Genomic DNA, 57,257 nt, shown 5'->3' on the forward strand with positions numbered 1-57,257 from the left:
GGCACCCGCGCGGCGCAGCAGGGCGAGCGGAACGTCCGGAGCGCACGAATGGACCACGACGGGCCCCTCGGCATGCGCCCCGAGGACGTCCCGGAGCGTGGCCTCCACGATCTGCCGGTCGACGGCGCGGTGGGTCCGGTAACCGCTGGCGCTCCGCACCTGCCCGCGCAGGACGGCGGTCAGGGACGGTTCGTCGAGCTGGAGGACGAGCCGGGCGCCGGGAACGCGCCGGCGCACCTCCGCGAGATGGAGCCGCAGCCCCTCGGCGAGCGAACCGGCCAGGTCCCGGCAGGCGCCGGGGTCGGACAGGGCCGCCTCGCCGTTCCTGAGCTCCAGGGCGGCTGCGAGCGTCCACGGCCCCACCGCCTGCACCTTCAGCGCACCCTCGTACCCCTGGGTGTACTCCTCCAGGGCGTCGAGGTCCTCCCCGAGCCAGGACCTCGCCCGCCGGGTGTCCCGGCCCGGCCGGTCCCCGAGCCGCCAGCCGCTGGGCTCCACGCGCGCGTAGAGCTCGACGAGCATCCCCGCGGTGCGCCCGATCATGTCGGCGCCGGGGCCGCGTGCGGGCAGCTCGGGCAGGAAGGGGAAGTCCTCGAAGGTGCCGGTGACGGTCTTGACGGCCTCCCGGGCGTCCCCACCGGGCATGGATCCGACGCCGGTGGCGGCGCCGAACCTGAACTGGCTGTTGTCGCTCACCCGGGAAGCCTACGCAACCCGCCGGGGTCGGGGCCGCCTCAGGGGGCGGCGGCCTCCCGGGACCGCCGCCGGCCGCGCGTCACCGGCCCGGACGCACCGTCAGGTCGTTGACCTCCGCGTCCCGCGGCAGGTCGAGCGCCATGACGATGGTCGTGGCGACGGATTCGGGGTCGATCCACTTGCCGGGGTCGTACTCCTTGCCCTCCTGCTGGTGGACCTTGGCCTGCATGCGGCTGGCGGTGCGGCCCGGGTAGACCGAGGTGACCCGGACCCCGTTGCCGTGCTCCTCGTGGCGCAGCGAGTCCGCCAGCGCCTTCAGACCGTGCTTGGAGGCGGCGTACGCGGACCAGTCGGCGTGGGCGCTCAGGCCCGCGCCCGAGTTGACGAACACCACGTGGCCGCGCGAGGCGCGGAGCTGGGGCAGGAAGTGGCGGGTCATTTCCGCGGGGGCGATCAGATTGACGTCGAGCTGGTGGCGCCAGGTCTTCGGGGTGAGTTCACCGACCGGGCCGAGGTCGACCACGCCCGCGATGTGGAGCAGGGAGTCCACCCGGTCGGGCAGCGTCTGGTGGGAGAACGCCCAGCTCAGCCGTTCGGGTTCGGCCAGGTCGCCGACCAGCGTCCGGGCGCCGGGGAACGAGGCGGCCAGTTCCTTGGCCCGCCCGGCGTCGCGCGCGTGCAGCACGAGCTCGTCCCCGCGCGCGTGCAGGCGGCGGGCGACGGCCGCGCCGATGCCGGAGCCGGCCCCGGTGATCACATGAGTAGCCATGCCCGCCATGCTCGCACCACCGGTTCAGCCGGTGCGCAGCGCCTCTTCCAGATACGTCATCGCGCCCGCGGGCTCCTCGGCGAAGAACACCAGCTCGGCGAGCGGCCGGGGCAGGAAACGGTCCTCCTCCATCCGGCGGAACTGCTGCTTGAGGCCGTCGTAGAAGCCGTCGCTGTTCAGCAGCACCACCGGCTTCTCGGTCCGGCCGTGCTTCTTCAGCTCCAGGATCTCGGTGGCCTCGTCGAGCGTGCCGGTACCGCCCACCATGATCACGACGGCGTCGGCCTTCTCCAGGAGCAGCCTCTTGCGCTCGGCGAGGTCACGGGCGATCACCATCTCGTCCGCGCCGGGCCGCGCCTTCGCCGACAGGAAGTCGACCGACACGCCGATCAGCCGGCCGCCCGCCTCGTGCACACCGTCCGCGACCACCTTCATCAGACCGGTGTCGGATCCGCCCCAGACCAGGCTGTGGCCACCCTTGCCGATGAGACGGGCGAATTCCCGCGCGGGGCGGGTGTAACGGTCATCGAGATCGGCGGCGGAGAGGAAGACGCAGATGTTCATGCGCCCACGGTACGTGGCGGGGACACCGGCCCCGAGGGCGGGAAGAAGCGGGGTCCTGCGGGCGCTGTACCGGCTATGACCCAAGGACACACGATCACGATCGACAAGAGCGGCGAACGCGTGCGTGTGGTGCGCGACGGCCAGGTCCTCGCGGAGAGCGACCGCGCCCTGGTACTGCGCGAGACGGGGTGCCCGCCGCGCTACTACCTGCCGCCCGAGGACGTACGCCTCGACCTCCTGGCGGCGTCCGACACGCACACGTACTGCCCCTTCAAGGGCACGGCGTCCTACTGGTCCCTGCCCGGCGCGGCGGACCTGGTGTGGGCCTACCCCGACCCGAAGCCGGGTGTCGCCGAGATCAGGGACCACCTGTGCTTCTACGACGTCGAGGTGTTGTGACCCGATGAGGCCGCCGCCGCGTGGCAGTCTTCAGTGGCATGACTGGCATGTCGGGCATGGACAAGAAGACCGTCTCGCGTGACGGCACCTCCCTCGCCTACCGCCGCACCGGGCAGGGCCCGGTCGTCGTCCTCGTCAGCGGCGCGATGTCGACCGGCGCCACGCTGGCGCCGCTGGCGGCGGCGCTGTCGGACCGCTTCGACGTCGTCGTCTACGACCGCCGGGGCCGTGGCGGGAGCGGGGACACGGCGCCCTACGCGGTGGAACGCGAGGTCGAGGACCTGGCGGCGCTGATCGACGCGGTGGGCGGCGAGGCGGCGCTGTACGGCGTCTCCTCCGGCGGCGCGCTGGCCCTGCGGGCGGCGGCGGGCGGGCTGCCGGTCCGGCAGGTCGCCGTCTACGAGGTGCCGTTCGCCGTGTACGAGGGCGGCGGGCGGGAGCGCGCCGAGTACACCGCCGAGCTGACCGCGGCGCTCGCCGAGGGCCGGCGCGGGGACGCGGTGGAGCTGTTCCTGCTGCTGACCGGGCTGGCGCCGCAGATGATCGCCAGCGCCCGTCAGTCACCCATGTGGGCGGGGATGGAGGCGATCGCGCCCACGCTCGCCCACGACGACGCGGTGATGGGCGACGGGCTGGTCCCCCGCGACCTGCTGGCCTCGGTGGCAGTGCCGGTCCTGTCCGTGGCGGGCGGCGCGAGCCCGTCCTGGCTGCGCGAGGCGGCCAGGGCGGTCGCCGAGGCCGCGCCCCGTGGCACGTACCGGGCCCTGGAGGGCCAGACCCACGCGGTGGAACCGGAGGCGCTCGCGCCGGTGCTGGCGGAGTTCTTCGCCTCCTGAACCGGTCGCTCTGAACCGGTCGCTGCCGCGGGTCCTCGGCCCGGCCGGCCCGACGGTCCTGCGGTGCTTTCGCGCCGTCCTGCCGGGCGCCGGCCGGGGCAGCCGCGTCCCCGGTCGCGGCCCGGCCGGCCTCCGCACTGTGCGGGCGCGGTCCTCGCCGACGGCGCGGTGGTCCGGGGCCGGAAATGCGCCGGGCCCCGGCGGTGTTGGCCCCCGACGAGACGGCGGCACGCCCGACGGGGGCCGCTCGCCGCGACCGAAGGGACACCGCAGCCATGACCAGCACCGCACCCGACGCCACCGAAGCCACTTCCGCGAGGACCGCTCCCCGCTCCTGGACCGTGGCCGTGCTCGGCCCCGGCGGCGTCGGCGGACTGCTCGCCGCGCTGCTGTCCCGGGCGGGTCACCGGGTGATCTGCCTGGCCGGGGACGCGACGGCGCGGTCCCTGCGCGAGGGCGGGATACGGGTGCGCAGCGGCCAGTTCGGGGAGTTCACCGCCAAGGTCGAGGCGGACACCGAGCTGCGGGAACCGGTCGACCTGTGCGTGGTGGCCGTCAAGCACACCAGCCTGGACGCCGCCCTTGACCGGGTCCCGCCCGCCATGCTCGGCGCGGACGGCCTCGTCCTGCCGCTCCTCAACGGCATCGAGCACCCCGGGACCCTGCGCCGCCACTACGGCGACGACCGGGTGGCCGCGGGCGTCATCCGCGTCGAGTCGACCCGCGTGGCGCCCGGTGTCATCGAGCACGGCAGCCCGTTCACCGAGATCGACCTGGCCGGGGAGAGCGCGCACCCGCTCACCGGCCTGGCCGCCGTGCTGGAGTCCGCCGGGGTGCGGACCCGCGTGGCCGGCTCCGAGACCGCCGTCCTCTGGGCGAAACTGGCCTTCCTCGCCCCCTTCGCCCTCCTCACCACCCGCTACGACGCCGCCATCGGCACGGTCCGCACCGGCCACCGCGAAGAACTGCTCACCCTTGTCGGCGAGATCACCGCCGTAGGCCGCGCCGCCGGGGCGCCGCTCGACGCGGACCGGACCCTGGCGATGTACGACACGTTTCCGGCCGGCATGAAGTCCTCGATGCAGCGTGACGCCGAGGCCGGCCGCGCCCTGGAACTCGACGCCGTCGGCGGCGCCGTGCTGCGCGCCGCCGAACGGTACGGCGTTCCGGCGCCGACGGCCGCGCGGCTGGTGTCCGAACTGGCATCCCTGTGATCGACTCAACATCTTTCAGGGGGAGTCGGCGACCCTAGACTCCCTGCGCGGGGCGGCGAACGACCGTGCCCGCACGGGGAGCAGCCATGCGTTACGCCGACCAGCCCGGCACCCACCGCGAGGTGCACATCGCGGCGGAACCCTCGCGGGTGTGGGAAGTCGTCACCGACGTCGAGGCCATGGCCGGGTGGAGTCCCGAGCTGGTGCGCGTGGAGTGGCAGGACGGTGCCGACCGCCCGGCTCCGGGCGCCCGTTACGTCGGGCACAACCAGAATCCGCTCGTGGGCGAGTGGCACACCCTCTCCCACATCACGGAGGCCGTCCCGGGCCGCACCCTCACCTGGTGCGTGATGGACCCGACCGGACGGTACGGCAAGGCCTCCGAGGACCCGGCGGACCGGATGGCCACCTGGTCCTTCGCCCTCGCCCCGGCGCCGGAGGGGGGCACCGTGCTGCGCCAGTCGGTCACGATCGGCCCCGGCCGCTCCGGCCTGAGCGGGTACATCGACCGCGCCCCCGACCAGGAGGAGGCGATCATCGCCTTCCGCCTGGACCAGCTCGGCCAGGGCATGGACGCCACCCTGACCGGCATCAAGGAGACGGCGGAGCACCGGTCTTAGCGCTGCGTGCGGCGCCGTCCCCGGCGCGTGCGTCAGACCGCCGTGCTCGGCTCCTTCGCCCGTACCGTCGTGGCGATCGTCGCCGAGCCCACCACGCGCGTGCCGTCGTACAGCACGACCGCCTGGCCGGGGGCCACGCCGCGGACCGGCTCGGTGAAGGCGACCCGGAGTTCACCGCCGACGAGCTCGGCGGTGACCTCTGTCTCGCCGCCGTGGGCGCGCAGTTGGGCCGTGTAGGTGCCGGGACCGGAGGGCGCGGTGCCGCACCAGCGGGGCCTGATCGCGGTGAGGGCGGTGACGTCCAGGGCTGAGGCCGGGCCGACCGTCACCGTGTTGTTCACCGGGGAGATGTCCAGGACGTAGCGCGGCTTGCCGTCGGGCGCCGGGGTGCCGATGCGCAGACCCTTGCGCTGGCCGATGGTGAAGCCGTACGCGCCCTCGTGGCTGCCGACGACCGCGCCCGACTCGTCGACGATGTCGCCCTCGGCCTTGCCCAGGCGGCGGGCCAGGAAGCCCTGGGTGTCGCCGTCGGCGATGAAGCAGATGTCGTGCGAGTCGGGCTTCTTGGCGACGGCCAGGCCCCGGCGCTCGGCCTCCGCGCGGATCTCGTCCTTGGTGGTGAGCGTGTCCCCGAGCGGGAACATGGCGTGCGCGAGCTGCTGGTCGTCGAGGACGCCGAGGACGTACGACTGGTCCTTGGCCATGTCGGAGGCGCGGTGCAGCTCGCGGGTGCCGTCCTCGTTGAGGATCACCTTGGCGTAGTGGCCGGTGCAGACCGCGTCGAAGCCGAGCGCCAGCGCCTTGTCCAGGAGCGCGGCGAACTTGATCTTCTCGTTGCAGCGCAGGCACGGGTTCGGCGTGCGGCCGGCCTCGTACTCGGCGACGAAGTCCTCCACGACGTCCTCGCGGAAGCGCTCGGCGAGGTCCCACACGTAGAACGGGATGCCGATGACGTCCGCGGCGCGGCGGGCGTCGCGCGAGTCCTCGATGGTGCAGCAGCCCCGCGCGCCCGTACGGAAGGACTGCGGGTTCGCGGAGAGCGCGAGATGGACGCCGGTGACGTCGTGGCCGGCTTCCGCGGCGCGCGCGGCGGCGACGGCGGAGTCGACCCCGCCCGACATGGCGGCGAGGACGCGGAGGGGGCGGGAGCGCTGCGGGGTGTCAGTCATAGCCCTTCCAGGGTAAGGGGCGCGGGAACCAGGGCCGCCGGAGATGCGTTGAAGATCGCATGGGGGCGAAGAAGACGGACGGGCAGCGGCGGCCGGGGCGGCGGGCCCTGCTGCTCGGCGGGGTGGCGCTGGTGGTGGGCGGGGCCGCGGTGGAGCGCAGCGGGCTGGCCCGGCTGTGGTGGCGGCTGCCCGGCGCGCAGAAGCCGCGGGTGGAGGGCGCGGTCGACTTCGTGGGCGCCCGGTGGGTGGCCGCCTCCCCGGCGAACTACCGGGCGGCGGACCGCCCGGACGACTACCGGATCGACCGGGTCGTCATCCATGTCACCCAGGGCAGCTACGCGAGTGCGGTGAAGGTGTTCCAGGACCCGGGGCACGGGGCCGCCGCGCACTACATAGTCGGCGCGGACGGGCATGTCACGCAGATGATCCGCGAGCTGGACGTGGCGTTCCACGCGGGCAACCGGGGGTACAACGAGCGGAGCGTCGGCATCGAGCACGAGGGCTTCGTCGACGACGGCTCGTCGTTCACCGACGCGATGTACGCCGCCTCGGCGCGGCTGACGGCGGGGATCTGCGGCCGGTACGGCATCGCCGTCGACCGGGAGCACATCATCGGCCACGTGGAGGTCCCGGGCGCCGACCACACGGACCCGGGCCCCCACTGGGACTGGGACCGCTACATACGCCTGGTCCGCGCGGCCACAGCCGCCCGGACCCGAACCGCCCGGACCTGAGGCGCGGCGCCCGGGCGCGTCACGTCAGCCCCGCCACGCGGGCCCGTTCCACCGCCGGGCCGATGGCCTTCGCGACCTCGTCGACGTCGGACCGGGTGGACGTGTGGCCGAGGGTGAAGCGGAGAGTGCCGCGGGCCAGGTCCGGGTCGGTGCCGGTGGCGAGCAGGACGTGGCTGGGCTGGGCGACGCCCGCGGTGCAGGCGGAGCCGGTGGAGCACTCGATGCCCTGGGCGTCCAGCAGGAGCAGCAGGGAGTCGCCCTCGCAGCCGGGGAAGGTGAAGTGGGCGTTGGCCGGAAGGCGCCCCTCCGGTGCCGGGTCGCCGCCGAGGATCGCGTCCGGGACCGCCGAGCGCACGGCGGCGATCAACTCGTCGCGCAGCGCGCCGATCTCGGCGGCGAACCACTCGCGCCGCTCGGCGGCGAGCCGGCCGGCCACGGCGAAGGAGGCGATCGCGGGCGCGTCGAGGGTGCCGGAGCGGACGTGCCGTTCCTGGCCGCCGCCGTGCAGGACGGGCACGGGGGCGTACTCGCGGCCCAGGATCAGCGCACCGACGCCGTACGGGCCGCCGATCTTGTGGCCGGAGACCGTCATCGCGGCCAGTCCCGAGGCGGCGAAGTCGACCGGGACCTGCCCGAACGCCTGCACCGCGTCGGCATGCAGCGGGACCCCGGACTCGGCGGCCACGGCGGCCAGTTCGCGCACCGGCAGCAGCGTGCCGATCTCGTTGTTGGCCCACATGACGGTGGCCAGGGCCACGTCGGCGGGGTTGCGGGCGATGGCCTCGCGCAGCGCCTCGGGGTGGACGCGGCCGTAGGAGTCGACCGGCAGGTACTCGACGGTGGCGCCCTCGTGCTCGCCGAGCCAGTGCACGGCGTCGAGGACGGCGTGGTGCTCGACGGGGCTGGTCAGGACGCGGGTGCGGGCCGGGTCGGCGGCGCGCCGGGCCCAGTACAGGCCCTTGACGGCGAGGTTGTCCGCCTCGGTGCCGCCGGAGGTGAAGACGACCTCGCTGGGGCGGGCGCCGAGGGCCTCGGCGAGGGTTTCGCGGGCCTCCTCGACCCTGCGGCGGGCCGCGCGCCCGGACGCGTGGAGAGAGGAGGCGTTGCCGGTGACACCCAGTGCCGCGGTCAGCGCCTCTGCCGCCTCCGGGAGCATCGGGGTGGTCGCGGCGTGGTCGAGGTAAGCCATGGTGAGGCCGATTCTACGGGCGCCCGCGGCCGGCCCGGGGATCAGGATGGGCCAGGTGTCACAAGCTCCAGGACAGCGTGTGGTCCGCCTGTACGAAGGCCAGCAGGACCACGAGGTCGGCGATGCCCAGGGTCAGGCCGAGGAGGGCGCGGCCGCGGCGGCGGGTGCCGCGCCGGAGGGCCACGCCGGCCAGGACGATGGCGACGGGGCCGAGGAACAGGTTGAGGACGAGCAGGCCGAGCAGGCCGAGGACGAAGGACGCGACGGCCATGCCGTCCCTGTCGGCCATGTCGCCTGTCTCGTCTGCGTACTGCGTACCGGTGCGGCGCGAAGCCGGTGCGGTGAGTTGCATGGCGGTTCTGCTCCTGACGGTCGTGACGGACGGGCCGGGTCGGTGAGGCGTCAGCGGGACGTGCCGCGGCCGCGGCGCTCGCGGAGGGCGAAGACGGCGAGCCAGACGGCGATGACCGCGGCCGCGGCGACCGTGAGGTCGAGCGGCGCGTGGGCCACCGTGCCGAGGGCGACGCCGAGCAGCAGCAGTGCTGCGACGAGGAACAGCATGAGATCGGATCCCCCTTGTCGGTGAACGCTTGTAGTTACACCTGTTCACTGACTACTCAGTCTAACGCGTTACCGGCTTTGACAATCCGGAGAACACTTGTTGACTGAATGGCATGAGTCACACTCCCGGCGTCCGGCAGGCCCAGAAGCAGAAGACCCGACAGGCCCTGATGGACGCGGCGTTGGGGCTGCTGGAGGAGCAGAGCCTGAGCAGCCTCGGCCTGCGCGAGGTCACACGCGCCGCCGGTGTCGCCCCGACCGCCTTCTACCGCCACTTCCACTCCACCGCGGATCTCGGCGTGGCCCTGGTCGAGCAGGCGCTGAGCAGCCTGCACCCGACGATCCGGTCGACGGTGTCCCCGCTGGACGACAGCGAGCAGCGCATCGCGCGGGCGGTCGACCTGATCGCCCGCCACGTCGAGGCGTACCCCGCCCATGTCCGTTTCATCGCCCGCGAGCGCCATGGCGGGGTGCAGCAGGTGCGGGAGGTCGTGCGCGGTCAACTGGCCCGGTTCGCCCGTGAGGTGAGGGACGAACTGGCCAAGGACCCCCAGTCCGCGGGGTGGAGCGAGGACGACCTGCTCATGCTCGCCCAGTTGTACGTCGACCAGATGCTGATCGCCGGTTCGCTGTTCCTGGAGGCGCTCGACGCCCCGGAGCAGGAGCGCGAGCGCGTCACCAAGGTCGCGACCCGGCAGCTGCGCCTGATCAGCGTCGGCCGCCGGCACTGGCTGGACTGACGGTCCGGCCGGGCGCCGGGGCGGCCCCTCCGGTCGAGTCCGGCCCGTGCGGGGGTCGGCCGAGCCAGGCTCGTACGGCCCTCAGCCGAGCCTGACCCGTGCCAGTTGCCGGGACTGCGCCACCAGCCGGTCGGCGGCGTCCCAGACCTCGGCGTCCTCCTCCAGGAAGCCGCCGGCCAGGTTGCGGGTGGTGATGGACACGCGCAGCGGGCCCGGCGCCGGGCGGCAGCGGACGTGCACCGTCAGCTCGACGGTCGGCACCCAGCCCTTGATGCCCAGCTCGAACGCGGTCGGGGGCAGCGCGTCCACCGCGAGCAGCAGGGAGAGCGGGTCGTGGTCCCGGCCGTCGGCGAGCCCGAACCAGGCCCGCATCTCCCCCTTGCCGGAGGGCGAGCCGAGCGCCCAGCCGAGGGTGGCGGGGTCCAGCTTGAGCATCAGGCGCTCGGTGATGGACGAGCTGCCGGGTACGGGCGCGGGGTCGCCGGGTGCGTCCTGTGGGCCGAAGCACTGCTCCAGGGTCGGGAGCGCGGGCGGCTTCGCCGAGGTGCGCACGTCGTCGGGCAGGGCGCCGAGGTCGCCGTAGGAGGCCAGGACGCGGATGCGCTCCACCTCGCGGCCGTCGTCGTCGCGCTGGAAGAGCGAGGCCTGGCCGGTCGACAGGGTGCGGCCGGCGCGCACCACGTCCGCGCGGACGACGGCGGGACCCGGCCGGGACGCGGTCAGGTAGTGGGCCGAGACCGTGAACGGGTCCGGATGCGGCAGGGCGTCCGCGAGCGCGCGGCCGAGGACGGCCAGCAGATAGCCGCCGTTGACGGCGCCGGCGATCGTCCAGCCGGCGGAGAGGTCGATGCCGTAGACGCCGGGCTCGCTCCGGGTGACCGCGGTGTCCCGGTCGAACTCGCTGTCGCCGATCGCGGCCCGCGCGGCGGTGGCTGCTTCTGACATGAGTGAACGATACATCAGGACACTACTAAGCGGTAGCTTTTACCCCATGCGGCCCGGTGCGACCCGAAGTGGCCCGGTGCCGCCCTGTGTGCTCGTACGACAAGCCCTCCCGCAGGGTGAGAAGCAGGCAATATCTCGGTAAGTGTCCGTACTTGCCCGTAACTCCGAGGCCCTGTTCACCCTCTATCGGGACATGAGCCTCACCGGGACTCCGTTCCTGTACACCACCGTCGTGCTGGCCGTAGCCGCGCTGGCCCTGCCCTTCGTCCTGTGGACGCGGCTGAGGGGCCCCAAGGTGCTGCGCACCGCCCTGCGCGCGCTGATGCTGCTGTTCGCCCAGGCCACGGCCATCACCCTGGTCTTCGTACTGGTGAACAACGCCAACAACCTGTACGACAACTGGGCCGACCTGCTCGGCACGGGCAACCATGTGCAGCAGGCCGCCAACCTGGGCGCCGACGGCACCGGCGGCATCGCCTACCGGCAGCTGCCCAGGGTCGCGCAGAAGTTCGCCCCGGCCGACGGACCCGGGATGCGCGCCTCCGGAGGGGTCAGGGTCACACAGCTCAGGGGCCGGGTCTCCGGGGTGAACGCCGAGGTCTACGTGTGGCTGCCGCCGCAGTACGACGAGCCCGCCTACAAGAACAAGAAGTTCCCGGTGGTCGAGCTGCTGTCGGGCTACCCGGGCTCGGCGAAGGCCTGGTTCGGCTCCCTGAAGGTGCACCAGCAACTGGAGCCGCTGATGCGCAGCGGACAGGTCGCGCCGTTCATACTGGTGGCGCCGCGCACCAACCTGATCGCCAAGATCGACACGGGCTGCGCCAACATCCCGGGCACCGTGAACGCCGACACCTGGCTGAGCATCGACGTACCGAAGATGATCACGGACAACTTCCGTGCCGCGCCGGCCCCGAACGGCTGGGCCACCGCCGGCTACTCGGCCGGGGCGCACTGCGCGAGCAAGCTCGCCGTCGCCCACCCCGACCGCTACCGCGCCGCGGTGAGCCTGTCCGGGTACAACGACCCGATCGGCGAACGCAATTCGCTCGCCAACCAGAACCTCGGGCTGCGACGCGCGAACAACCCCTACATCCTGCTGAAGAACTACCGCGTCCCGCCGCGCGTCGCGCTCTACCTCTCGGGCCAGAGCGGCGACGGGTACCAGGCCGGCGTCGCGCTGGAACGGATCGCGAAGCCGCCGACGACCGTGCACGTGGTCTTCGTGCCCCGCAGCGCGGGCGGCCACAGCATGGCGCTGTGGCGGCCGCAGGTCCCGGCGGCGTTCCGCTGGCTGTCCGAGGAGCTGGGGCAGCGGCCGCCCCACCGCCTCCGGACGGCCCTCACTCCTCCCGTACCGTCGACCGGCGGTTCCAGGCCCGCGGAGCTCGCCAGTGGAACCGCATCGCGAGCAGCCGCAGAACGAAGGCGGTGACCACCGCCAGACCGCTGGTGAACGGGTTCAGCGCGTCGTAGTGGATGCACAGCACCACCGTGGTGGCGCCGACGATCGCCGGGACCGCGTACAGGTCGCGGTCCCAGCGCAGCAGTGACGGCACCTCGTTGGCGAGCACGTCCCGCAGCACACCGCCGCCCACGGCGGTGGCCATGCCGAGCGTCGCCGACGCGGTGAGGTTCAGCCCGTAGGCGTACGCCTTCGTCGTGCCGGTCACGCAGAACAGGCCGAGGCCGGCCGCGTCGAACACGTACACCGCGGTCTGGATGCGCTCCATGTGCGGGTGCAGGAAGAAGACCACGAGGGTGGCGAGCAGCGGGGTGAGGAAGTACCCGAGGTCGGTGAAGGCGGCCGGGGGCACGGCCCCGATGACGATGTCACGGAACAGCCCGCCGCCCAGCGCGGTGACCTCGGCGAGGACGGCGATGCCGAAGACGTCGAAGTTCTTGCGGACGGCCAGCAGCGCCCCGGAGATGGCGAAGACGAAGATGCCGACCACGTCGAGCGTGTGCTGGACGGAGGGACTGAACAGTTGCTGAAGCACGCCACATTGTCACCCGTGGCCGGTTCGTCCCCGGACACGGCGAAGCGGGAGAGTGCCACGGCCGGGTCCACCGGCCGAGCACTCTCCCGCTCGGTCACGTACGCGGCTTCACCGCGCCGCTTCGCCTACTTCCCGGCCGACTCCTGGCCGTCGGAGCCCTCGGTGCCGGACTCCGGGGAGCCGGCGGACCCGGAGTCCTCCGCCGCCTCGCCGACCTCCGCGGCCACCGCGGCCGACGTCGCCGCCGACTCCGCCAGGACCTCGTCGGCCACCAGTTCCGCGGCCGCCTTGGCGGCCGTGAGCAGCACGGTGTCCTGCGGAGCCTGGTCCTCGAAGTTCTCCGGGTGGTGGCAGGCCACCCGCTGACCGGGCCTCAGCTCCTTGAGCGGCGGCTCGGTGGTACGGCAGATCTCCGTAGCCTTCCAGCACCGGGTGTGGAAGCGGCAGCCGCTCGGCGGGGCGATCGGCGAGGGCACGTCGCCGCGTAGCAGGATCCGCTCGCTCTTGCCGCCCTGACGCTTCGGGTCAGGGATCGGCACCGCCGACATCAGCGCCTTGGTGTACGGGTGCATCGGCGCCTGGTACAGCGAGGTGCGGTCGGCGAGTTCGACGATCTTGCCGAGGTACATCACCGCGATCCGGTCCGAGACGTGCCGGACGACCGAGAGGTCGTGCGCGATGATCACGTAGGTCAGGCCCAGCTCCTCCTGGAGGTCGTCCATGAGGTTGACCACCTGGGCCTGGATGGAGACGTCCAGGGCGGAGACCGGCTCGTCCGCCACCACCAGCTTCGGCTTGAGCGCGAGCGCCCGGGCGATGCCGATGCGCTGGCGCTGGCCGCCGGAGAACTCGTGCGGGTAGCGGTTGAAGTGCTCGGGGCTGAGGCCGACCAGCTCCAGCAGCCGCTGGACCTCCTTCTTCACCCCGCCCTCGGGCTCCACGCCCTGGAGCCGGAAGGGCGCCGAGACGATCGAGCCGATGGTGTGGCGGGGGTTCAGGGAGCCGTACGGGTCCTGGAAGATCATCTGGATGTCGCGGCGCAGCGGGCGCATCTTCCCGGCGTTCAGCCGCGTGATGTCCTGGCCCTCGAAGGTGATCGTGCCGCCGGTCGGGTCCTGGAGGCGGGTGATGACCCGGCCCATGGTCGACTTGCCGCAGCCCGACTCGCCGACGACGCCCAGGGTCTCGCCCTTGCGCACCTCGAAGTCGATGCCGTCGACGGCCTTGACCGCGCCGACCTGCCGCTGCAGGATCCCCTTCTTGATGGGGAAGTGCTTGGTCAGGCCCTCGACCTTGAGCAGCACCCCGTCGGCGGCGTCCGTCTTCTTCGTCTCACTCACAGCTTCGGCGCAATCTCTTCGGTCCAGATCCGCGTACGGTCCTCAGCCGAGAGGTGGCAGGCGGACCAGTGTCCGGTGTCCACCAGCTCCAGCTCCGGACGCACCGTGCGGCTGACGTTCCCCTTGGGGATGTCCGCGTACGGGCACCGCGGGTGGAAGGCACAACCGGACGGGACGTTGATGAGGCTCGGTGGCTGGCCCTTGACCGGGATGAGCCGCTCGGAGGTCTCGCGGTCGATGCGCGGCATCGAGCCGAGCAGCCCCCAGGTGTACGGGTGCTGCGGCCGCTCGAAGATCTCGTCGACCGGGCCGCGCTCCACGCACCGGCCGCCGTACATCACCAGCACGTCGTCGGCGATCTCGGCGACCACGCCGAGATCGTGCGTGATGATGATGACCGCGGAGCCGAACTCCTTCTGCAGGTCGCGGATCAGGTCGAGGATCTGCGCCTGGACGGTGACGTCGAGCGCGGTGGTCGGCTCGTCCGCGATGAGCAGTTCGGGGTTGTTGACCAGCGCCATGGCGATCATGGCGCGCTGGCGCATACCGCCGGAGAACTCGTGCGGGTAGCCGTCGACACGCTTGTGCGGCTCGGGGATGCCGACCCGGTCGAGCATCTCGATGGCCCGGGTGCGGGCGACCTTCTTGCTCACCTTGTGGTGCACCCGGTAGGCCTCGACGATCTGGTCGCCGACCTTGTAGTACGGGTGCATCGCGGACAGCGGGTCCTGGAAGATCATCGCCATCTCCCGGCCGCGGAGCTTGCGCACCTCGTCCGGGTCGGCGTTGACCAGTTCCTTGCCGTCCAGCCAGATCTCTCCGGACATCTGGACGTTCTTGCCGCGGGCGCCGAGCCGGTGCAGGCCCATGATCGCGAGCGAGGTGACCGACTTGCCGGAGCCGGACTCGCCGACGACGGAGAGCGTCTTGCCCTTCTCCAGCTTGAAGTTCAGTCCGTCGACGGACTTGACCAGGCCGTCGTCGGTGGGGAAGTGCACCTTCAGGTCGCGGACCTCGAGGAAGGCCGTCGGGGCCTTGGCGGTGGCGGCCGGCTCGCCCACGGCGGCGCCGGTCTTGGAGAGTTCGGTCATGAGAGCCTCACCCGCGGGTCGGCGGCGGCGTACAGCAGGTCCACCAGAAGATTTGCGATCACGACGAAGAACGCGGCGAGCATGGTCACGCCGAGGATCTTGGGCAGGTCGTTGTCGGTGATGCCCTGCACCGCGTACTGGCCGACTCCGTGCAGCGAGAACACGGTCTCCGTGATCAGCGCACCGCCGAGCAGCAGGCCGATGTCCATGCCGAAGACGGTGATGATCGGGGTGAGCGCGGCCCGCAGCCCGTGCCGGACCACGACCGTGCTCTCGCCCAGGCCCTTGGCCCGGGCGGTGCGGATGAAGTCCTCGTTCATCGTCTCCAGCATGCCCGAGCGGGTGAGCCGCGCGTAGATGGCGGAGTAGAGCAGTGCCAGGGAACACCACGCGGGGAAGAGCGTGTTGGCCCACTGGGCGGGGTTCTCGGTGAACGGGACGTAGGTGCGTCCGAAGATCGGCCACTGGTAGGTGAAGAGCAGGATCGCCAGGTTGCCCGTGAAGAACATGGGCAGGGAGACACCGGCGAGCGCGACACCCATGAAGGTGCGGTCGAAGATGGAACGCGGCTTGAGGGCGGAGATGACACCGACCGTCACGCCGGAGAGCAGCCACAGGATGGCCGCACCCGAGGCCAGTGAGAGCGTCACCGGCATACGGGAGGTCAGCTCGGGCCAGACCGCCTCGTGGGTCTTGAAGGAGTAGCCGAAGCACGGCGCGTCGCAGTGCACCGAGGTGGGGCCCAGGTCATAGGTGGCGCCGGCCACGATCCCCTTGATGAAGTGCCAGTACTGGACGTAAAGGGGCTGGTCCAGACCGAGGTTGTGCTTGACCGCGATGATGTCGGCCTTGGAGGGGCTCTTGCCGATGTACTGCTGCGCAAGCTGGTCAGCGGTCTGACCGGCGAGCCGCGGCAGCAGGAAGAAGATGGCGAAGGTGACCGCGGAGACGACCAGCAGCAGGATCACTGCTGCGAACGTCCGGCGGAGGATGTACGAGATCACGGGGCCGGCGCCGGTGCCCGCGGGCTGCGAAGCCCGCGGGCACCAATGCCTTCACCTGCCTTCCGGGGCTGCTACTTCGTGGTGCCGATGTTGAGGTAGTCGTACTGACCGCTCCAGGCCGCCGAGGAAACCAGGTTCGTGGCGTTCTGCGGGCGGGCCAGCAGGACCTTGAAGTAGGTCAGCGGGACGATCACGGCGTCGTCCATGGTCTTCTTGTCGATCTGCGCGTACAGGCTGTTGCGCTCGGTGTCGTCCTGCGTCGCGATCGCCTTGGACAGCAGGCTGTTGACTTCCTTGCTGTCGTACTGCGACAGGTTGGTGTTACCGGACTGGCTGATGGCCTCGCCGTTCAGGATCTGCTGCAGGAAGCCGTAGCCGGAAGGCCAGTCGGCACCCCACTGCATCATCATCAGACCGATGTTCTGCTTCTTCGTGACCTTCGGGACACCCGCGTAGTCGGTGAAGTACTTGCCCGACGGGTACTGCTTGAGGGTGGCCTTGATGCCGACCTTCTGCAGGGAGTTGATGATCGCCGTGGCGGCGTCGATCTCCTGCTGGCGGTCGGAGCGCGCCGAGATGTTCGTCGTGATCGACGTCTTGCCGCAGGCCTTCAGCTGCTCCTTGGCCTTGGCGACGTCACCCTTGTTGTCCGGGGTCGCGTAGACGTCCGACTTCTCGTAGCCGGTGATGTCCGGCGGCAGGACGGTGGAGGCGATCTCACCACGGATCGGGCCGCCCTCGGCGGTCTGCACCGAGGCCTTGTCGATCGCGTACTGCACGGCCTTGCGGCACTCGACCTTGTCGAACGGCGCGACCTTGGTGTTGATCGCCATGTAGACCAGGCGGCCACCGAAGGTGTTGTCCGTGTTGGCCCGCTTCTTCGGGTCGCTGAGAAGCTGCGCCTGGGTCGAGGCCTGGACACCCGTGCCGACGAGGTCGATCGCGTCGCCCGCGAGGACGTCCTTGTCGATCGTCTCCGGGTTGACCTTCATGTTGACGACGATCTTGTCCGGCAGCTGCGTGCGCAGCGGGTCCGTCTTCGGGTCCCACTTCTCGTTGCGCACGAGGGTGACCTGCTTGCCCTCGGAGTAGCTCTCGAACTTGTACGAGCCCGAGGACACGATGTTCTTGACGTAGTCGACGCCCTTGTCCTTGGCCTGAGGCACCGGAGCGGTCTCCGGGGCGGCGACCAGGTAGTCGAACTCCTGGAAGGCCTGCTTCAGGTGGAAGACGATGGTGGTGTCGTCCGGCGTCTCGATGGAGGACAGGCCCTTGGCGCTCTTGTCCTTGTAGGGGCCCTTGTACTTGTCGCCGCCCGCGAGGAGCTGCTGGAAGTAGTTGGGGCCGAGCGAGAGCACGTCACGCGCGAAGTTGGAACGCTCGACGGCGTACTTGACGTCCTTCGTCGTGATCGGCGTGCCGTCCTCGTACGTCAGACCCGGACGGATCTTGTACGTCCAGGTCTTGCCGCCGTCGCTCGGGGTGCCCTTGCCCTCGGCCAGGTCCGGAACCAGGGTGTTGCCCTCGGTGCCGGCGCCGGGCTTGAAGGTCATCAGCGGGCGGGCCCACAGCCGGCTGAGGTTGTACATGTACGCGTAGTACGTGTTGCCCGGGTCGAACGAGTCCGGGACGTCGGACATCTCGTAGGTAAGGGTGCCGCCCTTCTTGCTGGAGGCGTTGACGACCCCCTTGGTCGCGGCGTCGGCCCCAGCCGATTTGGTGCCCTTTTCGTTCTTGTTGTCATCGGCCTTGCTACAACCTGCGACAAGCAGGCTGACGGAGCCGATGGCCGCAATCGCGGCCAGCGCTGACCTTCGCATGATGGGCGGGTTCCCCTCCATTGTACGGAAACTTGTTGTGCTCTCGGCAGCTGGCGTCAGCGGCTGCGTGGGTCGAGAGCGTCGCGGAGACCGTCGCCGAGCAGGTTGAACGCCAGGACGGTCACGAAGATGGCGAGCCCGGGCACGATCATGTACTGAGGATCGACCTCGTAGAACGTGACCGCCTCCCGGAGCATGCCGCCCCAGGAAGCCTGCGGGGGCTGGATGCCGACGCCGAGGAAGCTGAGGGAGGCCTCGAAGAGGATGTTGGTCGGGATCAGCAGCGTCGAGTAGACGATGATCGGGCCGACCAGGTTGGGCATCAGTTCACGGAACAGGATGTACGGGCCCTTGGCCCCCATCCCCCGGGAGGCGTCCACGAACTCACGCTCGCGCAGGGCGAGCGTCTGGCCGCGGACGATCCGGCCCAGGTAGGGCCAGTTGAAGAAGCCGATGATGAAGATCAGCACGCTGAGGTGCAGCGGCAGTCCGGTGAGGCCGAACGCGCCGCCCTGCAGGGTGGCGGAGATGGCGATCGCGAACAGCAGCAGCGGGAAGGCGAGGAAGGTGTCCATCAGACGGCTGATGATCGTGTCGACGCGGCCGCCGTAGTAGCCGGCCACGACGCCCATGACCGCCCCGATGACGTTGGACAGGATCGTCGCGCCGAACGCGACCACCAGCGACACCCAGGATCCCTCGAGGATGCGGGTGGCGATGTCACGGCCGAACTTCGGGTCCACGCCCAGCGGGTGGTCCGCGCTCATGCCGCCCCAGGCGCCGTTGGGCAGCGAGGTGTTGGGGTCGATCAGATCCTGGTTGAACGCGTTGGGGTCGAGCCCGAACACGGCCTGGATGGGACGCGAGAGGATCGCGAGCAGGACCAGCAGGAGCACGATGACACCACCGGTGACCGCGACCTTGTCCTTCTTGAACCGGGTCCAGGCGATCTGTCCGAGGGAACGGCCCTCGATCCGCCGCTTGTCGGCACCGGTGAGCACAGCCTCCGGCTGCGTCTCGGTTGCCGCCCCGGTGGTCTCGATCGGTGCGGTCACAGTGACCTGACCCCTCTCGCCGGTGGTTGACCGGCCTTTTCTCCGCCGCTGTGGACGGCTTTGGTTCGATTGCCTGCCGCGCGACGGCGGCAGATGGATGCGGCACAACTGTCCGGCGGATCCCCCGATTGGTTCGATCACAGGACCGAAGGCTCTGCATCCGCGAGGCGAGTCTTCAACGGGCCGGCGATCACTCGCCAGGGCTGACCGTGAATGGATGCGCAAACGTGATGCGGGTTGGGGGTTTCCGTTATCCGGACACAGGGTAGCGCCTCTCGAACGTCCTCTGCTCCACCCAACTGGCCGGATCACGGCTCCACTTGGCCCCTGCCCAGCGGTCGCAAACCAGACGAACAGCGCTTTCTCATCCTGTACCGCCGAGCCGCAAACGCCCTGCTCAGAGCCTTCCGCAAGGCCTTTTGCGCGCAGGGAGCGCGGCCCGTTCCGGCAGGAGACGCGGTGCCGGTGAACCGGCGTTCCGGTACGGTCCGCGCGGGCCGTCGAGAGCGAGACGCGGCTCCGTCACCAGGCGTCTCCACAGGCGAGCCGCCGCCCCGGCGGCCGGACTTCCCGCCGCTTCACGACCGGGTCCCGAGGAGGCATGACGGCCGCGAACCGTGACCTGGGGCCGGTGTTCCCCCGGACAGGCGGCGCGCCTGGTCTCCCGACGTGCTCAGCATGGCGTGATACATCCACTCGCCGCGGAACGCGCGATGTCACGGGCGGCGTCGACGGCCGGTGTCCGGTTCGATCTTCCGCCCGGACCGCCGGCCGGTGAACACGCTCAGTAGGCCCACTGGTCCGGACGGGGATACCCAGCCGCCGGGGACGCGTGGCCCTCACGGTCGTAGAACGGGCGGGAGTTGGCGCGCAGCCACATCGCGACCGGGTCGTACTCGTCGGACATCGCGACCGTCGACACCGGCAGCCCGTCGGGGACGGCGCCGATGGACTGCTGCATCATGACCCGCACCGAGTCGACGGCCGGCGGCGAGGTGTCGTACACGTCGAGCCCGATGGCGAGGTACGGCGCTCCGAGCGCGGGCTGCACCCAGGCGCGGCGCAGCGAGCGCAGGGCCGGGGTGCGTTGGGCGTTCTGGGTGAGCAGGCCGTAGAACTGCGCTGCCTCGACGGCGGGTTCGGACAGGCTGAGCGGGCCCGCGGGCTGACGGTCCAGGCCGGCGGCGATGCGGCGCAGGTCCAGCCAGGGGACTCCGACGCCGCCGCCCGGGGCGTGCGGGTTCAGCCAGAGGCCGTAGTGGTCGGGGTAGAGGGTGCGGGCCACGTCGAGGCCGTCCACGACCTCGTACGAGCGGTTCCAGCCGCTGGCCGACAGCTCCTGGGCGGAGGTCACGCAGGGGGCGTAGCCGTGCCCGTCGACCTCCATGTGGCCGTACTGGGCGTCGGGGGAACCGGCCTGACCGTGCCACAGCAGCATCCAGACCTGGCCGGAGGACGGGGTCGCCAGGGCGCGCAGCAGCGCCTCGTAGGCGTCGTAACGCCCGGGCGTCACCTGGCGCAGCGTCTGCTCGACCTGCCCGGCCGTGATGCCGCTGGCGCTCACTTGTACCGCCCCTCCATACAACCGACGTTTCGACCGAGCCGTGGGTCCGGGTCCTGTCGTCATCTTCCCGTCGTCCGCCCGGAGGGCGGGCCTCGCGGCGTCAGGTGCGTGCTCTCGGCGTGCATGACGTCGCGGGGCAGGCGGGACTTTCGCAACAGGCCCTAGCTTAAGCCGCCGTCCGGCGGCCGGGGACTCGCCGTGCGCCGCCGATCGCGGATCGTGTGCGCCCGGCCCCGTCCCGGGCCGGACTCAGTGGGCGTGCTGGTAGAACGGGCGGACGTTCTCCCTCATCCAGTCCGCCACCGGATCCTGGGCCACGTCCAGCAGGACCAGGTTGACCGGCCACTTGGCCGGGTTGCCCGCCAGGGCGCGGCCCAGGGCCTCCAGGGGGGCGGCCTGCGGGTCGCCGTCCCACTGGGACAGTTCGACGCCCACGAACATGACCGGGTCGTCCGTCTCGACGGCGGCCAGGCAGCGGCGGGCGGTGCTGACCACACCGGTCGCGGCGAACTCGACGCCGGCGGCGGCGAGGAAGTCCACCGGGTCGTCCTGCCAGTCGGGCTCGAAGAGGCGGACGCGGCCGCCGCTCGACGGGCCGTCCAGGGAGGTGCGCCCCGCCCGGCACAGTTCGGCCACGGCGGCCGGCGGCAGCGGGAGGCCGACCACGCCGTCCGGGTTGAGCGCGATGCCGGCCTGCGGGGGCAGTCCGCGCGCGAACTCGACGGCGGGCGCGACGGTGTACGCCATGTGCGGGCCCACGGCCTGGCGGAACTGCTCCTCGGAGCTGAAGACCGGCACGTACGCCTGGCCGTCGATGTCCAGCGTGGGCAGGTCGAGCGGGCCGCTGTGCGGACCGCCGCCGTTGGGCAGGGGCACCCAGAGGAAGCTGCGGCCGAGCGCCTCGAGGATGCGGCCGCCGGCGGACGGTACGCCGAGGGAGGCGGACAGCACCTCCTCCAGCTCGTTGCCGGGCCATCCGCCGTGCGGATGGGAGTGCGCCTGTGCCGGAAGGTCTGCGGAGAAGTCCGCCGGGAAGTCCATCTGCTACCGCCTGCTGTGAACCACTGCTGTGGCCGAAAGGTTATCGGTTATTCGCAGGACGTAACCGTGTACCTACTGCCACAGGACGGTCACAGATGCCGACCTGCCGCGAAGCGGGCCGGGCGTGCAATGATGTCCGCGCAACTGCATATCGGCCGCTTGAATCCGCGCGGGAGAGTCCCCAGCCGTCTCGCTGGGGCGCCGAAGGAGCAAGTACCTCCCTTGAATCTCTCAGGCACCGTTACCGCGCGGGCGAGGCACATCTGAAAAGCGGGCCGCTGGCGCAGTGGCTCCACCCAAGGTGCAAGCCGTGCTCCGTCCGTCCGACGGCGGTCATGGCGAACCTCTCAGGTTCCGATGACAGATGGGGAGGACATGGATCCGTCCTCGCCTGTCATGCCTGGGAGACCGCCCGATGAGCAGTACCGAACCCGACCGCCCCCGCCGCACCGCGCTCGACGCGCTGCACCGCTCGCTCGGCGCGACGATGACCGACTTCGCCGGCTGGGACATGCCGCTGCGTTACGGCTCCGAGCGCGACGAGCACATCGCCGTGCGGACGAAGGCCGGCCTCTTCGACCTGTCCCACATGGGCGAGATCACCGTCAGCGGCCCGCAGGCCGTCGCTCTGCTGAACCACGCCCTGGTCGGCAACATCGCCACCGTCGGTCTCGGCCGCGCCCGCTACACCATGATCTGCCAGGCCGACGGCGGCATCCTGGACGACCTGATCGTCTACCGGCTGGGCGAGACCGAGTACATGGTCGTCGCCAACGCCTCCAACGCCCAGGTGGTGCTCGACGCGCTGACCGAGCGGGCGGCCGGCTTCGACGCCGAGGTCCGCGACGACCGGGACAACTACGCGCTGCTCGCCGTGCAGGGTCCCGAGTCCGCGGGCATCCTGAAGTCCCTTACGGACGCCGACCTCGATGGCCTGAAGTACTACGCCGGGCTCCCCGGCACGGTGGCGGGTGTCCCCGCCCTGGTCGCGCGCACCGGCTACACCGGCGAGGACGGCTTCGAGCTGTTCGTGGCGCCGGGCGACGCGGAGAAGCTGTGGCAGGCGCTGACCGAGGCCGGCGCGGACGCCGGTCTCGTGCCCTGCGGTCTGTCCTGCCGGGACACCCTGCGCCTGGAAGCGGGCATGCCGCTGTACGGGCACGAGCTGACGACCTCGCTGACCCCGTTCGACGCTGGCCTCGGCCGGGTGGTCAAGTTCGAGAAGGAGGGCGACTTCGTGGGCCGCGAGGCGCTGCTGGCCGCCGCCGAGCGCGCCGCCGCCGAGCCGCCCCGGGTGCTCGTCGGCCTGGTCGCCGAGGGCCGCCGGGTGCCGCGCGCCGGGTACGCGGTCGTCTCGGGCGGCGAGGTGATCGGCGAGGTCACCTCCGGCGCCCCCTCCCCCACCCTGGGCAAGCCGATCGCCATGGCGTACGTCGACGCCACGCACGCCGCTCCGGGCACGGCCGGTGTCGGCGTGGACATCCGGGGCAACCACGAACCGTACGAGGTCGTGGCGCTGCCCTTCTACAAGCGGCAGAAGTGACACGGCCGTAGCCGCCACGGAGGCGACGTGAGACACGTCACTCCTGGTCACGCACGCCTTTCACACTCCCCATTCATCACCATTGACCCGCGTACAGGAGAATTCTGGCCATGAACAACCCTCAGCATCTGCGCTACAGCAAGGAGCACGAGTGGCTGTCGCCCGTCGAGGACGGCGTGGCGACGGTCGGCATCACGGAGTTCGCGGCCAACGCGCTCGGGGATGTCGTCTACGCCCAGCTCCCGGAGGTCGGCGACACGGTGGCCGCGGGCGAGACCTGCGGTGAGCTGGAGTCGACCAAGTCGGTGTCCGACCTGTACTCCCCCGTCAGCGGTGAGATCACCGAGATCAACGAGGACGTGGTGAGCGACCCGTCGCTGGTGAACTCCGCCCCCTTCGAGGGCGGCTGGCTGTTCAAGGTGCGCCTGGCCGAGGAGCCCGCCGACCTGCTCTCCGCCGACGAGTACGCCGCCGAGACGGCCGGCTGAGAATCGGACACACGCACATGACTGCTCTCAACACTCCCCTGCACGAGCTCGACCCGGACGTGGCCGCCGCGGTCGACGCCGAGCTGCACCGCCAGCAGTCCACGCTGGAGATGATCGCCTCCGAGAACTTCGCCCCGGTGGCGGTCATGGAGGCCCAGGGCTCGGTTCTCACCAACAAGTACGCCGAGGGCTACCCCGGCCGCCGCTACTACGGCGGCTGCGAGCACGTCGACGTGGTCGAGCAGATCGCCATCGACCGCATCAAGGAGCTGTTCGGCGCCGAGCACGCCAACGTGCAGCCGCACTCCGGCGCGCAGGCGAACGCGGCCGCGATGTTCGCGCTGCTCAAGCCCGGCGACACGATCATGGGTCTGAACCTCGCCCACGGCGGGCACCTGACCCACGGCATGAAGATCAACTTCTCCGGCAAGCTCTACGACGTCGTCGCCTACCACGTGGGCGAGGACGGCCTGGTCGACATGGCCGAGGTGGAGCGGCTGGCGAAGGAGTCCAAGCCGAAGCTGATCGTGGCCGGCTGGTCCGCGTACCCGCGGCAGCTGGACTTCGCCGCGTTCCGCCGGATCGCGGACGAGGTCGGCGCGTACCTCATGGTCGACATGGCGCACTTCGCCGGCCTGGTGGCCGCGGGCCTGCACCCGAACCCGGTGCCGCACGCCCACGTGGTCACCACCACCACCCACAAGACGCTGGGCGGCCCGCGCGGCGGTGTGATCCTGTCCACCGCCGAGCTGGCCAAGAAGATCAACTCCGCGGTGTTCCCCGGTCAGCAGGGCGGCCCGCTGGAGCACGTGATCGCCGCCAAGGCGGTGTCCTTCAAGGTCGCCGCGAGCGAGGAGTTCCGCGAGCGTCAGCGTCGTACCTTGGAGGGCGCCCGCATCCTGGCCGAGCGCCTGGTGCAGGACGACGTCCGGGCCGTCGGCGTGGACGTCCTGACCGGCGGCACGGACGTGCACCTGGTCCTGGTCGACCTGCGCGACTCCGAGCTGGACGGGCAGCAGGCCGAGGACCGCCTGCACGAGATCGGGATCACCGTCAACCGCAACGCGATCCCGAACGACCCGCGCCCGCCGATGGTCACCTCGGGCCTCCGGATCGGCACGCCGGCCCTGGCCACCCGCGGTTTCACGGCCGAGGACTTCACCGAGGTCGCGGACGTGATCGCCGAGGCGCTGAAGCCGTCCTACGACGCCGACGCCCTCAAGGCCAGGGTGCTCGCCCTGGCCGGCAAGCACCCGCTGTACCCGGGTCTGAACAAGTAAGTCCCGTTATGAGGAGTGCCGCGTGCGGGCCGGAGACCCCGGCCCGCACGCGGTGCCCCGCCCCTGGCACCCCCAGCACCACCCCGTCTTGAGGAGTCACCGTGGCCATCTCGGTCTTCGACCTGTTCTCGATCGGCATAGGCCCGTCGAGCTCCCACACGGTCGGCCCGATGCGGGCGGCCCGCATGTTCGCCCGCCGGCTGCGCAACGAGGGCCTGCTGGAGCGGGCCGCGTCGGTCCGCGCCGAGCTGTACGGCTCCCTCGGGGCGACGGGCCACGGCCACGGCACGCCGAAGGCGGTGCTGCTCGGTCTTGAGGGCGCCTCGCCGCGTACGGTGGACGTGGAGACGGCCGACGAGCGGGTGGAGACGATCAGGACCTCCGGCCGGCTGAACCTGCTCGGCGAGCACGAGATCGCGTTCTCCTACGACGACGATCTGGTCCTGCACCGCCGCAAGGCGCTCCCCTACCACGCCAACGGCATGACCCTGTGGGCGTACGACACCTCCGGGGCCGAGCTGCTGGCCAAGACGTACTACTCGGTCGGCGGCGGCTTCGTCGTGGACGAGGAGGCGGTGGGCGCGGACCGCATCAAGCTGGACGACACGGTGCTGAAGTACCCCTTCCGCTCGGGCGACGAGCTGCTGCGCCTGACGAAGGAGACGGGCCTGTCGATCTCCTCTCTGATGCTGGAGAACGAGCGGGCCTGGCGCACCGAGGCGGAGATCCGCGAGGGCCTGCTGGAGATCTGGCGGGTGATGCAGGCGTGCGTGGGGCGCGGCCTGGCCCGCGAGGGCATCCTGCCGGGCGGTCTCAAGGTGCGCCGCCGCGCTGCCGTCACCGCCCGCCAGCTGCGCGCCGAGGGCGACGCGACGGCCCGCGCGATGGAGTGGATCACCCTCTACGCGATGGCGGTGAACGAGGAGAACGCGGCCGGCGGCCGGGTGGTCACCGCCCCGACCAACGGCGCGGCCGGCATCATCCCGGCGGTCCTGCACTACTACATCAACTTCATCCCCGGCGCGGACGAGGACGGCGTGGTCCGCTTCCTGCTCGCCGCCGGAGCGATCGGCATGCTCTTCAAGGAGAACGCCTCCATCTCCGGCGCCGAGGTCGGCTGCCAGGGCGAGGTCGGCTCCGCCTGCTCGATGGCGGCGGGCGCCCTGGCCGAGGTCCTGGGCGGCACCCCCGAGCAGGTCGAGAACGCCGCCGAGATCGGCATGGAACACAACCTCGGGCTCACCTGCGACCCCGTGGGCGGCCTCGTCCAGATCCCCTGCATCGAGCGCAACGGCATGGCCGCGGTCAAGGCCGTCACCGCCGCCCGTATGGCCATGCGCGGTGACGGCTCCCACAAGGTCTCCCTCGACAAGGTCATCAAGACCATGAAGGAGACCGGCGCGGACATGTCGGTCAAGTACAAGGAGACGGCCCGCGGCGGGCTCGCGGTGAACATCATCGAGTGCTGAGGATTTAAGGCCCTGACCAGCGCCTTCGTGCCTTTCGGTGCTGTCGGGCACCATCTGCCCGACAGCACCGAAACTCCTCGCCGCAGCCGGCCTCCACGGCCACGAATACGCGCTCGACGCCATCGTCGCCGCCACCGCACTGGCCTCCCCCTCCCCCGTGTCCGTCCTCACGTCGGACCCCGAGGGCCTCCTGATGCTGTGCGGAACCGGCGTACATGTGATCAAGATCTGAGGTCCAGCCCCTGCCGCCGTGCGGGCCGCTACCTCCTGGCGATCAGCCAGACGGCCAGCGCGATCACCGCGAGCGCCACGAGGGAGGCGGCGACGATCTTGCCGGTGCTGTACGGGCGCTCGCCGACCACCTCTCCGGTGCGGGCGTTCACCGTCACCTGCCAGGTCCGCCCGGCGTGCAGGTAGGTCAGGAACCACACCGGGAGCAGCAGCAGCTTGAAGGTGACGTCGGAGTAGTGGGTGTCGACCGACTCGACCCGCTGCTCGTCGCCGCCGATGTCGCTGCGGCAGTCACCCTCGATGACCTCGGCCATCCGCTGTTTGGCCGTCTCCAGGCCCGCCTCGGGCTCGATGTCGTAGCGCACCGTCTGGAAGCCCGCCAGGTACTCCTCCTGGTAGGGCCTGGCCTCCTCCAGCGGCCAGGGCGTGAGCTTGTCGAGCTGCTTGGCGGTGACATGGCCGGTGCCCGGGACCAGGACGTCGTCGAAGTCGCGGGACACCGTTCCGGAGGCCGGGTACCAGCGGGTGTGCCGCACCTGCTCGGTGACCGTGCGGGTCTCGCCGTTCTCGGTGACGGTGCGCGTCACGGTCTCGTAGTAGTACTCACCGCGCCGGCCCCGGTAGTCGGAGACGGTGGCCGCGTCGTACGTCCAGTGGGGCAGGTAGCTGCCCTTGAAGGACTCCGCCTCGGTGACCTTCTTCAGGTCCTTGGGGGCGAACCAGCGCGAGGACGTCCAGGTGCGCAGCGCCTCCCGGGCCCCGTCGCGGTCGAGGCCGAAGGGCACGACGGCCTCGGGGACGACCCGCTCGGTGGCGCCGGCGTCGGCCACCAGGGGCGTGGCGCAGAACTGGCAGCGCACGGAGAGCGTGTCGCTCTCGGTGCGGGCCCCGCAGCCGGGGCAGACGAAGGTGTTCACGGAGCCGGGCCCGGCCTGCGGCTTGGCGGGGAGGGCCGCCAGCTCCTGGATCGGGTGCTCCCGCACCGCGCGCTGCACGGGCACGATGGCCTGCTGGTGCGCGCAGTAGGGGCAGCGCAGCGCGTCGGTCCCCGGGGCGTACTCCACGGTGGCACCGCAGGCCTCGCACGGGTACGAGCGGGCGGCGGTGGCCTGGTCCTCGGTCATGGTCGTCGTCCCCGCCCGCTCAGGCCTGGGGCGGCAGCGGCGGCGGGACGCTGCCGAAGAGGCGTTCGACCTCCGGGACCTGTTCGGCGGGCAGCCAGCCGGACATGCCGTTCTGCCAGACCAGGGTGGTCCGGGCGAGGGTGCCGGCGCCGATCAGGCCGGTCAGCGCGGCGGTGTCGTACGGGCCCTGCTGGGCGCCGCCGACGCCGATGAACCACTGCTGCTGGGGCAGCGGCGGCGGGGCGACCGGAGGGGCGGCGGGCGCGGGGGCCGGGGCCGCGGCGGGCTGCTGCGGGGTGAGGCCCTCCGCCATGCGCCGGCCGAGGGCCATGCCGACGCCCAGTCCGACGCCCTCGCCCGCGGCGCCGGGATTGCGCGCGGCGTCGCCGATCGCGTCGGCCGCCTGGAGCTGGGTGTACTGGTCGAGGTTGCCCACGATCCCCATCCGGGAGCGGGCGTCGACCGCGGCCTCGACCTCGGGCGGCAGCGAGATGTTCTCGATGATGAACTTGGGCACGGCGATGCCGACCGGGGCCAGCTCCTCGGTGAGGGCGGCCGACAGCCTGGCGCCGAGCCCGTCCTGACGGGTGGCCAGGTCCAGCATCGGCACCCCGGCCGTGGCCAGGGCGGTCGCCAGTCGCCCGACGATGAGCTGCCGCAGGTACTCCTGCACCTCCTCGGTGCGGAACTGCGGGTCGGTCCCTGCCAGTTCGCGCAGCAGCGCGGCGGCGTCCACGACGCGGGCCGCGAAGGCGCCGAAAGCCCGCAGCCGCACCATGCCGAACTCGGGGTCGCGGACGATGACGGGGTTCTGGGTGCCCCACTTGAGGTCGGTGAACTGGCGGGTGGTGACGAAGTAGACCTCGGCCTTGAACGGCGAGTGGAAGCCGTACTTCCAGCCCTTCAGGGTGGACAGCACCGGCAGGTTCTGCGTCTCCAGGGTGTAGGTGCCGGGCGTGAAGACGTCGGCGATCTGTCCCTCGTTGACGAAGACCGCCGTCTGCGACTCGCGGACGACGAGCTTGGCGCCCATCTTGATCTCGTTCTCGTAGCGCGGGAAGCGCCAGACGATGGTGTCGCGGCTGTCATCGGTCCACTCGATGATGTCGATGAACTCACCGCGTATACGGTCCATCAGTCCCATGGCCCGCCCCCGTTTCCTCTGCTTTCGGCTCACTTCGCGACCGCACGATAGCAATCGCCGCCGCCCCGGGGGTCCGGCACCTGATCGAACCTGTTCCCCCGGGGGCTACCGCACGGTAACCGTTCTTCCCTACGCTTCCGCGCAACTCGACTAAGAACAAGGGGAGTTGGTCATGAGCGGGACGAGAAGACTGGCGGGCTTACTGGGTGCGGTGGCGCTCCTGACGGCGGTCCCGGGCAACGCCCGCGCGGCGGAGCCGACGTTCGCCGGTACGACGGCGATCGGTACGCACAACGCGTACGAGAAGGCCAAGTACACCTACTTCGCGCAGGCGCTGGACTCCGGGGCCTCGCTGCTCGAGATCGACGTCTACACCGACCCGCTGACCCGGCGCTGGCGGGTCAGCCACAGCAATCCGCTGGGCAACAACAACAACTGCGAGGCCGCGAAGACCCCCGGCGAGCTGTACGGCAAGAGCCGCGACCAGGACCTCGGGAGCTGCCTGGACAACATCGCCGCCTGGCACCAGCTCCACCCCGACCACCGGCCCATCGTCTTCAAGATGGAGATGAAGAACGGCTTCAACGCCACTCTCGGACTCGGGCCCGCCGCGTTCGACACCCTGGTGCGGCAGAAGCTCGGCGACATGGTCTACAAGCCGTCCGACCTGCTGGACGGGAAGCACGCGTCGCTCGACGCGGCCGCCAGGGCCGACGCCTGGCCGTCCCGGAACGCCCTGACCGGCAAGGTCCTCTTCGAGCTGATCCCCGGCACCGTGGAGCAGGCCAACCCCTTCGACCACTACTGGACCGACCAGGAGTACGGTGACCACCTGCGCGACCTGTACGCGGCCGGGAACATCGCCTCCGCCCAGGCGTTCCCCGCCGTCCTCGGCGCCGCCGCCGGCGACCCGCGCGCGAGCCGCTACGACGCCTCGATCCGCCCCTGGTTCGTGTTCTTCGACGGTGACGCGGCGACCTACGCCACCAAGGGCTACGACACGTCCTTCTACTCCCAGAACCACTACATCCTGATCACGACGGACGCGGCCCAGGTCGCCCCGGCGATCTCCTCGACCGACCCCACGGACGCGGAGGTGGCCGCCCGTCTGTCCCTCCTGGCCGGGCAGCACGCCAGCCTGATCACCTCGGACTGGTCGGCCAAGTCGGCCGCCGTACTGGGTTCGGTGGCTCCCCGGAGCTGATGTTCGGACGCCCTGGAGGGATCGCCCGTACCAGTTGTGGGGCAGAAACCGACCAACGACTCCTCCCCCACGGCACCTTCAGGGAGTGCGCATGCTGCACGGCATCGATGTGAGCGCCTACCAGTCCTCCACCTACGGCACGAGCGGCCTCTCCTTCGTCTTCATCAAGGCGACGGAGGGCCGCACGTACGTCAACTCCAAGCTCAGTGCCCAGACCAAGCACGGCCGTGACGCCGGTCTCGTGGTCGGCTTCTACCACTTCCTGTGGCCCGGCAACATCACCGCGCAGGCGGAGTACTTCGTCTCGCAGGCGCCCGAGAAGGCAGGCGACATCCTCGCCGTCGACTGGGAGACGACCGGCGAGGGCACGCACGCGACCAACGCGGAGAAGGACGCGTTCATCCGCGCGGTCAAGTCCCTGCGCCCGCACAACCGGGTCGTTCTCTACACGAACAGGAACTTCTGGCTCAACATCGACACCACCTCCTACGCGGGCGACGGCCTGTGGATCGCCGACTACGTCGCCGCCGGGGAGCCCCGGATCAAGGCGAAGTGGCTCTTCCACCAGTACACCGACGACCCGCTGGACAAGGACGTGGCGAACTTCGCCGGCGCGACCGCGCTGCGGCAGTGGGCGGCCGTCTGAGCCGGGAGCGCCATGCGGTGCCGTGCCGATGACGCCGATCTTCATGTCCTGCTCGCCCTGCCTCTCCGGTTCGTGTCCGGCACGGCTTCCGCAGGTGAGTCGGAACCCCGGGAGCGGCGCCGGATATTTCCGTCCCGGTGCCGCCCGGGTGACGCGCGTCACCGGCAATGCCCGGCATGATCACACAACCGTGGACGGGTCCCGCGGGTCTACTGAGCGAGTCGTCCCGCCCCCGGGGGCGGTGGCTCCACTTCTCTCGCTCCTCACGAAGGACATCGCGGATCCGCTATGGGTAGACCTCGCTACATCTGGGGTACGGCTGCCGTCGCCACGGCAGGGATCGTCGGAGGGCTCTTACTGACCACAGGCTCCGATCAGCCGGGCAAGGGCAGCGACGCTGACGGCAAGCAGGGTCCCGTCACGAGCCAGGCCCGCACGGCCGGGCTGACGGCGAGCGAGCACGGCACCAGTGCCGCTCTGAAGCAGGAGCGGACCGAGCCGTTCAGCATGCTCGGCATCACCTGGAACGACCCCTCGGCGCGGGTCGACGGCACGATCGAGGCCCGCACCCGCGCGGCCGGGTCCGGCCAGTGGTCGCAGTGGCTGCGGCTGGACGGCAGCGGCGGTCAGGGCGAGGCGGCCGCCGAGCGCGGCGGCACGGAACCGGCCTGGGTGGGCCCCTCCGACGGCGTGGAGGTGCGGGTCACCGCGGGCGGACGCACGTCCGACCGGCTGCCCGCCGGGCTGCGCCTGGACATGATCGACCCGGGCAGGGCAGCCACGGGCGGCACGGGAGCGATGGAACCGGCGGCCTACGCCGTCGACGCGCCCGACGATCCGTCCGAGTCGCCCGACCCCACGGCCGGCCAGCCGGCCGACACTCCGCCGGAGGAGACACCGGCCGGCGACGATCCCACCACGGAGCCGGTCGAGTCCGGGATTCCGGCCGAGTCCACCCCGCCGGCCCAGGTGCCGAGTTCCTCCGCACCGGCCTCCCCGCCCCCGTCCACAACCCCCAGCCCCAGTGCCACCGGCCCCAAGGCTCCCCCGTCCGCCGCGCCGCGGCCGGCGATCGTGTCGCGGGCCGGGTGGGGCGCCGACGAGAAGATCAGCCCCGAGCAGCCCGATTACCTGCCCGGCGGCAAGGTCAAGGCGGTGGTGGTCCACCACACGGCCGAGAGCAACAACTACACCTGCGCCGACGCCCCCGCGGTCGTCCGCGGCATCTACGCGTACCACGTCAAACAGCTGAAGTGGAAAGACCTCGGCTACAACTTCCTCGTCGACAAGTGCGGCACGGTCTACGAGGGCCGCAAGGGCGGAGTGGACCTGCCGGTGATGGGCGCCCACGCCTACGGCTTCAACTCCGAGACCACCGGCATATCCATCCTCGGCACCTACACCGACGTCGCCCCGAGCGACGCGGCGCTGACCTCGGTCGCCCGGATCGCCGCCTGGAAGCTGGGGCAGTACGGCGTGGACCCCGCCGGCACGGCGACCCTCACCGCCGGTGACAGCGGGAGCAACTACGCCCGCAAGACCTGGGCCAAGGGCGCCAAGATGAGCCTGCCGGCCATTCACGGGCACCGTGACGGCTTCAATACCCAGTGCCCCGGCAACGCGTACTACGCCAAGCTCCCCACCGTCCGTGCCTGGGCCGCCGGCCCCGTCACCGGGCTGGCGATCAAGTCCGTCACCGGTGCGGGCCTGTCCGGCACGACGTACTACACCAAGGGCGCGCTCACCGTGAGCTGGACGGCGACCACCCCGTCCGCGCTGATCAGCGCGTACGAAATCCTCGTCGACGGACAGCCGGTGACCAAGGCCGCCGGAACCGCCACCTCGGCCAAGGCCACGCTGACGCCCGGCAGCCACCAGGTGCAGGTCCGCGCCACCCACCAGTCCGGGAAGACGGCCGTCTCGGCGGCGGCCACGGTGGTCGCGGAGACCACCGCACCGACCTTCCCCACCAAGCCGGCCCTGGCGCTGCGCGCGGGGACGGTGAACACGACCGCGGTCCCGGTCACCCTGAGCTGGAAGGCGGCCGACAACACCGCGCTGAAGGAGGTCAGGCTCACCGCCCCGGCCGCCGCCACGTACGGTCCGACCGCGACCACCGCCGCCCTCACCGCCACGTCCGGTGCGGCGACCACCTGGTCCCTGACCGCGTACGACCAGGCCGGCAACACCGGCACGGCCGCGGTGTCCGGCACCCCGGTCCTCGTCCAGGAGACGGCCGCGACGAAGACCGGCACCTGGGCGGGCAAGTCCTCGGCCAGCTACCTGGGCGGCCAGTCCTTGGGCAGCTCGGCCAAGAACGCCTCCCTGACCTGGACCTTCACCGGCCGCTCCGTGGCCTGGCTGGTCTCCCGCGCGAGCACCTCCGGGCAGGCCGACATCTACATCGACGGCACCAAGGCCGCCCGGGTCGACCTGAAGTCGGCGACGACCAAGTACCGCGACGCCATCTGGGCCAAGAACTGGCCCACCAGCGCGAAGCACACGATCAAGATCGTGGTCGTCGGCACCGCGGACCGCCCCGCCGTCACCACGGACGGCATCGTGTACCTCAAGTAGCACCACCCCGTACGTGCCCGGCGCCGCCCCACACCGTCGCCGGGCCCGTACGGCCCCCGCGGTCAGCAGTTCACGCGGGCGCGGAGAGCGGCGATCGCCCAGGCGAACTCCCTCTCGTACGTCGGAGCGGACGTGCCCTTCAGGGTCGCCAGCAGCTCGCGGTAGCGGGCGAGCCTGGTGTTGTGGGACGCCTCCAGGCGTGCGAGGACGGCCACGTGGTCGGCGTTGCCGAGGAGGTCGTCCAGTACCGCGCCGGCTTCGGGTGCCTCCGGGGCCAGGCCGCGTTCCAGGGCCTGGCCGGTCAGCTGGACGAGCCGCCTGGCGAACCACATGGACGCCCCGGCGGGCGTCTCGTGGCCGCGGTCGGAGGCGTTGAACTCGGCCGCGCTGCGCATCAGGGCCCGGAACTCCGGGTCCCGCACCAGCTCCGCCAGCTCCACCCAGGCGTCGACCTGCTCGGGTGTCGGGTCCTCGGGCAGGTCCATCGCGGTGCGCCGCATACGTTCCCGGATCTCGGGATCGGCGGTGTCGAGGCCGTGGAACATCTCCTCCACGAACTCCTCCATGATCCGCCTGCGTTCGGCCGCCGACAGCCGGGCCAGTTTGTTCATCAGGGTCATCTCCTCCGCACTCGAGCCGCGCCGGGCCACGGTCGACAGCACCGCCCGGGTCACCTTCAGGGAGCGGATCTGCGCGTCCAGCGCGGCCACGTGGGCCGCCGCGACCTCCGCGACCGTCCGCTCCCCCGCGAGCACCCCGCGCACATCGGCCAGGCCGAGGCCCAGCTCGCGCAGGGTGCGGATCAGCTCCAGGCGGGCGACGGAGGCCGCGTCGTAGAGGCGGTAGCCGCCCGTCGAGCGGGCCACCGGGGGCAGGGCGCCTTCGTCCGACCAGTAGCGGATGGTGCGTACGGTCAGTCCGGTGATCCGAGCCAGCTCGCCGATGGTGAGAAGGCCGGTGCCGTCTTCGGTCATGTCGGCGAGTGTGGACCCTCCAGCGACTGGAGACTCAAGGCGAGTGCGAGGGTGTGGTCCGCCGCCGCGGACGAGTGGTGATCACGCGCGGCACGATCCCGGTTCCGCGGCGGCGGACGGCGGATCGTCACCCGGCCATGGCGCGTCCGGGCCATGGCGACCGGTGCCGACCCGCCGCGGGTCAGCGGAAGACGCCCGTGTGGCCCAGTGAGTAGCGGCCCGGCTGGGGGTACACCGCGAGGCCGTGGGGGCCGTTGCCGACCTTGATGCGGGCCAGTTGGGCGCCGGTGCGGGTGTCGATGGCGTACACCTCGGAGTTGTAGCGGCCCGACAGCCACAGCACCTTGCCGTCGGCGGAGACGCCGCCCATGTCGGGGCTTCCGCCGTTCGGCAGGCGCCACTTCTTGGTCAGCCTGCCCTCGGCGAAGTCGAAGACGGAGATGGTGCCCTCGCCGCGGTTGGAGACGTACATCTCGCGGGAGTCGCGGCTGACGTACAGACCGTGCGCGCCCTTGCCGGTGGGCAGGAAGTCCGGCTTGCCGAAGGTGTCGCCGTCAAGGATCCACAGCCCGTTGGCCACCATGTCGGCGACGTAGAACCTCTTGCCGTCGGGCGAGATCTTCACGTCCTGCGGCATGGCGCCGCGGACGTCCAGCTTCTGCCGGCCGACGACCTCCATCCGCGCGGTGTCGACCTTGAGCAGTTCGCCGCTGAACTCGCAGGAGACGATGAAGTAGCGGCCGTCCAGGGAGAAGTCGGCGTGGTTGACTCCGGAGCAGGTGACCGGGACGGCCTTGGCCGTCTTCATGGTGTGCGCGTCACGGAAGACGAGCTGGTGGTCCTTGGAGGCCATGACGACGGCGTACTTGCCGTCGGGCGTGAAGTAGAGGTTGTACGGGTCGTGCACGTCGACCGGCTTGCCCGCCTTGCCGGTCCTCGGGTCGATGGGCGTCAGGGAGTTGCCGAGGTCGTTGTTGACCCACAGCGTCTTCAGGTCCCAGGACGGCACGACGTGCTGGGGCTGGTGGCCCACCGGGATGGTCTCGATGACCTTGTACGTCGCGGGGTCGATGACCGTGACGGTGTTGGAGTTGGTGTTCGGGACATAGACGCGGGACGGGAAGTCCTTGACGACCGGGGAGAGTTTGCCCGGGCGGTCGGCGGCGTAGACGTCGGCCGGGTCGAGGACCGGCGGCATGCCGGGCAGCACGTCGGCGGCCTGCTGCTGTTCGGGCCGTACGGGTTCCTTGCTGCCGAGGCCTTCGTCGGCGTGGTTCTTCGAGCCCCCGCCGGTGCAGGCGGACAGCGCGGTGAGCGCGAGGCAGGCGGCGCCGGCGGTCAGGGCCCGGGCGAATCGAGTGGGTGACATCAGCTCAGCAGCTCCGTGGTGGTGACCGCGTGGAGGCCGCGGCGGTCGAGTTCTCTGAGTACGTCGGGAAGGGCGGCGACCGTGTCCGGGTACCCGAAGTGCAGGCTCACCACGGATCCGCTCCGTACCTCCGCCAGGACCTTGCGGGTGACGGCCTGGGCGCCGGGCCGGGTGTGGTCGAGTGAGTCGACGTCGTAGGACAGCACGTGCGGGTACCCGGCCGCGCGGGCCAGCCGCTGGACCAGCGGGGAGGCGGTCGGGGCGCGCGAGGGGCGGAACCAGGTGCCGATCGAGCCGGTGAGCCGCTTCAGCCGGTCCGCGCAGCCGGTGATCTCCGCGCGGGCGCCGGCCTCCGCCATGTCGTTGACGGCCACGTGGCGCTGGGTGTGGTTGCCGAGGTCGTGGCCGCCGTCGAGGATCCGGCGGGCGAGCTGCGGATACTGGTCGAGCCAGGTGCCGACGGCGAGCACGGTGAGGCGCGCGCCGTGCTCCTCGGCCGCGGTGAGCAGGCCGCGGGCGGTCTCGGGGTCGCCCTGGCCGTGGAAGGTGAGGGCCACGCGGGGCCGGTCGCGCGGGCCGTGGGTGATCTGCGCGGGCTGCCGGGGGAAGGCGCGCGGTGCGGGCGCGGCCCGCGGGGTGGCGGCGGGCGGGGACTCGGCGGAGGGGGCCGAGGACGCGGCGGAGGACGCGGCGGCGTGGGGGGCGGCACCGGTGGAGGAGCACCCGGCGGCGAGCCCGGCACCGGCGACGAGCCCGGCACCGGTCCGCAGCACGCCGCGGCGGTCGGTCGTGGTCACCCGCACCATTTAAGAGGCGAAGGGCGGGAAAACGGGTGATTCACACGGATGGACGCGAGATGAGCGTCAGTCAGTCGACCGGCCGGCGGTCAGCGGTCGGCCACGCGCATCTCGAACCAGGTCGTCTTGCCCCGCGGCAGCAGATCGACGCCCCAGCGGTCGGACAGCTTGTCGACGAGGAACAGTCCGCGCCCGCTGACGTCCAGCTCCTGCACGGGCATCAGACAGGGCAGCCCCCGGGAGGGGTCGCGGACCTCGACGCGGAGCCAGCCGCGGCGGCGGCGCATGCGCAGACCGAAGACGCGGGCGCCGGTGTGCCGCACCGCGTTCCCGACGAGTTCGGAGACGAGCAGGACGGTGTCCTCGGCCAGTTTCGGGGACAGTCCCCACTGGCGCAGGACGACGACCTGGGTGATCCTGCGGGCGATGGCGGCGGACTCGGGGAGGGACGGGAGCGGAACCTCGCACTCCGTCGGGTTGCCGTGCGACTCCAGCGCTTCGAGCGCCCGTTCGTCCTCGACCGCGGGCGACCAGCGCGCCGCGGTCGCACGTGACTGTCCCCGCGGCTGTCCGATGCCTTCCAGCCCCGACATGCCCCCATCATGGCCGTCCGGCGCCTCCGGCGGGGTCGTTCCGGCGGAATGCGCCCCTCGGGCGCCTTTCGCGCACGGCTTGCGAACGGCAGGCGCCGGTGACACTTCGGGTCCGTCAAAACCCCCGTCGACCTGGGCGGACGGATCGGCTGGAGGCAATCGACCGGCTCCCTCGGCAAGGCAGGCTTGAAGCTGGCTCAAGGCTGCCACAAACCGCCCGCCGAGGGGCCCGAATCAGACGTCACGTCAATTGCAAGGCCGCGGGGGGAGGATTCACCTGCTCTGTTGCGAGGAGGGCCCGGCGTTCACGCTGGATAGGAATCGCATCCTGTGACAGCGGCGCGGAGTGCCACCGCATCCGGATTACGGTGCGCGGGGCGCCCTGACGGTCTGCCCGGCGGAGCCGGTCGAACGCGAACACGTGTACCGGCATGCGCTGGTCGAGGTGATCGCATCGGGAGTGGGATGCGACTGTTCGGGTGTCGTGCGTACGGTCGCATGGTGGGTGCCGAGTGATCGGGGGTGACGGGCATAGCGGCGGTGCGGGAGACCGAGAGGGCGGGGCACGCCCGGTACACGTACCGGTTACGGGTGTCGGCCACGGCCCAGGCGGGGCTGGAAGGGGAGTGGGGGCGCTGCCGGTGGCTCTGGAACGAGTGCGTGGCCCGTTCCAGGAAAGCCCACGCCAGGGGTGAGGCGTGCGGTCCGGCGCGGCTGGACCGGATGCTGACCCGGGCCCGCGCGGTGACACCGTGGCTGGCCGCAGGTGCCTCGGTGCCGCAGCAGCAGATCATCCGCGACTTCGCCGCATCCCGTACAAGGGCACTCAAGGACATCAAGGACCGGCTGCCGCTGAAGCGGCGGGCGGGAATGCCCCGGCACAAGAGGAAACGCGGGGCCGATCCGACGCTGAACTGCACCCGGCGCGGCTTCCGGCTCAAGGACGGGCACCTGCACCTGGCGGGCGGGATCGTCCTGACCGTGGTGTGGTCCCGTCCTCTCCCGGCCGAACCCTCCTCGGTGCGCGTCTACCGCGACCATCTCGGCCACTGGTATGCCTCGTTCGTCGTCCCCGCCCCGCTTCAGCCACTCCCGCCGACTGGTACGGTGATCGGAATCGACTGGGGAGTGAGGGAGACCGCCACCACCACCTCCGACGCCCACGACCTCCCCCACCCGCAGCACGGCCAGAAGTCCCAGGCCAAGCTGGGCCGGTACGACCGGATGATGGCCCGCCGCAGGCCGAAGAAGGGGCGGGCCGCGTCGAAGGGCTACCGGGAGGCGAAGAGGTGGCGGGCGAAGACCTACGCGAAGATCGCCCGGCAGCGCCAGGACACCGCCCGTAAGTGGGCGAAGAAGGTCGTGCGCGACCATGACGTGATCGCGGTGGAGGACTTCCGGCCCAAGTTCCTCGCCAGGACGTCGATGGCCCGCAAGGCTGCCGATGCCGCGATCGGCGCCACCAAGCAGGCCCTGATCGAGATGGGCCGCAAGCACGCGCGGGATGTGCGACTGGTGCATCCCGCGCACACCACCATGGACTGCGCGCGCTGCGGAGCGAGAACCAAGCACGCACTGCCGCTGTCAGAACGCACCTACACCTGCACCGCGTGCGGAGCCGTCTGTCCCAGGGACAAGAACTCCGCCCGCGTGATGCTCGTCCGGGCAGGTCTGGACCCGGCTGGTGCCGAGGGCGCAAGACCTCCAGGAGCGCCGCTCCAGGAGGCAGCCTGAGCCAGGAATCCCCCCATCGGGGAGGGAGCAGTCAAAGGAACTTCGCCTTGCCGGGGCCCTCCTCGACGAAGCTGCGCATGCCGCGCTCGCGGTCCTCCGTGGCGAACAGGCCCGCGAACCAGTTGCGCTCGATGGCGAGCCCGGTCTCCAGGTCCGTCTCCAGGCCGGCGTCGACCGACTCCTTGGCGGCGCGCAGCGCGATCGCGGGCCCCCGGGCGAGCCGGGCGGCCCAGGCGTGCGCCGCCTCGTACACCTCGGCGGCCGGCACCACGCGGTCCACCAGGCCGATGGTGAGGGCCTCGTCGGCCTTGACCTGACGGCCCGTGAAGATGAGGTCCTTGGCCTTGGAGGGGCCGATCAGCCGGGACAGCCGCTGGGTGCCGCCCGCGCCCGGGATCAGGCCGAGCAGGATCTCCGGCTGGCCGAGCTTGGCGTTGTCGGCGGCGATGCGGTAGTCCGCGCAGAGCGCGAGCTCGCAGCCGCCGCCCAGCGCGTAGCCCGTGACCGCGGCGACCACCGGCTTGGGGATGCGGGCCACGGCGGTGAAGGAGTCCTGCAGGGCGCGGGCCCGCACGACCATCGCCGCGTGGTCCATCACCTGCATCTCCTTGATGTCCGCGCCCGCCGCGAACACCTTCTCGCCGCCGTAGATCACCACGGCGCGCACGTCCTCGCGGCGGGTGGCCTCCTCGGCGAGCTCCCTGATCCGGTCCTGCGTCGCGACGTCGAGCGCGTTCATGGGCGGGCGGTCGAGGCGCAGCGTGCCGACGCCCTCGGCGACTTCCAGAGATACGGTCATGAGGGCAGGTTAACGTCCACTAACGACAACCCGCCCGGTGCGGTCGGTCACACCGGGCGGGGCCGTAGCGGAGGCGTCGGAGGAACGGTCAGGCCTTCCAGTCCTCCCAGGACATGTTCCAGCCGTTCATGCCGTTGTCCGGGGCCACGGTGCGGTCCTGGGAGTTCTTCACGACGACCACGTCGCCGATCAGCGAGCGGTTGAAGAACCAGGCGGCCGGCACCCCGCTGTCGTAGCCGCCGCGCACGTCGCGCAGGCCGACGCAGCCGTGGCTGGCGTTGTAGTTGCCGAAGGCGCCGCCGCCCCAGTAGTTGCCGTGGATGAAGGTGCCGGAGTCGGTCAGGCGCATGGCGTGCGGGACGTCCTTGATGTCGTACTCGCCGCCGAACCCGACCGTCTCGCCGTTCATGCGGGTCACCGTGAGCTTCTCGGTGATGACCATCTGGCCGTTCCAGGTGGCGGTACCCGGCGCTCCCGCGGTGATGGGGATGGTCCTGACCACCTTGCCCTCCCGCATGACCTTCATGGTGTGCTTCTTGGCGTCGACCACGGAGACCTGGTTGCGGCCGATGGTGAAGGAGACCGTCTTGGTCTGCTTGCCGTAGACGCCGGGACGGCCCTGGACGCCGTCGAAGTTGAGCTTGACGGTGACCTTGGTGCCGGCCTTCCAGTAGTGCTCGGGCCGGAAGTCGAGCCGGTCGTTGCCGAACCAGTGGCCGGAAACGTCGACGGCCGGCTCGGTCTTGATCTCGATCGCCTTCTCGACGGCCTTCGGGGCCGTGATGCCCCGGGTGAACCGGAGGGAGAACGGCATTCCGACGCCGACGGTGGAGCCGTCCTCGGGCGTGAAGTGCCCGACGAAGGTGTTCTGCGGCGTCAGCGTGGTGAAGCTGGAGTCCTCGGCCGCCTCACGGCCCGCGGAGTCCTTGGCGACCGCGTGCACCGTGTATTTGGTGGAGGCGGCCAGGTGGAGGTCCGGGGTCCACGAGGTGCCGTCGGCGGATATCCGCCCGGCTATCGCGGTGCCCTTGCCGTCCTTGACGTCGACCTGGGTGAGCTTGCCCTTGCTCGCGCCGACCTTGAGTGCGCCGCTGGTGTCGACGGACTCGGCGCCGTTCTTGGGCGCGATGGTCACGACCGCCTGCGACTGCTCGCTGCGGGCGCTTTCGGCCTCCTTGTTCTTCCCCGTACTGGATGCCGCGCCCTGGGTGTCGCCCCCGCCGCAGGCGGTGACGGCCAGGAGCAGCACGCCGGAAGCCAGCGCGAGCAGCCCCTTGCTCCCCCGTCGCCCCCGCGCGCCCACCGACGCCCCCGATATCGGCCGCACGTTCACTTGTTTCTCCCCTCCCCGGGCCGGCCCCCGACCCGTACCCCAGCGCGCCGTACGCGCTCTGGCGCATATTAACCACAAGGTCAGAGGCGAGATGTCAGACAATTGTCACTGTTCCGTCCCAACTTCAACGACCGCCGGAAACAACCCTCTTGTCTCGAAGCAGGCCCCACCGGATCACTTCACCGCGCCGCCCTTCTCCAACCCTCGGTACGGCGGCCGGTGCGGCCCCCATGCGCCGTGTGCGCCCGGTTACGTGCCTCACGGGCCGCCCGACGACCGTCGTGCCCCCGGGAAACGTGAGTGCGAGGCAAGCTCTGGGCAGAACAGTGGGGAGGCCCGCGCGACGGGGAGCCGCGACCGGGGGTCAGCCGCAGGGGGGCGGGGCCGGAGGCGGGCACGAGCCGCAGAGAGCCGCACAGAGTCGCAGAGAGCCGCAGAGAGCCGAATAAAGGGGCCGCCCTGGTGTCCAGCGCAGCCGAACAGGAGGCGGTGGCGGGCGGGCGCGCCACCGGGGAGGGGCGGCCGTCCGCCGCCGTGAACGGCGCGCGGCGGGCCGCGCCGCCGCCGGGCGTGCCCGTGTGGCCGGGTGCGCCGACACCGCTGGGCGCCCGTTTCCGGGCGGGCCCGGACGGGGCGGCCGGCACCGGCTTCGCGCTGTGGGCGGGCGGGGCGGAGGCGGTCGACCTGTGCCTGTTCGACGGTCCGGGCCCGGACGCCAGGGAGACGAGGGTCCGGCTGACCGAGCTGACGCACGAGACCTGGCACGGTTTCATACCCGGGATCCGGCCGGGGCAGCGCTACGGCTACCGCGTGCACGGCCGTTGGGACCCGTGGACGGGCGCCCGCTGGAACCCGGCGAAGTTGCTGCTCGACCCGTACGCGCGCGCGGTGGACGGCGAGTTCCGGCTGCCGCCGGAGGTCTACGGGCACGTACGCGACTGGCCGGACCAGCACGTGGCGGACACCGTGCGCGACGAACGGGACTCTGCGCCGTACGTGCCCAAGGGCGTCGTCGTCCACGATGACGACGACTGGTCCGACGACCGCCGCCCCGGCACGCCCTGGGCGGACTCGGTGATCTACGAACTGCATGTGCGGGGCTTCACCAGGCTGCACCCGGGGGTCCCCCAGGAACTGCGGGGGACGTACGCGGGTCTGGCCCACCCGGCGGCGGTCGAGCACCTGGTGAGGCTGGGCGTGACGGCGGTGGAACTGCTGCCGGTGCACCAGTTCGCGCACGAGGACCATCTGCTGCGCCGCGGCCTGCGCAACTACTGGGGCTACAACTCGATCGGCTACTTCGCCCCGCACGCCGGCTACGCCTCCTCCGGCACCGCGGGAGCGCAGGTGGGCGAGTTCAAGCGGATGGTGCGCGCCCTGCACGCGGCCGGGATCGAGGTGATCCTCGACGTGGTCTACAACCACACGGCGGAGGCCAACGAGTACGGCCCGACACTGTCGTTGAAGGGCGTCGACAACCAGCGCTACTACCGCCTCCAGCCGGACGCCCGCAGATACGCCGACTACACCGGCTGCGGCAACACCCTGCACGTGGTCCAGCCCAACGTGCTGCGCCTGATCACCGACTCGCTGCGGTACTGGGTGACGGAGATGGGCGTGGACGGCTTCCGCTTCGACCTCGCCGCCGCGCTGGCCCGCGCGATGCACGACGTCGACATGCTCTCGCCGTTCCTCGCGGTCATCGCGCAGGATCCCGTGCTGCGCCGGGTCAAGCTGATCGCCGAGCCGTGGGACGTCGGCTCGGGCGGCTACCAGGTGGGCGCCTTCCCTCCGCTGTGGACGGAGTGGAACGACCGCTACCGCGACACGGTGCGGGACTTCTGGCGGCACGCGCTGCCGGACGTGCGGGAGATGGGCTACCGACTGTCCGGCTCCAGCGACCTGTACGCCTGGGGCGGCCGCCGCCCCTACGCCTCCGTCAACTTCGTCACCTCGCACGACGGTTTCACCCTGCGCGACCTGGTGTCCTACGAGCGCAAGCACAACGAGGCCAACGACGAGGGCAACCGGGACGGCACCGACGACAACCGGTCCTGGAACTGCGGGGCGGAGGGCGAGACGGACGACGAGCGGGTGCGGGCGCTGCGGCGCCGGCAGCTGCGCAACCTCGTGACCACCCTGCTGCTGTCGACGGGTGTGCCGATGCTGGTCGCCGGCGACGAGCTGGGGCGCACCCAGGGCGGCAACAACAACGCCTACTGCCAGGACAACGAGACGGGATGGCTGGACTGGAGCCTGCTCGAGGACCCCGGCTGGCGGGAGTTGTCGGAGCTGACCGCCCGTCTGATCGCGTTGCGCCACCGGCATCCGGTGCTGCGCCGCCGCGCGTTCTTCTCGGGGCGCGCGCACTCGGCGGACGGGCTGCGGGACCTGGCCTGGTTCACCCCGTGCGGCACGGAGATGACGGAGCAGGACTGGTACGCCCCCGCGGCCACCCTGGGGATGTACCTGTCCGGCCGGGACATCCCGGGCCGCGACGAGCGCGGTGCCCCGATCGTCGACGACAGCTTCCTGGCGGTGCTGCACGCCGGGGACCGCCCGGTGGACTTCGTCCTGCCGGGGCCGCCGTGGGCGCGGCGGTACGAGGTGGTGGTGGACACCTCACGGGAGGACCAGACGCGGACGCCGGGCGAGGAACACGCCCCGGCCGCCGCGATCAGAGTGCCGGCGAGGTCCGTACTGCTGCTCAGGGTCGTGGACTAGGGACGCCGTCGACGACGGTCCGGCCGCCGTAGGACTTGCGCGGTTCGCTCACTTCGATGACGGATGTGGCACCAGGATCCCGGCGGACGGGGCCCGCGCGCATCGCCCGGCGCGCTCGAAGCCGTATCAGCCGATCGGTTGATGCGGCCCTACGACCGGACCGGGCCCGACGTGGTTCCGGCGGTCGAAGACGCAGGTCGTAGGACCAGCGGCGGAGTCCGCTCCGGTCAAAACTCGGTGGGCGGCGCCGGTGCCGGTCCGTAGGCTCGCCCGTGATGCCCACGACACCTGACACCCCCGAGGACCGTACCGGCCCCGACGGTCCGACCGGCCGTTCGGCCGTCCGCACCCTGCTGCGCCTGTGGCCCTATGTGCGGCCGGTGCGCATACGGCTGTTCATCGCCGCGTCCACCGCGATCGTGGCCTCCTGCGTGGGGCTGGTGATCCCGCTCGTCCTGAAGTGGATGGTGGACGGGCCGATCGCCGGCCGGGATCCGCGCGGCGTGTGGCTCGGCGCGCTGTACCTGCTGCTGCTCGGGGTCGGGGAGGCGCTGCTGTTCGGGCTGCGGCGGTGGCTGGTGGCGCGGCCGCTGTCGCACGTCGAGGCGGAGATGCGGGCGGACCTGTACGGGCATCTGCAACGGCTGCCGGTCGCCTTCCACGACCGGTGGGCGTCGGGGCAGTTGCTGTCCCGGGGCACGACGGACCTGATGCTGCTGCGCATGTTCCTCGCCTTCCCGCTCATGTTCCTGCTGGTCAACGGGGTCACCATCCTCGTGGGCGTGGTCATCATGCTGATGCAGGACTGGACGCTCGGACTGGTGATGCTGGCGCCCGCCGTGCCGCTGATCGCCTTCAGCGCGGTCTTCGAGAAGCGGTACGCGCACGTGGCGCGGCTGGCGCAGGACCAGGTCGGGGATCTGACGACGGTGGTCGAGGAGAGCGTGCTCGGCATCCGCGTCATCAAGGGGTTCGGCAGGCACCGCAGCCAGGCGCGGGCGTTCCGTGACCTGTCGCGGACCCTGCGGGGCACGGAGCTGCGCAAGGCCCGGCTGCTCGCGGCCATCTGGACGGTCATCATGACCCTGCCGGAGGTGGCCATCGGGGCCACGCTGGTGGTGGGCTCGGTGCAGGTCGCCTCCGGCGGACTCTCGGCGGGGACCCTGGTCGCCTTCCTGTCCACGGCGCTCGCCCTGCGCTGGCCGGTGGAGTCGATCGGCTTCCTGCTGGCGATGAGCCAGGAGGCGGCGACGGCGACCGAGCGGTACTTCGAGGTGATGGACGCGGAACCGGAGTCGGAGAGCCCGGCGGCGCCCGCCGCGCGCACGCCCGGGCCGGCCGGCGGCTCGGACGGCCAGGCGCACGGGGGACTCCGCTTCGACAACGTCCGCTTCCGCTACCCCGACGCCCCGCCCGGATCCCCGCCCCTCCTGGACCGCATCGACCTGCACATCCGCCCCGGTGAGTCGATGGCCCTGGTCGGGGCGACCGGCAGCGGCAAGACGACCCTGACGGCGCTGGTCCCCCGCCTCCACGAGGTGACCTCGGGACGGATCACGCTGGACGGCGAGGACATCACCGCGATGTCCCGCGAGGAACTGCGCACGATGGTCTCGGTGGCCTTCGAGGAGCCGACCCTGTTCTCGGCGAGCGTCGGCGACAACGTCCTGATGGGCGCCGACGGCAGCGCCGGGGACGCCGAACTGGACCGCGCGCTGTCCGTCGCCCAGGCCGGCTTCGCGCACGCCCTCCCCCAGGGCACCGCGACCCAGGTCGGCGAGCAGGGCCTCAGCCTCTCCGGCGGTCAGCGGCAGCGCCTCGCGCTGGCCCGTGCCGTCGTCGGAGGGCCCCGGTTCCTGATCCTGGACGACCCGCTGTCCGCCCTGGACGTGCACACCGAGGCGGCCGTGGAGGCGGCCCTGCGCCAGGTGCTGACCGACACCACCGCCCTGATCGTGGCGCACCGCCCCTCCACGGTCCTGCTCGCCGACCGGGTCGCCCTGCTCTCCGGCGGCCGGATCACCGCCGTGGGCACCCACCACGAACTGCTGCGCACCAACGCCGAGTACGCCCATCTGATGTCGGGCGGACGCTCGCCGGAAGAGGAGGACGACGAGCGATGACGGCCCCCGCGAAGCCCGCCCCGGCCACCGGCGACGAGCAGGACCCACCGCGCCCCGAGGACACCGGCGACCCCTTCGACCGCGACGTCCTGCCCACCCCGCCGGGCGCCACGTCCGCCCTGCTGCGCTCCCTGCTGGCGCCCATGAAGGCCCGGGTCGCCGGCACCACGCTCCTGCTGCTGCTCCAGCAACTGGCCGTCCAGGCGGGCCCGCTGCTCGTGGCGTACGCGATCGACACCGCCGTACCGGCGTTCCGCGATCACGACCGCGGTCCGCTGGTCGCGGTGGCGGTCGGCTATCTGCTGTGCGCGCTCGCCTCCGGCGCGCTCCAGTGGGGGTTCATCGTCGCCTCGGCCCGGGTCAACCAGGACGTGCTGCTGGATCTGCGCGGCCGGATCTTCCGCCAGGGGCAGGCGCTCAGCGTCGACTTCCACGAGCGCTACACCTCGGGCCGGCTGATCTCCCGCTCCACCACGGACGTGGAGTCGCTGCGCGAACTGCTCAGCGAGGGGCTCCAGGAACTCGTCACGGTCGTACTGTCCTTCTTCTGCATCTCGGCGATGCTGCTGTGGCTGGACCTGAGTCTGGGCGCGGTGGCGGTGGCGTCCTTCGTGCCGCTGCACGTGCTGGTCCGGGCGTACCGGCGGCGCGCGGGGCGGGTGTTCCAGGAACGGTCGACCGCGATCGCCGCGGTGATCGTGAAGTTCGTGGAGACGATGAACGGCATCCGGCCGGTGCGCGCGTTCCGCCGCGAGGCCGCCAACGACGCCGGTTTCCGGATCCTGAACCGGCACCACGAGCGCACCAACGGGGACGCGCTGCTGGAGATGGCCCGCTATGTCGTCGGCTCCCGGCTGGTGGCCAACACGGCGGTCGCGGTGATCGTGCTGTGGGGCGCCCACCGGGTGGCGGACGGCTCGCTGGAGCTGGGCGTGCTGGCGGCGGCGGTGCTGTACCTGCGCCGGCTGTACGACCCCATCGACCGGCTCGGCATGTTCCTCAACTCCTACGAGTCGGCTGCCGCGTCGCTGGAGAAGATCGCGGGTTTGCTGGCGCAGACGCCGTCGGTGCCCGAGCCGTCGGCGCCCCGGCCGCTCCCGGCGCCGAGGCCGGACCTGCCCGGCCGCGAGGTGGTCTTCGACGGGGTCGGCTTCGGCTACCGCACGGGTGGCGAGGTGCTGCCCCGCTTCGAGCTGGTCGTTCCGGCCGGGCAGACCGTCGCCGTGGTCGGCTCCACCGGCGCGGGCAAGTCCACGCTGGCCAAGCTGCTGGCCCGCTTCTACGACCCCTCCGAGGGGCGGGTGCTGCTCGACGGGGTGGACCTGCGCGAACTCGCCGTGTCCGAACTGCGGCGCGGGGTGGTCATGGTGACGCAGGAGGCCTTCCTGTTCTCCGGCACGGTCGCGGAGAACATCGCGATCGGTCGCCCGGACGCCACCCGTGAGGAGATCGAGCAGGCGGCGAAGGCGATCGGCGCGCACGACTTCATCAGCGCCCTGCCCGACGGCTACGACACGGACGTACGCAAGCGGGGCGGCCGCATCTCGGCGGGCCAGCGGCAACTGGTGTCCTTCGCACGGGCGTTGCTCGCCGATCCGGCGGTGCTCATCCTCGACGAGGCGACCAGCTCGCTGGACGTCCCGGGGGAGCGGGCGGTGCAGACGGCGATGGCCACGGTGCTGCGGGGGCGTACGGCGGTGGTGATCGCCCACCGGCTGTCCACCGTGGAGATCGCCGACCGGGTGCTGGTGATGGAGCACGGCCGGATCGTGGAGGACGGCGCCCCGGCCGAACTCGTCGCGGGCACGGGCCGCTTCGCGGATCTGCACCGCGCCTGGCGCGACAGCCTGGCCTGAGGGGACGGGACACGCGGTGATCGACGCCTACGAGGATCCCGGGACGCCCGACTGCCGGGGCGGATGGCGGTATCTGTGGTGGCTGGTGATGCGCCAGCCGGGCCGGTCGGCGGCCGGGGCGCTCCTGGCCAGCGCGTGGATGGTGCTGCTCGCGGCCACGCCGTACCTGATGTCCCGGGCGATCGACGACGGGCTCCAGCCGGGGAACATGGCCGCGCTGGCCGGCTGGACCGGGCTGCTGTTCGCGGTCGGGGTGTTCAACGCCTGGCTGAGCGTCATGCGGCACCGCACGATGACCCGGGTGCGGATGGACGCCAACTTCCGCACCGTCAAGGTCGTCGTCGACCACGTGGTCCGGCTGGGCGCCGCGCTGCCGCGCCGGGTCGGGGCCGGGGAGGTCGTCACGATCGGCGTCGGCGACGTCCAGACGATCAGCACGTGCCTGACCGTGGTCGGCCCGGGGGTGGGTTCCGTCGTGGTCTACGCGGTCGTGGCCGGGCTGCTGCTGTCGGTCTCGGCGCAACTGGCGGCCGTCGTCCTGCTGGGGGTGCCGCTGATCGCGGTGCTGGTGGGACCGCTGATGCGGCGGTTGCAGGGTGCGGAGGGCGAGTACCGGGAGCGGCAGCGCGTGCTGACCGCGCGGATCGATGACCTTGCGGGCGGGCTGCGGGTGCTCAACGGGCTCGGCGGCAAGGGGCTGTTCGCGGACGCCTTCCGCCGCGACTCGCAGCGGCTGCGGGCGCAGGGCTACCGGGTGGGCGCGGTGACGAGCTGGATGCAGGCCCTCGGGGTGGGCCTGCCGACCCTGTTCCTGGCCGTGGTGACCTGGCTGGCGGCCCGGCTGGCCGCCGAGGGGCGGATCACGCTTGGTGAGCTGGTGTCGGTGTACGGCTATGTGGCGGTGCTGGTGGGGCCGGTGGCGTTCTTCGTCGACCTGGGCTACCAGCTCGGCCGGGGCGTGGTCGCCGCCCGCCGGGTGGCACGGCTGTCGCGGGTGCAACCGGAGGAGGACACCGGAACGCACGACGGGCCGGGCGAAGCGGCGGTGCTGTACGACCCGGTCTCCGGGGTGCGGGTGGCGCCCGGCCGGCTGACCGCGCTGGCCGGGGCCCGGCCCGCCGACGCGGCGGCCGTGGTCGACCGCCTGGGCCGGTACGAGCCGTCCGCGGCCACCTGGGGCGAGCTGCGGCTCGACGCGATCGGGCTGCCCCGGATCCGGGAGCGGATCCTGGTCGCCGACAACGAGGCCGACCTGTTCGCCGGGACCCTGCGGGAGCTGGTGTGCGGGCGCCGGGAGCGCTCGGACGCGGAGGTGGCGCGGGCGGTGCGCGCGGCCGTCGCCGAGGACGTCGTGCAGGGGCTGCCGGACGGGCTCGACTCGGCCGTGACCGCCCAGGGCCGCAGTCTCTCCGGCGGTCAGCGGCAGCGGGTCCGGCTGGTGCGGGCGCTGCTGGCCGACCCGGAGGTGCTGCTGGCCGTGGAGCCCACCTCGGCGCTCGACGCGCACACCGAGGCCGCGGTCGCCGACCGGCTGCGCGGGGCCCGCGAGGGCCGAACGACGGTCGTCACGACCACTTCCCCGCTGGTGCTGGACCACGCCGACACCGTCCATTACCTGGTCGACGGCAAGGTCGCCGCCAGCGGCAGCCATCGCGAACTGCTCGACTCGGAACCGGGTTACCGGGCGCTGGTGGCGCGCGACACCGGGGACGGCGACACCCTGAGCGCACAGGAGGCAGCACGGTGACGGATCGGGCTCCGGGGCGGTTGCCGGTCGCCGGACCGGCGGAGGTACGGCGGGCGGCGCTGCGGCTGGTCCGGGCGGACCGGCGGGCCTTCGCGGCCGTGCTGGCGCTGAACGCGCTGGCCGCCGTCGCCGGACTCGCCGGGCCCTGGCTGCTCGGCCGGATCGTGGACCACGTGAGGGCCGGGGGCGGGGTCGGGGCCGTGGACAGGATGGCGCTCGCCATCCTGGTGTGCGCGCTCGCGCAGTTGCTGCTGGCGCGCTGGGCCCGGTACGTGGGCCACCGCTTCGGCGAACGCACGCTGGCCCGGGTGCGCGAGGAGTTCGTCGGCCGTGCGCTGGGCCTGCCCGCCTCGGTGGTCGAGCGGGCCGGCACCGGCGATCTGACCACGCGCGGCACCGCCGACGTGGCCACCGTGGGCACGACGCTGCGCGATGTGGGGCCCGAGCTGCTGGTGTGCGGCATGGAGGCGCTGTTCGTGCTGGTCGCGGTGTTCGTGCTCGACCCGCTGCTGGGCGTCGTGGGCGTGCTGGCGCTGGCCCCGATCGGGTTCGCGCTGCGCTGGTACCTGCGCCGGGCGCGGGACGGCTACCTCGCCGAGGGCGCGGCCACCTCCGAGGTGGCCGAGGTGCTGGCGGCGACCGCCTCCGGAGCCCGCACGGTCGAGGCCTTCCGGCTGGCCGGACGGCGGGTCGCGGCGAGCCGGGACGCGCTGGAGACGTCCCGGCGCACCCGCCTGTACACGCTGTTCCTGCGCAGCGTGTTCTTCCCGGCGGTGGAGGTGTCGTACATCCTGCCCGTGGCCGGGGTGCTCCTGGTGGGCGGTGTGCTGCACGGGCGCGGGACGGTGAGCCTGGGCGCGGTGGTGGCCGCCGCGCTGTATCTGCGGCAGTTCACCGATCCCCTCGACCAGATCCTGATGCGCGTGGAGCAACTGCAGAGCAGCGGGGCCTCCTTCGCGCGGGTGGAGGGCCTGGCGCGGGCACCGGAGGCCGTACCGGGCGGCTCATCGGAACCGGCGGACGACCGCATCGACGTGACCGGGGCGCGCTACGCCTACGAGCGCGGCGGCGAGGTGCTGCGCGGGGTCGACCTGACGGTGCGTCCCGGGGAGCGGCTGGCGGTGGTCGGCCCGTCCGGCGCGGGCAAGACCACGCTGAGCAGGCTGCTGGCCGGCGTCGACGCGCCGACGGCGGGCTCGGTCACCGTGGGCGGGGTGCCGGTCGCCGGTCTGGAGCCGGAGCGGCTGCGCCGCCAGGTCGTCCTGGTCACCCAGGAGCACCATGTGTTCCTCGGCACGGTCCGGGACAACCTGCGCATCGCCGAACCCGGCGCCACCGACGAGGAGTTGTGGTCGGCCCTCGCGGCCGTGGGGGCCGACGCCTGGGTACGGGAACTGCCGCAGGGCCTGGACGCCGTCCTGGGGGCGTCCGGTCACCGCACCGACGGCTCGCAGGCGCAGCAACTCGCCCTGGCCCGTGTGGTGCTGGCCGATCCGCACACCCTGATCCTGGACGAGGCCACGGCGTTGCTCGACCCGGCCACGGCCCGCCACACCGAGCGCGCCCTCGCCGCCGTCCTGCGGGGCCGCACGGTCATCGCCATCGCCCACCGCCTGCACACCGCCCATGACGCCGACCGGGTCGCCGTCATGGAGGACGGCCGCCTGACCGAACTGGGCACCCACGACGACCTGGTCGCCTCCGGCGGGGCGTACGCGGCGCTGTGGCACACCTGGCACGGGAACGGCGCGACGCCGTCTGGCGAGGGCGGCGGCGCGGTCTCGTAGGAGCCGCCGCCCGGTGCCCGCGGCCGGGACCGGCCGCGGGCCGAACCTTCGGATTCCGGTCGACATCGTGCCGTCCCTCCGCGGTGACCACCACACCGATCCGGCCGCCCGGATGGCTGAAAATCATCCACCCCTCGGCAGGTTCCGGGACCAGGACCTCGGACACCGGATGCGAGGTCCAAGCCGTCTGCCGAGGCCAGTTCATGACGCCGCAACATTTACCGGACAGTCATTTTTGAGCCAACATCACTTCGGGGCGCTGACATGTACGCGTCCTTGGTGCAACTCTTCCTCCACCCGCCGCACGAGCACAGCACTTTCACCCCCGATCCGGGCCGGCAGCCCCACGCCGAACCGGGCACCCCCACATAAGGAGCTTGTGTGACTCCCCGCTACGCGCGTCACAAGCGCATCACTCTGGCCGTCGCCACCGCAGTCGCCGCCGGAGCCCTCCTCAGCACTGGTCTGACCACCAGTGCCTCGGCCCAGACCACGGCCGATTCCACGGGCGCGGCCCACCTCGCCGCCGCCCCCACCTTCCTGACCGCCGCCGCCCGCACCTCGCTGATCCAGCAGGCGCAGGCCGACGCCTCCGAGACCGCCCAGGAGATAGGCCTCGGCGCCAAGGAGGAGCTGGTCGTCAGGGACGTCATCCAGGACGCCGACGGCACGACGCACACCCGCTACGAGCGCACCTACGCGGGTCTGCCCGTCCTCGGCGGCGACCTGATCGTCCACAGCTCCAAGGCCGGCAAGACCCAGGGCGTGACCAGAGCGAACAAGGCGGCCATCAAGGTGGCCACGCTCACCCCGAAGGTCGCCACCGCCAAGGCCGAGAAGCAGGCCGTGACGCTGGCCCAGGCCGCCGGTTCGGAGCAGGCCACCGCCGACCAGGCCCCGCGCAAGGTCATCTGGGCGGGCGACGGCACGCCGGTCCTCGCCTACGAGACGGTCGTCGGCGGTCTCCAGGACGACGGCACCCCGAACCAGCTGCACGTCATCACCGACGCGGCCACGGGCAAGAAGCTCTTCGAGTACCAGGGCATCGAGACCGGTACGGGCAAGACCCTGTACTCGGGCACCGTCACCCTGACCACCACCCTGTCGGGATCGACGTACCAGCTGTACGACACCACCCGCGGCGGTCACAAGACGAACAACCTGGCCGGCGGCACGTCCGGCACCGGCACCCTGTTCACCAACACCACCGACGTGTGGGGCACCGGCACCGCCTCCAGCTCCACCACCGACCAGACGGCGGCCGCGGACGCCGCCTACGGCGCCCAGATGACCTGGGACTTCTACAAGAACACCTTCGGCCGCAACGGCATCAAGAACAACGGCGTGGGTGCCTACTCCCGGGTCCACTACGGCAACAACTACGTCAACGCCTTCTGGGACGACAGCTGCTTCTGCATGACCTACGGCGACGGGGCGGGCAACGTCAAGCCGCTGACCTCGCTGGACGTCGCCGGCCACGAGATGAGCCACGGCGTCACCGCCAACACCGCCCGTCTGAACTACTCGGGTGAGTCCGGCGGCCTGAACGAGGCCACCTCCGACATCTTCGGCACCGGCGTGGAGTTCTACGCCAACAACGCCTCGGACGTCGGTGACTACCTCATCGGCGAGAAGATCAACATCAACGGCAACGGCACCCCGCTGCGCTACATGGACAAGCCCAGCAAGGACGGCGGCTCCGCCGACTACTGGTCCTCCACCGTGGGCAGCAAGGACGTGCACTACTCGTCCGGCGTCGCGAACCACTTCTTCTACCTCCTCGCGGAGGGCAGCGGCGCCAAGACGATCAACGGCGTCAGCTACAACTCGCCGACGTACAACGGCGCCACGGTCACCGGCATCGGCCGCGCCAAGGCGCTGCAGATCTGGTACAAGGCGCTGACCACGTACATGACGTCGACCACCAACTACAAGGCCGCCCGCACGGCGACCCTGAACGCGGCGTCGGCGCTGTACGGCTCGAGCAGCACCGAGTACAACACGGTCGCCGCGGCCTGGACCGCGGTCAACGTGACCTGATCTAGGCCTGGTTGAACGGTGCGGCCCCCGGAAGGACACTCCTTCCGGGGGCCGCCCTACGCTTGGGTCGCATGTCGACGGCACACTTCACCTACCAGGAGGTCGGCGCGACCCGCGAACAGGGTCACTGCCCGCCCGGCTTCCACCCCCTGCGCGTGCGCACCCGCATAGGCGAGGGCAGGGAGGTGTTCCACCGGGCCTCCGAGGCCGTGATGACGTGGGAGATGCACCGCGCCCTCGGCGTCGGCATCGAGGCGAGCGCCGACCGGGCCGCGCCCGGCACCGACGTCACCGTCACCCTCGCCGGCGTGGTCCGCGCCCCCTGCCGGGTGGTCTGGACGGCGGAGGAGCCCCGCCTCGCCGGCTGGGCCTACGGCACCCTGCCCGGCCATCCCGAGTGCGGTGAGGAGGCCTTCCTGGTCGACCGCACGGGCGACGGCACCGTCTGGCTCACGGTCACCGCCTTCAGCCGCGCGGCAAAGTGGTACACGCGGGCGGCCGGCCCGTTCACCCGCGCCTTCCAGCACACCTACGCCCACCGCTGCGGCACGACCCTGCGCAGACTGTGCGCGGACATCCCGCAGCCGTGACCCCGGGCCGTCCGGGCTCCGAATGGCCCGGACGGCCCGGACGGCCGGGACTGCCGGGTCAGCGCAGCAGGACACCCGCCGTCTCGCCGGCCTCCTCCGGAGGGACCGTCACCAGGCCCAGTTCCGCGGGGGAGGACAGGAAGCGGTGGGTGGGGAGGATGCGCACCGTGTAGCCGTAGGGGCCGGTACGGTCCAGGGACAGCGGGCCCTCGTAGACCCAGTGGCCGTCGGCGTCGGGGGCTCCCGCGGGTTTCAGGGGAACGGCGGTGGCGTCGGCGATGCGGTCCTCCTCGTCCACCCGGCCCGAGACGGCCTGCACCTCCACGTCGTCCGGGCCGAGGCTGCCCAGCCCCACCCGCACCCGCAGGCCGAAGGCGGCACCGAGTTCGGCGGTGGCCGTACTGACCGAGGTCTCCACGTGGTCGACGGTCACCTCGTGCCACGCCGCACGCACCCGCGCCTTCCACGCCGCGAGCTCACGCGCCGCGTCCGGGCCGAGCGCGCGGTGGGCCTGGGCGGCGGGAGCGTACAGCCGCTCCACGTACTCGCGGACCATGCGGCCCGCCAGCACCTTCGGGCCGAGCAGGGACAGCGTCCGGCGAACCATCTCGATCCACCGCTCCGGCAGCCCGCCCCGCCCGCGCTCGTAGAAGCGCGGCGCGACCCGCTGCTCCAGCAGGTCGTACAGCGCCGCGGCCTCGACGTCGTCGCGGTGGTCCGGGTCGGTGCCCGCCCCGTCCGCCGTAGGGACGGCCCAGCCGAAGTCCGGCTCGAACCACTCGTCCCACCAGCCGTCCAGCACGGACAGGTTCAGACAGCCGTTGAGCGCGGCCTTCATCCCGGAGGTTCCGCACGCCTCCAGCGGACGCAGCGGGTTGTTCAGCCACACGTCGCAGCCGTGGTACAGCTTCTGGGCCATCGCCATGCCGTAGTCCGGCAGGAAGACGATCCGGTGGCGCACCCGCGGGTCGTCGGCGAACCGGACCAGCTCCTGGATGAGCCGTTTTCCCCCGTCGTCCGCCGGATGCGCCTTGCCCGCGACCACGATCTGCACCGGCCGCTCGGGGTGCAGCAGCAGATCCATCAGCCGGTCCCGGTCACGCAGCATCAGCGTCAGCCGCTTGTACGACGGGACCCGGCGGGCGAAGCCGATCGTCAGCACCTGCGGATCGAGGACGCCGTCGATCCAGCCCAGCTCGGCGGCCCCGGCACCGCGCTGTTGCCAGGAGGCCCGCAGCCGGCTCCGCACCTCCGTCACCAGCTGCTCGCGCAGTTCGCGGCGCAGCTCCCAGACGTCCAGGTCGGGGATGTCGGCGACGGCGTCCCAGCGGTCGGAGCCGCCCACGGTCAGCGCGTCCTCGGTGCGCTGGGCGCCGACCTGCCGGGCACCGAGCCGGAACACCTCCGGGGCGACCCACGTCGGGGCGTGCACCCCGTTGGTCACCGAGGTGATCGGCACCTCCTCGGGGTCGAATCCCGGCCACAGTCCGGCGAACATCTCCCGGCTGACCTTCCCGTGCAGCAGCGAGACGCCGTTGGCGCGCTGGGCCAGCCGCAGGCCCATCACCGCCATGTTGAACAGGTTCGGCTCGCCGCCCGGGTACGTCTCCATGCCCAGCCGCAGGATCCGCTCGACGTCGATGCCGGGCAGCTCGGCGTGGGGCCCGAAGTGGCGGGCGACCAGCTCCCGGTCGAAGCGGTCGATCCCGGCCGGGACGGGCGTGTGGGTGGTGAACACGGTCCCCGCCCGCACCGTCTCCAGACCCGCGTCGAAGTCCAGCCCCCGGTCGCACAGCTCGGCGATGCGCTCGAGGCCGAGGAAACCCGCGTGGCCCTCGTTGGTGTGGAACACCTCCGGGTCGGCGTGGCCGGTCAGCCGGCAGTACGTCCGCACCGCCCGCACCCCTCCTATGCCCAGCAGCATCTCCTGGAGGAGCCGGTGCTCGCTGCCGCCGCCGTAGAGCCGGTCGGTCACCCCGCGCTCGCCGAGGTCGTTCTCCTCGACGTCGGAGTCCAGCATCAGCAGCGGAATCCGGCCGACCTGGGCGACCCAGATCCGGGCGTGCAGGGCCTTGCCGCCGGGCAGCGCCAGCGAGACCCGCGCCGGGGCGCCGTCGGACTCCTTCAGCAGGGTGACGGGCAGCTCGTGGGGGTCCAGGACCGGGTAGTGCTCCTGCTGCCAGCCGTCGCGGGACAGGGTCTGCCGGAAGTAGCCGTGCCGGTAGAGCAGCCCCACCCCGATCAGCGGTACGCCGAGGTCGCTGGCCGCCTTCAGATGGTCGCCGGCGAGGATGCCGAGGCCGCCGGAGTACTGCGGCAGCGCGGCCGTGATCCCGAACTCGGGCGAGAAGTAGGCGACCGCGGCGGGCAGGCCCTCGGACCTGGCCTGGTACCAGCGGTCACCGGTCATGTAGTCGTGCAGGTCGTCGGCGGCGGCGGTCAGCCGGCGCAGGAAGCGGCGGTCGCCGGTCAGCTCGGCCAGCCGCGCGGGAGGCACGCTGCCGAGCAGGCGCACGGGGTCGCCGCCCGAGGAGGCCCAGCGCTCGGGGTCGACGGACTGGAAGAGGTCACGGGTCTCGGCGTGCCAGGACCAGCGCAGGTTGCGGGCCAGCTCGCTGAGCGGGCGCAGGGGCTCGGGGAGAACGGGACGGACGGTGAACCGACGGATCGCCTTCACATGCCACCTCGGCGCGTTCGCTGGATGGACGCACTGCGCTGTGCGCCCCGTCACACAAAACCGTACCGGTCCGAGTGCGGGCACCGCTGAGTTCGGACACTGTCCGACATCGACCTGAACAGACCGGTTCGACCCCGGTTGCGTCCGTGTCCGGACTGGACCGGTCTTGTGTCTGGACATACGCGCGAGTAGTTAACAAAGTGCCGGATTGCTCACCCGAATAGGGTGGGAAGGCTCCTCCGGTACACCGACAGCAGGACCACGCACGACCCAGCGGTACCCCGCAACGCAGGACCCACCTCCCCACACATATCCGCCCACACCCTCGTTGACGCGGACAGGAGCGGTCATGCCCGCCAAGCACCACTCGGCAGCAGCACGGAAAACCAGCAAGAGCGGCCCCGGCGCCGCCGGCCGGCCCGGCGCCGACGCGCAGGCCCGCACCCGGGCAGCCCCCCATGAGACCCCGCCGGCCGCCGGGGAGTCCCCGGGGAGTGCCACGACCGTCGGCCGGATGCCCGTCCTCGACGTCCGCCCGGTCGTCCAGCACGGCCGCAGGCCCGCCAAGGCGGTGACCGGAGAATCGTTCGAGATCTCGGCCACCGTCTTCCGTGAGGGCCACGACGCGGTGGCCGCGAACGTCGTCCTGCGCGATCCGCAGGGCCGGGCCGGCCCGTGGACGCCGATGCGCGAACTGGCCCCCGGCACCGACCGCTGGGGCGCCACCGTGACGGCCGGCGCCCCCGGCCACTGGACGTACCAGGTGGAGGCCTGGGGGGACCCGGTCACCACCTGGCGGCACCACGCGCAGATCAAGATCCCCGCGGGTCTGGACACCGACCTGGTCCTGGAGGAGGGCGCGCGCCTGTACGAGCGCGCCGCCGCCAAAGTGCCCGAGGGCCCCGAGCGGGACACGGTGCTCGCCGCAGTGGCGGCGCTGCGGGACGAGAACCGGCCGGCCGCGGCCCGGCTGGCGGCGGCGCTGACGCCGGAGGTGGACGCGGTCCTCGCCCGTCGTCCGCTGCGGGACCTGGTCACCGCCTCCGAGCCGCTCGCCCTG

General features: G+C 71.7%; 48 protein-coding genes, 1 pseudogene and 1 riboswitch (1 of these 50 only partly in view). Of the genes and pseudogenes, 24 read left to right on the plus strand and 25 right to left on the minus strand.

The features are described 5' to 3' along the window. The 3 genes from ACIOWN_RS29525 to ACIOWN_RS29535 form a co-directional block, all read right to left on the minus strand. Positions 1 to 696, minus strand: partial view of a methionine synthase gene (locus ACIOWN_RS29525; protein ID WP_362354236.1) — the 5' portion only. The gene continues 312 nt to the left of window position 1, outside the view; 696 of the gene's 1,008 nt are visible here — the first part of the coding sequence; it begins with the start codon at positions 694 to 696; its stop codon lies off the left edge, out of view. Between the two features lie 79 nt (positions 697 to 775). Next, a complete protein-coding gene (locus ACIOWN_RS29530; protein ID WP_362354238.1) occupies positions 776 to 1,474 on the minus strand; it encodes an SDR family oxidoreductase in 699 nt (232 codons plus the stop codon). Positions 1,475 to 1,489: 15 nt separating this feature from the next. After that, entirely contained in the window at positions 1,490 to 2,029 is a 540-nt protein-coding gene (locus ACIOWN_RS29535; protein ID WP_362354240.1) for a TIGR00730 family Rossman fold protein, read from the minus strand. A 75-nt stretch (positions 2,030 to 2,104) separates the two neighbouring features. On the opposite strand from ACIOWN_RS29535, the gene ACIOWN_RS29540 reads away from it, so the two are divergent. The 4 genes from ACIOWN_RS29540 (at position 2,105) to ACIOWN_RS29555 (ending at position 5,098) form a co-directional block, all read left to right on the plus strand. After that, positions 2,105 to 2,428 (plus strand): DUF427 domain-containing protein, encoded by a 324-nt coding sequence (locus ACIOWN_RS29540; protein WP_362354242.1) that lies wholly within the window; start codon positions 2,105 to 2,107, stop codon positions 2,426 to 2,428. A gap of 56 nt (positions 2,429 to 2,484) precedes the next feature. Then, a complete protein-coding gene (locus ACIOWN_RS29545) occupies positions 2,485 to 3,264 on the plus strand; it encodes an alpha/beta fold hydrolase (protein ID WP_362354338.1) in 780 nt (259 codons plus the stop codon). A gap of 275 nt (positions 3,265 to 3,539) precedes the next feature. After that, positions 3,540 to 4,478, plus strand: coding sequence for a ketopantoate reductase family protein (locus ACIOWN_RS29550; RefSeq protein WP_401983810.1), 939 nt, complete (start codon positions 3,540 to 3,542; stop codon positions 4,476 to 4,478). A gap of 86 nt (positions 4,479 to 4,564) precedes the next feature. Continuing rightward, complete coding sequence (locus ACIOWN_RS29555; RefSeq protein WP_401983812.1) at positions 4,565 to 5,098, plus strand: SRPBCC family protein; 534 nt, start codon at positions 4,565 to 4,567, stop codon at positions 5,096 to 5,098. Positions 5,099 to 5,130: 32 nt separating this feature from the next. On the opposite strand, the gene mnmA is transcribed toward ACIOWN_RS29555, so the two are convergent. Beyond that, on the minus strand, positions 5,131 to 6,267 hold the full coding sequence (gene mnmA / locus ACIOWN_RS29560; protein WP_401983813.1) for a tRNA 2-thiouridine(34) synthase MnmA: 1,137 nt from the start codon (positions 6,265 to 6,267) through the stop codon (positions 5,131 to 5,133). A 59-nt stretch (positions 6,268 to 6,326) separates the two neighbouring features. Here mnmA and ACIOWN_RS29565 point away from each other — a divergent pair, with 59 nt between their 5' ends. Next, on the plus strand, positions 6,327 to 7,001 hold the full coding sequence (locus ACIOWN_RS29565) for an N-acetylmuramoyl-L-alanine amidase (RefSeq protein WP_362354267.1): 675 nt from the start codon (positions 6,327 to 6,329) through the stop codon (positions 6,999 to 7,001). A 19-nt stretch (positions 7,002 to 7,020) separates the two neighbouring features. On the opposite strand, the gene ACIOWN_RS29570 is transcribed toward ACIOWN_RS29565, so the two are convergent. Genes ACIOWN_RS29570 through ACIOWN_RS29580 form a run of 3 tightly spaced genes read right to left on the minus strand, consistent with a single transcriptional unit; the run spans position 7,021 to position 8,751 of the window. Continuing rightward, positions 7,021 to 8,190 (minus strand): cysteine desulfurase family protein, encoded by a 1,170-nt coding sequence (locus tag ACIOWN_RS29570; RefSeq protein ID WP_362354269.1) that lies wholly within the window; start codon positions 8,188 to 8,190, stop codon positions 7,021 to 7,023. Positions 8,191 to 8,248: 58 nt separating this feature from the next. Continuing rightward, positions 8,249 to 8,542 (minus strand): DUF4190 domain-containing protein, encoded by a 294-nt coding sequence (locus ACIOWN_RS29575; RefSeq protein ID WP_362354271.1) that lies wholly within the window; start codon positions 8,540 to 8,542, stop codon positions 8,249 to 8,251. A gap of 50 nt (positions 8,543 to 8,592) precedes the next feature. Beyond that, entirely contained in the window at positions 8,593 to 8,751 is a 159-nt protein-coding gene (locus ACIOWN_RS29580) for a hypothetical protein (protein WP_362354273.1), read from the minus strand. 113 nt (positions 8,752 to 8,864) lie between these two features. Here ACIOWN_RS29580 and ACIOWN_RS29585 point away from each other — a divergent pair, with 113 nt between their 5' ends. Then, positions 8,865 to 9,491, plus strand: a complete 627-nt coding sequence (locus ACIOWN_RS29585) for a TetR family transcriptional regulator (protein ID WP_401983815.1) — start codon at positions 8,865 to 8,867, stop codon at positions 9,489 to 9,491. 81 nt (positions 9,492 to 9,572) lie between these two features. Here ACIOWN_RS29585 and ACIOWN_RS29590 read toward each other — a convergent pair whose 3' ends face one another. Further along, positions 9,573 to 10,436 (minus strand): thioesterase family protein, encoded by an 864-nt coding sequence (locus tag ACIOWN_RS29590; RefSeq protein WP_401983817.1) that lies wholly within the window; start codon positions 10,434 to 10,436, stop codon positions 9,573 to 9,575. A gap of 193 nt (positions 10,437 to 10,629) precedes the next feature. Here ACIOWN_RS29590 and ACIOWN_RS29595 point away from each other — a divergent pair, with 193 nt between their 5' ends. Then, positions 10,630 to 11,868, plus strand: coding sequence for an alpha/beta hydrolase (locus tag ACIOWN_RS29595; RefSeq protein ID WP_401983840.1), 1,239 nt, complete (start codon positions 10,630 to 10,632; stop codon positions 11,866 to 11,868). On the opposite strand, the gene ACIOWN_RS29600 is transcribed toward ACIOWN_RS29595, so the two are convergent. The 8 genes from ACIOWN_RS29600 to ACIOWN_RS29635 form a co-directional block, all read right to left on the minus strand. Then, complete coding sequence (locus ACIOWN_RS29600; protein WP_362354279.1) at positions 11,777 to 12,433, minus strand: trimeric intracellular cation channel family protein; 657 nt, start codon at positions 12,431 to 12,433, stop codon at positions 11,777 to 11,779. The two genes, ACIOWN_RS29595 and ACIOWN_RS29600, sit on opposite strands and share 92 nt — an antisense overlap. A gap of 125 nt (positions 12,434 to 12,558) precedes the next feature. Further along, complete coding sequence (locus ACIOWN_RS29605) at positions 12,559 to 13,773, minus strand: ABC transporter ATP-binding protein (protein ID WP_401983819.1); 1,215 nt, start codon at positions 13,771 to 13,773, stop codon at positions 12,559 to 12,561. Further along, positions 13,770 to 14,864, minus strand: coding sequence for an ABC transporter ATP-binding protein (locus tag ACIOWN_RS29610; RefSeq protein WP_362354283.1), 1,095 nt, complete (start codon positions 14,862 to 14,864; stop codon positions 13,770 to 13,772). Before ACIOWN_RS29610 ends, ACIOWN_RS29605 begins: the two co-directional genes overlap by 4 nt. Further along, positions 14,861 to 15,868: an ABC transporter permease gene (locus tag ACIOWN_RS29615; RefSeq protein WP_362354285.1), complete on the minus strand. Its 1,008-nt coding sequence runs from the start codon at positions 15,866 to 15,868 to the stop codon at positions 14,861 to 14,863. The genes ACIOWN_RS29610 and ACIOWN_RS29615 overlap by 4 nt, the downstream gene beginning before the upstream one ends. Before the next feature lie 71 nt (positions 15,869 to 15,939). Next, the gene (locus ACIOWN_RS29620) at positions 15,940 to 17,709 is read right to left on the minus strand and encodes an ABC transporter substrate-binding protein (RefSeq protein ID WP_401983821.1); all 1,770 of its coding nucleotides are present in this window, start codon (positions 17,707 to 17,709) and stop codon (positions 15,940 to 15,942) included. A gap of 35 nt (positions 17,710 to 17,744) precedes the next feature. After that, positions 17,745 to 18,743: an ABC transporter permease gene (locus ACIOWN_RS29625; protein WP_362354289.1), complete on the minus strand. Its 999-nt coding sequence runs from the start codon at positions 18,741 to 18,743 to the stop codon at positions 17,745 to 17,747. Between the two features lie 784 nt (positions 18,744 to 19,527). Next, positions 19,528 to 20,307, minus strand: a complete 780-nt coding sequence (locus ACIOWN_RS29630; RefSeq protein WP_362354291.1) for an enhanced serine sensitivity protein SseB C-terminal domain-containing protein — start codon at positions 20,305 to 20,307, stop codon at positions 19,528 to 19,530. A gap of 249 nt (positions 20,308 to 20,556) precedes the next feature. Continuing rightward, positions 20,557 to 21,348, minus strand: coding sequence for an enhanced serine sensitivity protein SseB (locus ACIOWN_RS29635; protein WP_362354293.1), 792 nt, complete (start codon positions 21,346 to 21,348; stop codon positions 20,557 to 20,559). A 160-nt stretch (positions 21,349 to 21,508) separates the two neighbouring features. Beyond that, positions 21,509 to 21,605, plus strand: a riboswitch (glycine riboswitch). 158 nt (positions 21,606 to 21,763) lie between these two features. Between ACIOWN_RS29635 and gcvT the strand changes: the two genes are divergently transcribed. From gcvT to ACIOWN_RS29660, 5 genes and pseudogenes are all read left to right on the plus strand, one after another. Further along, the gene (gene gcvT / locus ACIOWN_RS29640) at positions 21,764 to 22,891 is read left to right on the plus strand and encodes a glycine cleavage system aminomethyltransferase GcvT (RefSeq protein ID WP_401983824.1); all 1,128 of its coding nucleotides are present in this window, start codon (positions 21,764 to 21,766) and stop codon (positions 22,889 to 22,891) included. A 110-nt stretch (positions 22,892 to 23,001) separates the two neighbouring features. Next, positions 23,002 to 23,379, plus strand: coding sequence for a glycine cleavage system protein GcvH (gcvH, locus tag ACIOWN_RS29645; RefSeq protein WP_358735757.1), 378 nt, complete (start codon positions 23,002 to 23,004; stop codon positions 23,377 to 23,379). Between the two features lie 17 nt (positions 23,380 to 23,396). Continuing rightward, the gene (gene glyA / locus ACIOWN_RS29650; protein WP_362354297.1) at positions 23,397 to 24,659 is read left to right on the plus strand and encodes a serine hydroxymethyltransferase; all 1,263 of its coding nucleotides are present in this window, start codon (positions 23,397 to 23,399) and stop codon (positions 24,657 to 24,659) included. 101 nt (positions 24,660 to 24,760) lie between these two features. After that, complete coding sequence (locus tag ACIOWN_RS29655) at positions 24,761 to 26,128, plus strand: L-serine ammonia-lyase (RefSeq protein WP_362354299.1); 1,368 nt, start codon at positions 24,761 to 24,763, stop codon at positions 26,126 to 26,128. Positions 26,129 to 26,192: 64 nt separating this feature from the next. Next, positions 26,193 to 26,360, plus strand: a pseudogene (locus ACIOWN_RS29660) (DNA-binding protein); the annotation flags it as partial. 28 nt (positions 26,361 to 26,388) lie between these two features. On the opposite strand, the gene ACIOWN_RS29665 reads toward ACIOWN_RS29660, so the two are convergent. Further along, positions 26,389 to 27,483, minus strand: a complete 1,095-nt coding sequence (locus tag ACIOWN_RS29665; RefSeq protein WP_362354301.1) for a hypothetical protein — start codon at positions 27,481 to 27,483, stop codon at positions 26,389 to 26,391. Positions 27,484 to 27,502: 19 nt separating this feature from the next. Further along, the gene (locus ACIOWN_RS29670) at positions 27,503 to 28,618 is read right to left on the minus strand and encodes an SPFH domain-containing protein (protein WP_362354303.1); all 1,116 of its coding nucleotides are present in this window, start codon (positions 28,616 to 28,618) and stop codon (positions 27,503 to 27,505) included. Positions 28,619 to 28,799: 181 nt separating this feature from the next. Here ACIOWN_RS29670 and ACIOWN_RS29675 point away from each other — a divergent pair, with 181 nt between their 5' ends. From ACIOWN_RS29675 to ACIOWN_RS29685, 3 genes are all read left to right on the plus strand, one after another. Then, entirely contained in the window at positions 28,800 to 29,831 is a 1,032-nt protein-coding gene (locus tag ACIOWN_RS29675) for a phosphatidylinositol-specific phospholipase C domain-containing protein (protein ID WP_362354305.1), read from the plus strand. A 91-nt stretch (positions 29,832 to 29,922) separates the two neighbouring features. Next, on the plus strand, positions 29,923 to 30,477 hold the full coding sequence (locus tag ACIOWN_RS29680) for a glycoside hydrolase family 25 protein (RefSeq protein WP_362354307.1): 555 nt from the start codon (positions 29,923 to 29,925) through the stop codon (positions 30,475 to 30,477). 288 nt (positions 30,478 to 30,765) lie between these two features. Then, a complete protein-coding gene (locus ACIOWN_RS29685) occupies positions 30,766 to 33,054 on the plus strand; it encodes an N-acetylmuramoyl-L-alanine amidase (RefSeq protein WP_401983827.1) in 2,289 nt (762 codons plus the stop codon). Positions 33,055 to 33,116: 62 nt separating this feature from the next. On the opposite strand, the gene ACIOWN_RS29690 is transcribed toward ACIOWN_RS29685, so the two are convergent. The 4 genes from ACIOWN_RS29690 to ACIOWN_RS29705 form a co-directional block, all read right to left on the minus strand. After that, positions 33,117 to 34,028, minus strand: coding sequence for a MerR family transcriptional regulator (locus tag ACIOWN_RS29690; RefSeq protein WP_401983828.1), 912 nt, complete (start codon positions 34,026 to 34,028; stop codon positions 33,117 to 33,119). A 181-nt stretch (positions 34,029 to 34,209) separates the two neighbouring features. Continuing rightward, positions 34,210 to 35,397, minus strand: coding sequence for a hypothetical protein (locus tag ACIOWN_RS29695; RefSeq protein WP_401983829.1), 1,188 nt, complete (start codon positions 35,395 to 35,397; stop codon positions 34,210 to 34,212). Further along, positions 35,397 to 36,203, minus strand: a complete 807-nt coding sequence (locus ACIOWN_RS29700; protein ID WP_362354316.1) for a polysaccharide deacetylase family protein — start codon at positions 36,201 to 36,203, stop codon at positions 35,397 to 35,399. The genes ACIOWN_RS29695 and ACIOWN_RS29700 overlap by 1 nt, the downstream gene beginning before the upstream one ends. A gap of 80 nt (positions 36,204 to 36,283) precedes the next feature. Continuing rightward, positions 36,284 to 36,787: an ATP-binding protein gene (locus tag ACIOWN_RS29705; RefSeq protein WP_362354318.1), complete on the minus strand. Its 504-nt coding sequence runs from the start codon at positions 36,785 to 36,787 to the stop codon at positions 36,284 to 36,286. Between the two features lie 531 nt (positions 36,788 to 37,318). Here ACIOWN_RS29705 and ACIOWN_RS29710 point away from each other — a divergent pair. Continuing rightward, positions 37,319 to 38,521: a transposase gene (locus ACIOWN_RS29710; protein WP_362354341.1), complete on the plus strand. Its 1,203-nt coding sequence runs from the start codon at positions 37,319 to 37,321 to the stop codon at positions 38,519 to 38,521. A 31-nt stretch (positions 38,522 to 38,552) separates the two neighbouring features. Here the strand turns inward: ACIOWN_RS29710 and ACIOWN_RS29715 are convergent, their stop codons facing one another. Together ACIOWN_RS29715 and ACIOWN_RS29720 are read right to left on the minus strand one after the other, a co-directional pair. Then, complete coding sequence (locus tag ACIOWN_RS29715; RefSeq protein WP_326804192.1) at positions 38,553 to 39,320, minus strand: enoyl-CoA hydratase-related protein; 768 nt, start codon at positions 39,318 to 39,320, stop codon at positions 38,553 to 38,555. Between the two features lie 88 nt (positions 39,321 to 39,408). Continuing rightward, positions 39,409 to 40,653, minus strand: coding sequence for an Ig-like domain-containing protein (locus tag ACIOWN_RS29720; RefSeq protein ID WP_362354320.1), 1,245 nt, complete (start codon positions 40,651 to 40,653; stop codon positions 39,409 to 39,411). Between the two features lie 462 nt (positions 40,654 to 41,115). Between ACIOWN_RS29720 and glgX the strand changes: the two genes are divergently transcribed. From glgX to ACIOWN_RS29755, 7 genes are all read left to right on the plus strand, one after another. Continuing rightward, the gene (glgX, locus tag ACIOWN_RS29725) at positions 41,116 to 43,377 is read left to right on the plus strand and encodes a glycogen debranching protein GlgX (RefSeq protein ID WP_401983831.1); all 2,262 of its coding nucleotides are present in this window, start codon (positions 41,116 to 41,118) and stop codon (positions 43,375 to 43,377) included. 275 nt (positions 43,378 to 43,652) lie between these two features. Beyond that, the gene (locus tag ACIOWN_RS29730; RefSeq protein WP_362354324.1) at positions 43,653 to 45,500 is read left to right on the plus strand and encodes an ABC transporter ATP-binding protein; all 1,848 of its coding nucleotides are present in this window, start codon (positions 43,653 to 43,655) and stop codon (positions 45,498 to 45,500) included. Beyond that, the gene (locus ACIOWN_RS29735) at positions 45,497 to 47,356 is read left to right on the plus strand and encodes an ABC transporter ATP-binding protein (protein WP_362354326.1); all 1,860 of its coding nucleotides are present in this window, start codon (positions 45,497 to 45,499) and stop codon (positions 47,354 to 47,356) included. Before ACIOWN_RS29730 ends, ACIOWN_RS29735 begins: the two co-directional genes overlap by 4 nt. Positions 47,357 to 47,372: 16 nt before the next feature. Next, positions 47,373 to 49,103, plus strand: coding sequence for an ABC transporter transmembrane domain-containing protein (locus ACIOWN_RS29740; RefSeq protein WP_401983833.1), 1,731 nt, complete (start codon positions 47,373 to 47,375; stop codon positions 49,101 to 49,103). Continuing rightward, positions 49,100 to 50,890: an ABC transporter ATP-binding protein gene (locus ACIOWN_RS29745; protein ID WP_401983834.1), complete on the plus strand. Its 1,791-nt coding sequence runs from the start codon at positions 49,100 to 49,102 to the stop codon at positions 50,888 to 50,890. Before ACIOWN_RS29740 ends, ACIOWN_RS29745 begins: the two co-directional genes overlap by 4 nt. 381 nt (positions 50,891 to 51,271) lie before the next feature. Then, positions 51,272 to 52,930: a M4 family metallopeptidase gene (locus ACIOWN_RS29750; RefSeq protein ID WP_362354332.1), complete on the plus strand. Its 1,659-nt coding sequence runs from the start codon at positions 51,272 to 51,274 to the stop codon at positions 52,928 to 52,930. 71 nt (positions 52,931 to 53,001) lie between these two features. Beyond that, positions 53,002 to 53,520 (plus strand): DUF1990 domain-containing protein, encoded by a 519-nt coding sequence (locus ACIOWN_RS29755; RefSeq protein WP_362354334.1) that lies wholly within the window; start codon positions 53,002 to 53,004, stop codon positions 53,518 to 53,520. Between the two features lie 58 nt (positions 53,521 to 53,578). Here ACIOWN_RS29755 and ACIOWN_RS29760 read toward each other — a convergent pair whose 3' ends face one another. Continuing rightward, positions 53,579 to 56,197, minus strand: coding sequence for a glycosyltransferase family 1 protein (locus ACIOWN_RS29760; RefSeq protein WP_401983835.1), 2,619 nt, complete (start codon positions 56,195 to 56,197; stop codon positions 53,579 to 53,581). A 349-nt stretch (positions 56,198 to 56,546) separates the two neighbouring features. Between ACIOWN_RS29760 and ACIOWN_RS29765 the strand changes: the two genes are divergently transcribed. Continuing rightward, positions 56,547 to 57,257 (plus strand): maltotransferase domain-containing protein (locus ACIOWN_RS29765; protein ID WP_401983837.1); only part of this gene is annotated, 711 nt, incomplete at its 3' end.

The organism is Streptomyces sp. NPDC087787 (assembly GCF_044743035.1).
Lineage (GTDB): Bacteria > Actinomycetota > Actinomycetes > Streptomycetales > Streptomycetaceae > Streptomyces.

Bases quoted from the DNA above. Each gene is read 5' to 3' on its own strand.
- ACIOWN_RS29530 (WP_362354238.1), bottom strand. From the start codon at position 1,474: ATGGCGGGCATGGCTACTCATGTGATCACCGGGGCCGGCTCCGGCATC.
- ACIOWN_RS29535 (WP_362354240.1), bottom strand. From the start codon at position 2,029: ATGAACATCTGCGTCTTCCTCTCCGCCGCCGATCTCGATGACCGTTAC.
- ACIOWN_RS29540 (WP_362354242.1), top strand. From the start codon at position 2,105: ATGACCCAAGGACACACGATCACGATCGACAAGAGCGGCGAACGCGTG.
- ACIOWN_RS29545 (WP_362354338.1), top strand. From the start codon at position 2,485: ATGGACAAGAAGACCGTCTCGCGTGACGGCACCTCCCTCGCCTACCGC.
- ACIOWN_RS29550 (WP_401983810.1), top strand. From the start codon at position 3,540: ATGACCAGCACCGCACCCGACGCCACCGAAGCCACTTCCGCGAGGACC.
- ACIOWN_RS29555 (WP_401983812.1), top strand. From the start codon at position 4,565: ATGCGTTACGCCGACCAGCCCGGCACCCACCGCGAGGTGCACATCGCG.
- mnmA (WP_401983813.1), bottom strand. From the start codon at position 6,267: ATGACTGACACCCCGCAGCGCTCCCGCCCCCTCCGCGTCCTCGCCGCC.
- ACIOWN_RS29565 (WP_362354267.1), top strand. From the start codon at position 6,327: ATGGGGGCGAAGAAGACGGACGGGCAGCGGCGGCCGGGGCGGCGGGCC.
- ACIOWN_RS29570 (WP_362354269.1), bottom strand. From the start codon at position 8,190: ATGGCTTACCTCGACCACGCCGCGACCACCCCGATGCTCCCGGAGGCG.
- ACIOWN_RS29575 (WP_362354271.1), bottom strand. From the start codon at position 8,542: ATGCAACTCACCGCACCGGCTTCGCGCCGCACCGGTACGCAGTACGCA.
- ACIOWN_RS29580 (WP_362354273.1), bottom strand. From the start codon at position 8,751: ATGCTGTTCCTCGTCGCAGCACTGCTGCTGCTCGGCGTCGCCCTCGGC.
- ACIOWN_RS29585 (WP_401983815.1), top strand. From the start codon at position 8,865: ATGAGTCACACTCCCGGCGTCCGGCAGGCCCAGAAGCAGAAGACCCGA.
- ACIOWN_RS29590 (WP_401983817.1), bottom strand. From the start codon at position 10,436: ATGTCAGAAGCAGCCACCGCCGCGCGGGCCGCGATCGGCGACAGCGAG.
- ACIOWN_RS29595 (WP_401983840.1), top strand. From the start codon at position 10,630: ATGAGCCTCACCGGGACTCCGTTCCTGTACACCACCGTCGTGCTGGCC.
- ACIOWN_RS29610 (WP_362354283.1), bottom strand. From the start codon at position 14,864: ATGACCGAACTCTCCAAGACCGGCGCCGCCGTGGGCGAGCCGGCCGCC.
- ACIOWN_RS29620 (WP_401983821.1), bottom strand. From the start codon at position 17,709: ATGGAGGGGAACCCGCCCATCATGCGAAGGTCAGCGCTGGCCGCGATT.
- ACIOWN_RS29635 (WP_362354293.1), bottom strand. From the start codon at position 21,348: ATGGACTTCCCGGCGGACTTCTCCGCAGACCTTCCGGCACAGGCGCAC.
- gcvT (WP_401983824.1), top strand. From the start codon at position 21,764: ATGAGCAGTACCGAACCCGACCGCCCCCGCCGCACCGCGCTCGACGCG.
- gcvH (WP_358735757.1), top strand. From the start codon at position 23,002: ATGAACAACCCTCAGCATCTGCGCTACAGCAAGGAGCACGAGTGGCTG.
- glyA (WP_362354297.1), top strand. From the start codon at position 23,397: ATGACTGCTCTCAACACTCCCCTGCACGAGCTCGACCCGGACGTGGCC.
- ACIOWN_RS29665 (WP_362354301.1), bottom strand. From the start codon at position 27,483: ATGACCGAGGACCAGGCCACCGCCGCCCGCTCGTACCCGTGCGAGGCC.
- ACIOWN_RS29670 (WP_362354303.1), bottom strand. From the start codon at position 28,618: ATGGACCGTATACGCGGTGAGTTCATCGACATCATCGAGTGGACCGAT.
- ACIOWN_RS29675 (WP_362354305.1), top strand. From the start codon at position 28,800: ATGAGCGGGACGAGAAGACTGGCGGGCTTACTGGGTGCGGTGGCGCTC.
- ACIOWN_RS29680 (WP_362354307.1), top strand. From the start codon at position 29,923: ATGCTGCACGGCATCGATGTGAGCGCCTACCAGTCCTCCACCTACGGC.
- ACIOWN_RS29685 (WP_401983827.1), top strand. From the start codon at position 30,766: ATGGGTAGACCTCGCTACATCTGGGGTACGGCTGCCGTCGCCACGGCA.
- ACIOWN_RS29690 (WP_401983828.1), bottom strand. From the start codon at position 34,028: ATGACCGAAGACGGCACCGGCCTTCTCACCATCGGCGAGCTGGCTCGG.
- ACIOWN_RS29695 (WP_401983829.1), bottom strand. From the start codon at position 35,397: ATGTCACCCACTCGATTCGCCCGGGCCCTGACCGCCGGCGCCGCCTGC.
- ACIOWN_RS29700 (WP_362354316.1), bottom strand. From the start codon at position 36,203: ATGGTGCGGGTGACCACGACCGACCGCCGCGGCGTGCTGCGGACCGGT.
- ACIOWN_RS29705 (WP_362354318.1), bottom strand. From the start codon at position 36,787: ATGTCGGGGCTGGAAGGCATCGGACAGCCGCGGGGACAGTCACGTGCG.
- ACIOWN_RS29715 (WP_326804192.1), bottom strand. From the start codon at position 39,320: ATGACCGTATCTCTGGAAGTCGCCGAGGGCGTCGGCACGCTGCGCCTC.
- ACIOWN_RS29730 (WP_362354324.1), top strand. From the start codon at position 43,653: ATGCCCACGACACCTGACACCCCCGAGGACCGTACCGGCCCCGACGGT.
- ACIOWN_RS29735 (WP_362354326.1), top strand. From the start codon at position 45,497: ATGACGGCCCCCGCGAAGCCCGCCCCGGCCACCGGCGACGAGCAGGAC.
- ACIOWN_RS29755 (WP_362354334.1), top strand. From the start codon at position 53,002: ATGTCGACGGCACACTTCACCTACCAGGAGGTCGGCGCGACCCGCGAA.